The sequence below is a fragment of the Saccharothrix espanaensis DSM 44229 genome (assembly GCF_000328705.1).
Taxonomy (GTDB): Bacteria; Actinomycetota; Actinomycetes; order Mycobacteriales; family Pseudonocardiaceae; genus Actinosynnema; species Actinosynnema espanaense.
Map to the genome: position 1 here is coordinate 453036 of NC_019673.1, position 56984 is coordinate 510019.

At 72.5% G+C, this 56984-nt stretch carries 54 protein-coding genes, 1 pseudogene and 2 riboswitches (1 of these 57 only partly in view); of the genes and pseudogenes, 31 read left to right on the forward strand and 24 right to left on the reverse strand.

The window, feature by feature from the left end:
* Positions 1-23: 23 nt before the first annotated feature.
* The gene (locus BN6_RS02180) at positions 24-695 is read left to right on the forward strand and encodes a nucleoside/nucleotide kinase family protein (protein ID WP_015097886.1); all 672 of its coding nucleotides are present in this window, start codon (positions 24-26) and stop codon (positions 693-695) included.
* Between the two features lie 135 nt (positions 696-830).
* Here BN6_RS02180 and BN6_RS02185 read toward each other — a convergent pair whose 3' ends face one another.
* Genes BN6_RS02185 through BN6_RS02205 form a run of 5 tightly spaced genes read right to left on the reverse strand, consistent with a single transcriptional unit; the run spans position 831 to position 6405 of the window.
* Complete coding sequence (locus tag BN6_RS02185) at positions 831-1874, reverse strand: SIS domain-containing protein (protein WP_015097887.1); 1044 nt, start codon at positions 1872-1874, stop codon at positions 831-833.
* A gap of 13 nt (positions 1875-1887) precedes the next feature.
* A complete protein-coding gene (locus BN6_RS02190) occupies positions 1888-3306 on the reverse strand; it encodes a glycoside hydrolase family 3 protein (protein WP_015097888.1) in 1419 nt (472 codons plus the stop codon).
* A 6-nt stretch (positions 3307-3312) separates the two neighbouring features.
* Positions 3313-4134, reverse strand: a complete 822-nt coding sequence (locus tag BN6_RS02195; protein WP_015097889.1) for a carbohydrate ABC transporter permease — start codon at positions 4132-4134, stop codon at positions 3313-3315.
* Entirely contained in the window at positions 4131-5114 is a 984-nt protein-coding gene (locus tag BN6_RS02200; RefSeq protein ID WP_015097890.1) for a carbohydrate ABC transporter permease, read from the reverse strand. Before BN6_RS02200 ends, BN6_RS02195 begins: the two co-directional genes overlap by 4 nt.
* Positions 5115-5121: 7 nt before the next feature.
* The gene (locus BN6_RS02205; protein ID WP_015097891.1) at positions 5122-6405 is read right to left on the reverse strand and encodes a sugar ABC transporter substrate-binding protein; all 1284 of its coding nucleotides are present in this window, start codon (positions 6403-6405) and stop codon (positions 5122-5124) included.
* Positions 6406-6632: 227 nt separating this feature from the next.
* On the opposite strand from BN6_RS02205, the gene BN6_RS02210 reads away from it, so the two are divergent.
* Positions 6633-7391, forward strand: a complete 759-nt coding sequence (locus BN6_RS02210) for a GntR family transcriptional regulator (protein ID WP_015097892.1) — start codon at positions 6633-6635, stop codon at positions 7389-7391.
* Positions 7392-7494: 103 nt separating this feature from the next.
* A complete protein-coding gene (locus BN6_RS02215; protein WP_084672865.1) occupies positions 7495-8880 on the forward strand; it encodes an MFS transporter in 1386 nt (461 codons plus the stop codon).
* A 34-nt stretch (positions 8881-8914) separates the two neighbouring features.
* Here BN6_RS02215 and BN6_RS02220 read toward each other — a convergent pair whose 3' ends face one another.
* Positions 8915-9850: a threonine ammonia-lyase gene (locus BN6_RS02220; protein WP_015097894.1), complete on the reverse strand. Its 936-nt coding sequence runs from the start codon at positions 9848-9850 to the stop codon at positions 8915-8917.
* 1032 nt (positions 9851-10882) lie between these two features.
* Here BN6_RS02220 and BN6_RS02225 point away from each other — a divergent pair.
* A complete protein-coding gene (locus BN6_RS02225; RefSeq protein WP_331712624.1) occupies positions 10883-11794 on the forward strand; it encodes a S1 family peptidase in 912 nt (303 codons plus the stop codon).
* A gap of 380 nt (positions 11795-12174) precedes the next feature.
* On the opposite strand, the gene BN6_RS02230 is transcribed toward BN6_RS02225, so the two are convergent.
* Entirely contained in the window at positions 12175-12930 is a 756-nt protein-coding gene (locus BN6_RS02230; protein ID WP_015097896.1) for a dioxygenase family protein, read from the reverse strand.
* Positions 12930-13589, reverse strand: a complete 660-nt coding sequence (gene thiE, locus BN6_RS02235; protein ID WP_015097897.1) for a thiamine phosphate synthase — start codon at positions 13587-13589, stop codon at positions 12930-12932. The genes BN6_RS02230 and thiE overlap by 1 nt, the downstream gene beginning before the upstream one ends.
* A gap of 43 nt (positions 13590-13632) precedes the next feature.
* Positions 13633-13744, forward strand: a riboswitch (TPP riboswitch).
* Between thiE and thiO the strand changes: the two genes are divergently transcribed.
* The 4 genes from thiO to BN6_RS02255 all read left to right on the forward strand — a co-directional run bounded on the left by thiO (position 13739) and on the right by BN6_RS02255 (position 16222).
* The gene (gene thiO, locus BN6_RS02240; protein ID WP_015097898.1) at positions 13739-14743 is read left to right on the forward strand and encodes a glycine oxidase ThiO; all 1005 of its coding nucleotides are present in this window, start codon (positions 13739-13741) and stop codon (positions 14741-14743) included. (Overlaps the previous riboswitch by 6 nt.)
* A complete protein-coding gene (gene thiS / locus BN6_RS02245; RefSeq protein WP_015097899.1) occupies positions 14740-14940 on the forward strand; it encodes a sulfur carrier protein ThiS in 201 nt (66 codons plus the stop codon). The genes thiO and thiS overlap by 4 nt, the downstream gene beginning before the upstream one ends.
* A gap of 1 nt (position 14941) precedes the next feature.
* The gene (thiG, locus tag BN6_RS02250; protein ID WP_015097900.1) at positions 14942-15700 is read left to right on the forward strand and encodes a thiazole synthase; all 759 of its coding nucleotides are present in this window, start codon (positions 14942-14944) and stop codon (positions 15698-15700) included.
* Positions 15701-15790: 90 nt separating this feature from the next.
* Positions 15791-16222, forward strand: coding sequence for a MarR family winged helix-turn-helix transcriptional regulator (locus BN6_RS02255; RefSeq protein WP_015097901.1), 432 nt, complete (start codon positions 15791-15793; stop codon positions 16220-16222).
* Between the two features lie 575 nt (positions 16223-16797).
* Here the strand turns inward: BN6_RS02255 and BN6_RS41505 are convergent.
* The 4 genes from BN6_RS41505 to thiC all read right to left on the reverse strand — a co-directional run bounded on the left by BN6_RS41505 (position 16798) and on the right by thiC (position 20761).
* Complete coding sequence (locus BN6_RS41505; protein ID WP_015097903.1) at positions 16798-17376, reverse strand: VanZ family protein; 579 nt, start codon at positions 17374-17376, stop codon at positions 16798-16800.
* A 15-nt stretch (positions 17377-17391) separates the two neighbouring features.
* Complete coding sequence (locus tag BN6_RS02265; RefSeq protein ID WP_015097904.1) at positions 17392-18231, reverse strand: class I SAM-dependent methyltransferase; 840 nt, start codon at positions 18229-18231, stop codon at positions 17392-17394.
* 65 nt (positions 18232-18296) lie between these two features.
* Positions 18297-19112, reverse strand: coding sequence for a bifunctional hydroxymethylpyrimidine kinase/phosphomethylpyrimidine kinase (gene thiD, locus BN6_RS02270; protein WP_015097905.1), 816 nt, complete (start codon positions 19110-19112; stop codon positions 18297-18299).
* The gene (gene thiC / locus BN6_RS02275) at positions 19112-20761 is read right to left on the reverse strand and encodes a phosphomethylpyrimidine synthase ThiC (protein WP_015097906.1); all 1650 of its coding nucleotides are present in this window, start codon (positions 20759-20761) and stop codon (positions 19112-19114) included. The genes thiD and thiC overlap by 1 nt, the downstream gene beginning before the upstream one ends.
* A riboswitch (TPP riboswitch) is annotated at positions 20751-20873 on the reverse strand. Its footprint overlaps the gene before it by 11 nt.
* A gap of 642 nt (positions 20874-21515) precedes the next feature.
* Here thiC and BN6_RS43180 point away from each other — a divergent pair.
* On the forward strand, positions 21516-22268 hold the full coding sequence (locus BN6_RS43180) for a hypothetical protein (protein WP_197540235.1): 753 nt from the start codon (positions 21516-21518) through the stop codon (positions 22266-22268).
* On the opposite strand, the gene BN6_RS02280 is transcribed toward BN6_RS43180, so the two are convergent.
* Both BN6_RS02280 and BN6_RS02285 read right to left on the reverse strand, forming a co-directional pair.
* On the reverse strand, positions 22155-22751 hold the full coding sequence (locus BN6_RS02280) for a LysE family translocator (RefSeq protein ID WP_015097908.1): 597 nt from the start codon (positions 22749-22751) through the stop codon (positions 22155-22157). The two genes, BN6_RS43180 and BN6_RS02280, sit on opposite strands and share 114 nt — an antisense overlap.
* Positions 22752-22854: 103 nt before the next feature.
* The gene (locus tag BN6_RS02285; protein WP_041311696.1) at positions 22855-23436 is read right to left on the reverse strand and encodes a peptide deformylase; all 582 of its coding nucleotides are present in this window, start codon (positions 23434-23436) and stop codon (positions 22855-22857) included.
* Between the two features lie 131 nt (positions 23437-23567).
* Between BN6_RS02285 and BN6_RS02290 the strand changes: the two genes are divergently transcribed.
* Together BN6_RS02290 and BN6_RS02295 are read left to right on the forward strand one after the other, a co-directional pair.
* Positions 23568-23864, forward strand: coding sequence for a DUF3263 domain-containing protein (locus BN6_RS02290; protein WP_015097910.1), 297 nt, complete (start codon positions 23568-23570; stop codon positions 23862-23864).
* Complete coding sequence (locus BN6_RS02295; RefSeq protein WP_015097911.1) at positions 23861-24505, forward strand: LytR C-terminal domain-containing protein; 645 nt, start codon at positions 23861-23863, stop codon at positions 24503-24505. The genes BN6_RS02290 and BN6_RS02295 overlap by 4 nt, the downstream gene beginning before the upstream one ends.
* 64 nt (positions 24506-24569) lie before the next feature.
* Here the strand turns inward: BN6_RS02295 and BN6_RS02300 are convergent, their stop codons facing one another.
* The 4 genes from BN6_RS02300 to moeA all read right to left on the reverse strand — a co-directional run bounded on the left by BN6_RS02300 (position 24570) and on the right by moeA (position 30060).
* Entirely contained in the window at positions 24570-26807 is a 2238-nt protein-coding gene (locus BN6_RS02300) for an AAA family ATPase (protein WP_015097912.1), read from the reverse strand.
* A 117-nt stretch (positions 26808-26924) separates the two neighbouring features.
* Complete coding sequence (gene pssA / locus BN6_RS02305; RefSeq protein WP_015097913.1) at positions 26925-27896, reverse strand: CDP-diacylglycerol--serine O-phosphatidyltransferase; 972 nt, start codon at positions 27894-27896, stop codon at positions 26925-26927.
* A 4-nt stretch (positions 27897-27900) separates the two neighbouring features.
* Positions 27901-28611, reverse strand: coding sequence for a phosphatidylserine decarboxylase (locus BN6_RS02310; RefSeq protein ID WP_015097914.1), 711 nt, complete (start codon positions 28609-28611; stop codon positions 27901-27903).
* Positions 28612-28851: 240 nt separating this feature from the next.
* Positions 28852-30060 (reverse strand): molybdopterin molybdotransferase MoeA, encoded by a 1209-nt coding sequence (gene moeA, locus BN6_RS02315; RefSeq protein WP_015097915.1) that lies wholly within the window; start codon positions 30058-30060, stop codon positions 28852-28854.
* Positions 30061-30128: 68 nt separating this feature from the next.
* Between moeA and BN6_RS02320 the strand changes: the two genes are divergently transcribed.
* The 4 genes and pseudogenes from BN6_RS02320 (at position 30129) to groL (ending at position 34450) form a co-directional block, all read left to right on the forward strand.
* Positions 30129-30773 carry an AIM24 family protein gene (locus BN6_RS02320; protein WP_015097916.1) on the forward strand — a complete coding sequence of 215 codons (645 nt, stop codon included), beginning with the start codon at positions 30129-30131 and terminating at the stop codon, positions 30771-30773.
* Between the two features lie 79 nt (positions 30774-30852).
* Positions 30853-31058 (forward strand): annotated as a pseudogene (locus tag BN6_RS02325) (cold-shock protein).
* A gap of 126 nt (positions 31059-31184) precedes the next feature.
* Complete coding sequence (locus BN6_RS02330) at positions 31185-32450, forward strand: serine/threonine protein kinase (RefSeq protein ID WP_051075419.1); 1266 nt, start codon at positions 31185-31187, stop codon at positions 32448-32450.
* A gap of 377 nt (positions 32451-32827) precedes the next feature.
* Positions 32828-34450, forward strand: a complete 1623-nt coding sequence (gene groL / locus BN6_RS02335; RefSeq protein ID WP_015097919.1) for a chaperonin GroEL — start codon at positions 32828-32830, stop codon at positions 34448-34450.
* 599 nt (positions 34451-35049) lie between these two features.
* Here groL and BN6_RS02340 read toward each other — a convergent pair.
* Both BN6_RS02340 and BN6_RS02345 read right to left on the reverse strand, forming a co-directional pair.
* A complete protein-coding gene (locus BN6_RS02340; RefSeq protein WP_408005329.1) occupies positions 35050-35472 on the reverse strand; it encodes a carboxypeptidase regulatory-like domain-containing protein in 423 nt (140 codons plus the stop codon).
* 59 nt (positions 35473-35531) lie between these two features.
* Entirely contained in the window at positions 35532-36137 is a 606-nt protein-coding gene (locus tag BN6_RS02345) for an RNA polymerase sigma factor (protein WP_015097921.1), read from the reverse strand.
* 370 nt (positions 36138-36507) lie between these two features.
* On the opposite strand from BN6_RS02345, the gene BN6_RS02350 reads away from it, so the two are divergent.
* The 6 genes from BN6_RS02350 (at position 36508) to BN6_RS02375 (ending at position 43107) form a co-directional block, all read left to right on the forward strand.
* Positions 36508-37725: a low temperature requirement protein A gene (locus BN6_RS02350; protein WP_015097922.1), complete on the forward strand. Its 1218-nt coding sequence runs from the start codon at positions 36508-36510 to the stop codon at positions 37723-37725.
* A gap of 277 nt (positions 37726-38002) precedes the next feature.
* Positions 38003-38656 carry a copper homeostasis protein CutC gene (locus tag BN6_RS02355; protein WP_148302710.1) on the forward strand — a complete coding sequence of 218 codons (654 nt, stop codon included), beginning with the start codon at positions 38003-38005 and terminating at the stop codon, positions 38654-38656.
* A gap of 89 nt (positions 38657-38745) precedes the next feature.
* A complete protein-coding gene (locus BN6_RS02360) occupies positions 38746-40038 on the forward strand; it encodes an extracellular solute-binding protein (protein ID WP_015097924.1) in 1293 nt (430 codons plus the stop codon).
* Positions 40035-40925 carry a carbohydrate ABC transporter permease gene (locus BN6_RS02365; RefSeq protein ID WP_015097925.1) on the forward strand — a complete coding sequence of 297 codons (891 nt, stop codon included), beginning with the start codon at positions 40035-40037 and terminating at the stop codon, positions 40923-40925. Before BN6_RS02360 ends, BN6_RS02365 begins: the two co-directional genes overlap by 4 nt.
* The gene (locus BN6_RS02370) at positions 40922-41755 is read left to right on the forward strand and encodes a carbohydrate ABC transporter permease (RefSeq protein WP_015097926.1); all 834 of its coding nucleotides are present in this window, start codon (positions 40922-40924) and stop codon (positions 41753-41755) included. The genes BN6_RS02365 and BN6_RS02370 overlap by 4 nt, the downstream gene beginning before the upstream one ends.
* On the forward strand, positions 41752-43107 hold the full coding sequence (locus BN6_RS02375; protein ID WP_015097927.1) for a beta-N-acetylhexosaminidase: 1356 nt from the start codon (positions 41752-41754) through the stop codon (positions 43105-43107). The genes BN6_RS02370 and BN6_RS02375 overlap by 4 nt, the downstream gene beginning before the upstream one ends.
* Before the next feature lie 4 nt (positions 43108-43111).
* Here the strand turns inward: BN6_RS02375 and BN6_RS02380 are convergent, their stop codons facing one another.
* Positions 43112-43333, reverse strand: a complete 222-nt coding sequence (locus BN6_RS02380; RefSeq protein ID WP_015097928.1) for a PspC domain-containing protein — start codon at positions 43331-43333, stop codon at positions 43112-43114.
* A 115-nt stretch (positions 43334-43448) separates the two neighbouring features.
* Between BN6_RS02380 and BN6_RS02385 the strand changes: the two genes are divergently transcribed.
* From BN6_RS02385 to BN6_RS02420, 8 genes are all read left to right on the forward strand, one after another.
* On the forward strand, positions 43449-44327 hold the full coding sequence (locus tag BN6_RS02385) for an AAA family ATPase (protein ID WP_231904951.1): 879 nt from the start codon (positions 43449-43451) through the stop codon (positions 44325-44327).
* Positions 44324-45406, forward strand: coding sequence for a vWA domain-containing protein (locus BN6_RS02390; protein WP_015097930.1), 1083 nt, complete (start codon positions 44324-44326; stop codon positions 45404-45406). The genes BN6_RS02385 and BN6_RS02390 overlap by 4 nt, the downstream gene beginning before the upstream one ends.
* Entirely contained in the window at positions 45399-46517 is a 1119-nt protein-coding gene (locus tag BN6_RS02395) for an XdhC family protein (protein ID WP_015097931.1), read from the forward strand. The genes BN6_RS02390 and BN6_RS02395 overlap by 8 nt, the downstream gene beginning before the upstream one ends.
* A 64-nt stretch (positions 46518-46581) precedes the next feature.
* The gene (locus BN6_RS02400) at positions 46582-47130 is read left to right on the forward strand and encodes a (2Fe-2S)-binding protein (RefSeq protein WP_015097932.1); all 549 of its coding nucleotides are present in this window, start codon (positions 46582-46584) and stop codon (positions 47128-47130) included.
* Positions 47127-49559, forward strand: coding sequence for a xanthine dehydrogenase family protein molybdopterin-binding subunit (locus BN6_RS02405; RefSeq protein WP_015097933.1), 2433 nt, complete (start codon positions 47127-47129; stop codon positions 49557-49559). The genes BN6_RS02400 and BN6_RS02405 overlap by 4 nt, the downstream gene beginning before the upstream one ends.
* The gene (locus tag BN6_RS02410; protein ID WP_015097934.1) at positions 49556-50410 is read left to right on the forward strand and encodes an FAD binding domain-containing protein; all 855 of its coding nucleotides are present in this window, start codon (positions 49556-49558) and stop codon (positions 50408-50410) included. The genes BN6_RS02405 and BN6_RS02410 overlap by 4 nt, the downstream gene beginning before the upstream one ends.
* 13 nt (positions 50411-50423) lie before the next feature.
* Positions 50424-51419 carry an SRPBCC family protein gene (locus BN6_RS49445; RefSeq protein WP_015097935.1) on the forward strand — a complete coding sequence of 332 codons (996 nt, stop codon included), beginning with the start codon at positions 50424-50426 and terminating at the stop codon, positions 51417-51419.
* Positions 51420-51445: 26 nt separating this feature from the next.
* Positions 51446-52507, forward strand: a complete 1062-nt coding sequence (locus BN6_RS02420; RefSeq protein WP_015097936.1) for a CapA family protein — start codon at positions 51446-51448, stop codon at positions 52505-52507.
* Between the two features lie 75 nt (positions 52508-52582).
* On the opposite strand, the gene BN6_RS02425 is transcribed toward BN6_RS02420, so the two are convergent.
* From BN6_RS02425 to BN6_RS02435, 3 genes are all read right to left on the reverse strand, one after another.
* Entirely contained in the window at positions 52583-53539 is a 957-nt protein-coding gene (locus tag BN6_RS02425) for an o-succinylbenzoate synthase (RefSeq protein WP_015097937.1), read from the reverse strand.
* Between the two features lie 9 nt (positions 53540-53548).
* Positions 53549-54178 (reverse strand): hypothetical protein, encoded by a 630-nt coding sequence (locus BN6_RS02430; protein ID WP_015097938.1) that lies wholly within the window; start codon positions 54176-54178, stop codon positions 53549-53551.
* Positions 54179-54245: 67 nt separating this feature from the next.
* The gene (locus BN6_RS02435; RefSeq protein WP_015097939.1) at positions 54246-55907 is read right to left on the reverse strand and encodes a DNA repair helicase XPB; all 1662 of its coding nucleotides are present in this window, start codon (positions 55905-55907) and stop codon (positions 54246-54248) included.
* Positions 55908-56117: 210 nt separating this feature from the next.
* On the opposite strand from BN6_RS02435, the gene BN6_RS02440 reads away from it, so the two are divergent.
* Positions 56118-56711: an LppU/SCO3897 family protein gene (locus BN6_RS02440; protein WP_041311702.1), complete on the forward strand. Its 594-nt coding sequence runs from the start codon at positions 56118-56120 to the stop codon at positions 56709-56711.
* Between the two features lie 176 nt (positions 56712-56887).
* On the forward strand, positions 56888-56984 hold the beginning of the coding sequence (locus BN6_RS41510) for an LppU/SCO3897 family protein (RefSeq protein WP_015097941.1). The gene runs 671 nt beyond the window's last position; the window shows 97 of its 768 coding nt (coding positions 1-97); its start codon is at positions 56888-56890; the stop codon falls past the right edge of the window.

Consider the following 56984-nt stretch of genomic DNA (forward strand, 5'->3'; position numbering starts at 1 on the left):
GACCAAGAAGGGAACCCCAGACCATGGTGACCAGCACACCGCGGCGCACGGCTGTCCTGGCGGAGATCGCCGCGAGCGTGGCCGCGCTGCACCCGGACCGCGTCGTGCGGGTGGGCGTGGACGGCGTCGACGGCGCGGGCAAGACGACGTTCGCCGACGAACTCGCCGACGCCCTCGCACCGTCGGGACGGCCGACGATCCGGGCCGGCGTCGACGGGTTCCACCACCCGCGAAGCGTCCGCCACCGGCGGGGCCGGGACTCTCCCGAGGGCTTCTTCCACGATTCCTACGACTACGGGCAGCTGCGCACGTCGCTGCTGGACCCGCTCGGCCCGGCGGGCCACCGCCGGTACCGCACCCGTGCCTTCGACCACGAGACCGACCGACCGGTCGAGCCGACCTGGGCGCTCGCACCCCGGGACGCGATCCTCGTCGTGGACGGGATCTTCCTGCACCGGCCCGAACTGCGCCCGTGCTGGGACTACAGCGTCTTCCTCCACGTCGACTTCACCGTGTCGCTCGGCCGGGCCGCCGCCCGAGGCGACCTGGACCCCGACCCGGCGGCCCCGGCCAACCGGCGCTACGTCCAAGGCCAACTGCTCTACCTGGACCAGTGCCGGCCCCACGACCTCGCGTCCGTCGTGGTCGACAACAACAGCCTCGGCACACCTCGGATCACCCGGCCGACCACCTGACGGGCAGCGCGTCCGGACGGGCAGCGCGTCCGGACGGGCAGCGCGTCCGGACGAGGCAGGTCCGGACGAGGCGGTGTCCGGGAACGACGATGCCCCCGGGATCGCCGGGGGCATCGTCGGGCAGTGCTGGTGCGACTAGCGGGTGCGGGTGATCTTGTTCAGGCCGCGCGGGCTGTCCGGGTCGCCGCCGCGGGCCAGGGCCAACCCGTGGGCCAGCCGCTGGACCGGGAGGATCTCCAGGATCGGCGCGACCTCCTCGGCCGTCTCGGCGACCGGGATGCGCAGCGCCGCCGCCACCTTGTCCGACGCCGAGCCCACCGCGAGCACGTCCGCGCCGCGCCCGTGCACCACGTCCAGGACGTCGTGCATGGCCTCGCCGCCCTTGCCCGCGCTGGTCACCGCGAGCACGGCGGTCTCGCCGTCGACGGCCGCGACCGGCCCGTGCAGCAGGTCCGCGCCGGAGTACGCGCGGGCCGCCAGGTAGCTGGTCTCGGCGAGCTTCAACGCCGACTCCAGCGCGGACGGCAGCGAGTAGCCGCGCCCGGTGGTGAGCACCCGGTCGACGAAGCGGTACCGCTGGACGGCCTCGGCCACCGCGTCCGCCGAGCCGTCCAGGGTGGACTGGGCCAGCTCGCCGATGCCCGCGACCGCCGCGCCGTTGCCGCCGCGGATCGCGTCCACCAGCAGGTAGAGCGCGAGCAGCGTGGCGGAGTAGGTCTTGGTGGCCGCCACGGCCTGCTCCACGCCCGCGCCGACGTCCACGGCCAGTTCGGCCGCGCCGTTGAGCGGGGAGTCGGCGGTGTTGGTCACGGCCACGGTCAGCGCGCCGCGGGCGCGCGCCGACTGGGTGACCTCCAGCAGGTCGGGCGACCCGCCGCTCTGGCTGACCGACACGACGAGCACGTCGCGCAGGTCGGGCTGCGCGCCGTAGAGCGTGGTGGTGGACGGGGACACCAGACCGGCGGGCAGCTGGAGCAGCACCTCGGTCAGGTACTTCGCGTAGATGGCCGCGTGGTCGGACGACCCGCGCGCGGCCAGCAGGACGAATCGGGGCTGACGCTCGCGGATCGCGTCGGCGACCGCGCTGATCGCGGAACGCCGGGACACCAGGTCCGCGAAGATCGCGGGCTGCTGGGCGATCTCGGCCGCCATGTGCCTGCCGGGCTGGTGGTCGGTCATCGAATGGCCCTTCTCAGGTGCTGGCGGCGATGCGCTCTGCCGCGGCTCGCAGGCACACCCGTGAACCGCCATGGGTGTTCACGCGGGCAGCGGTGCCCAGGTCCGGACCCGGGACGCCGGTCTCGACGTGGACTAGGTCTAGACCAATAGTAACCAGTGCGCGGACCAGGTCGCGAGCCCACGGGAAGCGATGTGCCTCTCGTGTCACGACCACGACAGTCCGGCCGCCGGCCGCCGCCGCGACCTCGGCCGCGTCCCGGGTGTCCAGCACGGTCGTGCCGGGCACCAGGTCGACCAGGTACGGGCCCAGGCCCCACGGCACCTCGTCGCCCACCGCGATGGACGCCTTGACCGCCAGGTCCAGCACCACCGGCGGGCCGGACAGCGCCAGGTCGCCGGTCACCTCCAGCGCCTGCCGGGCCGCCTTGAGGCCGATCTCCGGGTCGTGGCCGTCGACTGCGGCGGGCGGCGTGCCCAGGGCCGCGGTGCGGCGGGCCGCCTCCGCGAGCCGGGCCTGCGGCAGCTCACCGCGTTCCACGGCCGCCACGATGGCGTCGATCAGCCACTGCAACCCGGCGTCGTCGAGCGGCTCGCCACCCAGGCACAGCGCGTCGACGCCCGCCACCAGCGCCTGGACCGAGCCCTGGGCGAGGTCGCCGCCCACGGCCTTCATGTCCAGCCCGTCGGTGATGATCGCGCCGGTGAAGCCGAGCTCCTCGCGCAGCACCTGCACGGCCCTGGGGTTCAGCGTCGCGGGCAACGGCCCCCAGCCCCGCACCACCAGGTGCCCGGTCATCACCGACCGGACGCCCGCCTGCACGGCCGCCCGGAACGGCACCAGCTCCACGTCCCGCAGCTCCTGCTCGGTGCGCGGCAGCACCGGCAACGCCTCGTGCGAGTCCACAGTGGACGCACCGTGGCCGGGGAAGTGCTTCGCGCACGCGGCCACGCCGTTGGCCTGCATCCCGTCCACGAACGCGGCCACCTGCTCGCCCGCGGCCACCGGGTCGGACCCGAAGGCCCGCACGCCGATCACCGGGTCGTCCAGGGTCAGCACCAGGTCGGCCGAGGGCGCCAGGTTCAGGCTCACCCCGGTCCTGGCCAGCCGCGCGCCGATGGACGCCGCTACCGCCCGGGTCAGCCCCAGGTCGCCCGCCGCGCCCAGCGCGTGGTTGCCCGGGACCTCGGACCCGACCGCGGCGTCCAGCCGGGTGACGTCGCCGCCCTCCTCGTCGATGCCGACCACGACGTCCGGCCGCACCCCGCGCAACGCCGCCGTCAGCGCCGTCACCTGGGCGTCGTCCACGACGTTGCGGCCGAACAGCACCACACCGCCCAGGCCGTCGGCCACCCGCTTGAGCAACCAGTCCGGAGCCGTGGTGCCGTGGAATCCCGGCAGCAGCACGGCAGCGGCGAGCTGGTGCAACGACATGTCGTCTTATCCCTTCACGGCGCCGGCGGTGACGCCGCCGACCATCTTGCGCTGGACGATCAGGAAGAACACCAGCACCGGCAGGGTGAACAGCGCCGAAGCGGCCATCGCGCCACCCCAGTCGGTGCCGAAGTTGGTCTGGAAGCCGGACAGCCAGACCGGCAGCGTCTCCTTGGTCTGGTCCTTCATCAGCGACAGCGCGAACAGGAACTCGTTCCACGCGGTGACGAACGCGAACACCGACGTGGCGACCAGACCCGGGCCGAGCAGCGGCAGCGTGACGCGGCGGAACGCGCCCCACCGGCCGCAGCCGTCCACCATCGCCGCCTCTTCCAGCTCCAGCGGGATGCCGTTGACGAACCCGCGCAACGTCCACGCGCAGAACGGCAGCGTCACCGCGAAGTAGATCAGCGCCAGCGACGGCAGCTTGTCGAGCAGGTCGAGGTCCCGCATCATCAGGAACATCGGGATCAGCAGCGCCTCGAACGGGGCGAGCTGCGCGACCAGCATCAGCAGCACGAAGCTCTTGCGGCCGCGGAAGCGCAGCCGGGACATGGCCACGGCGGCGAGCAGACCGACGAGGATGGCCCCGGCCACCGCGGCCAGCGACACCATCAGGCTGTTGCCCAGCGACTGGAGGAACCCGGGCTTGGCCCACGCCGTGGCGAAGTTCGCCGGCGTCACCGAGAACGGGATCAGGTCGTAGCCGGTGGACAGCAGGTCCCTGGTCGGCTTGAGCGCCGAGGACACCATCCAGTAGGTCGGGAAGGCGAAGAACACCGCGATGAGCAACGCGGCGGCGTTCACCGAGATCTTCTTGGCGATCACAGCGCGCCCTCCTGCTTGATCAGCCGGCGCAGGTACTGGAACGTGAGCAGGCCGAGGATCAGCATCATCACCACGGACACCGCGGCGGCCACGCCGAAGTGGCTCTTGGAGATGCCCTCCAGGTACTGGTAGACCGGCAGCGTGGTGCTGCCGCCGTCCGGTCCGCCCTTCTTGAACGCCCAGATCTGCGCGAACACCTTGAAGTCCCACAGCAGGGACAGGAAGGTGACCATCAGCATCAGCGGGCGCAGCTCGGGCCAGGTCACCGCGCGGAAGGTCTGCCAGACCGACGCGCCGTCGATGCCCGCGGCCTCGTACTGGTCGCGCGGAATCGCGATCGCCCCCGCGTACAGCGAGAACGCCAGGAACGGGATCGCCTGCCAGACGATCAGCAGCCCGATCACGGCCAGCGTGGACGTGCCGGTGGAGAACCAGGAGAACCCGGCGAAGTCGTCGAAGCCGAGCTTCACCAGGGTCTTGTTCAGGATCCCGTACTGCTGGTCGAACATCCACTGGTAGACGGTGGTCGCCGCGAGCAGGGGCATCGCCCACGCCAGCAGCATGGCCACCTGGAGCACGATCCGCACCACCGGGGACAGCTGCCGCATCAGCAGCGCGATCAGCAGACCCGCCAGCACCGAGAAGCCGACCACGACCGCGGTGAACACCACGGTGCGCACGGCGATGGCCCAGAAGTCCGGGTTGCCCAGGATGGACGTGTAGTTGTCCAGCCCGACCCAGACGACCTCGCCCCGGGTCAGTTCCTTGAGGTTCAGCTTGCGGAAGCTGGTCACGAACAGCGACAGGACCGGCCAGCCGATCAGCCAGAGGATCCCGATCAGCGCGGGGGCCAGCAGCAGGTAGGGCAGCAGCCGGTCGAAGCTGCTGCCCTGACGGCGCTTGGCGCCGCCCGGAGCGGCACGCCGGGGTGCCGACTTGTCAGTCGGCACCCCGGCGTCGGTGGTGTGAACCGCCGTCATGCTGAGGTCATCCGCCCAGGGTCTTGGACAGGGCGGCGTTGGCGTCACCGGTGGCCGCGTCGAGCGACTTGGCCCCGGTCAGGTACGCGGTCAGCATGTCCTTGAGCGGGTTCTGGCCCGCCTCGACGGCAGCCCAGGCCGGCGTGGTCGGGGTGACCTTGCCGTTCGGGGCGGACGCGGCGAGCGCCTTGCCCAGCGGGCTGGTGGCCAGCTTGGCGGTGTCCTTCGAGGTGCCCGGGACGGCGCCGCCCTCGGCGAGCTGGTCCTGGTACTTCTTGGAGCTCAGCAGCTTCAGGTAGCCCTTGGCCAGGTCCTGGTTCTTCGAGCCCTGCGGGATCGCCACGTTCGAGCCGCCCAGGAAGACCGGGGCGGTCTTGCCCGAGGTCTTGGACGGGATCGGGAACGCCGCGGTCTTGTCCTTCAGGGTGGCGTCGGCCTTGACCGCGCTGCCCAGCTCCCACGGCAGGCCGATCATCATGGCGACCTTGCCCTTGGCGAACACCTCGAACTGCTGCGGCGTCGCCTCGTCGACGTCCTTGGGCGCCTTGGTCGCGGAGGCGTCGACCAGCTTCTTGTAGAAGTCCAGGCCGGCCTTGGCCTCGGGGGTGTTCAGCGCACCGGCCCACGCGGAGCCCTGCGCCTTGGCGACGTCGCCACCCTCGTCCCAGATGAACGAGAGCAGGGCGTACCAGGACTGGCCCGGCAGGTACAGGGCCTGGAACTCCGGGTCCGCCGCGTTGGCGGCCTTGAGCTTCTCGATCGCGGCGACCCACTCGTCCCGGGACTTGGGGGTGTCCGCGATGCCGGCGGCCTGGAACAGGTCGGTCCGGTAGATCACCGTGCGGTTCGCGGCGTAGAACGGCATGCCGTACTGCTTGCCGTCCCAGGTCAGCGAGTCCTTCAGACCGCCGAGCCACTCGCCGCCGTTGAGGTTGGAGACGTCGCCGCTCAGGTCGAGCAGGGTCTCCTCAGCCGCGAACTTCGCCGTCTGGGTGTTGCCCAGCTCGATGACGTCCGGCGGGTTGTTGCTGCTCAGAGCGGTGGTCAGCTTCTCCTGGATGCCGGTCCACTTCTGAACCTCGTACTTGACGGTGACGCCGGAGTTCGCTTCCTGGAACTCCTTGTTGAGCGCGTCGGTCAGGGTGGTCGGCGCGGAGCCGTCCATCAACCAGACCGTCAGCGTCTTGGGTTCACTGGAGTTCCCAGTGCCGTTGTTGGTGCTCGTGCCACATCCAGCCACGGCCACCGCGAGTGCGGCGGCACCTACGGCCAGTCCTCTCCAGCCCTTCACGTGTGCGCCCTTTCGAATTGCCCGGTCCCAGTGACCGGAACGCCTAAAGTGGTGTAGACCAATGCGGCCTAGAGTGTGCCTCGCCACAAGGCATGTCAAGGACGTTGCCGAGACGTTGCAAAGTCATCGGATCAATATCTTCGGTCTTGTCGGGGGTTCGGGCGCACGATCCGACGTGGACAAGGCATCCTGTGCTGGGAGCGCTGGCAAGGTCGAGGAGGAAGGCAATGCTGGAGACGAGCCCTGCATCTGGCGTCGACGCCAGGTCTCGCGCGCAGCGCGAGCCGAAGTACTGGGGACTCAAGCGGCACCTGCTCGACCTGCTGCGCGCGTTGCCACCGGGATCACCGATCCCGACCGAGCGTTCGCTGGCGGCCGAGTTCGACGTGTCGCGGACCACGGTCAGGCAAGCGCTTGCGGAACTCACGGTCGAGGGCCGGTTGCTGCGTGTGCAGGGAAAAGGCACGTTCGCGGCGGAACCCAAGGTGGCGCAACGCCTTCAGTTGTCGTCGTACACAGAGGACATGAAAGCCCAGGGCAGGCAGCCCTCGTCGCGCCTGATCGAGGCGTCCGAGATGCCCGCCGAAGCCGAGCTCGCCCGGCTGCTGGGGGTGCGCGCGGGGGCCAAGGTGCTGCGCCTGCACCGCCTGCGGCTGGCCGACGGCGAGCCGATGGCCATCGAGACCACGCACCTGGCGCTGGGCCGCTTCCGCGGTCTGCGCCGCTACCTGGCACCCGGTGCCTCGCTGTACCAGGTGCTGCGGGAGCGGTTCGGGGTCGAGATGGGCCACGCCGAGGAGACTATTGAGACCGCGCTGGCTTCGCCCGAGGAAGCCGAGCTGCTGGGTGCGGACATCGGCCTGCCGATGCTGCTGCTGTCCCGTCACTCGTTCGACACGGAGGGCAACCCGGTCGAGTGGGTGCGGTCGGTCTACCGGGGCGACCGCTACAAGTTCGTGGCGACGCTGAACCGTCCGGTGGACTAGCGGGGAACGACCGGCCGAGCACAATGGCCGGGTGGCGGACACGGTCCAGTGGGGAACTCCGCGCGCACGGGCCGTGCTCGCGACGACCGTCCTCGGTTCGGGGATGGCCATGCTCGACAGCACCATCGTCAACGTCGCGCTGCCCCGGATCGGCGCGGAGCTCGACGCCGACGTGGCCGGGTTGCAGTGGATCCTCGACGGCTACCTGCTGTCGCTGGCCTCGTTGATCCTGGTCGCGGGCTCGCTGGGGGACCGGTACGGCCGCCGCCGGGTGTTCACCTTCGGCGTGGTCTGGTTCGGCGCGGCCTCGCTGCTGTGCGGGCTCGCGCCGAGCACCGAACTGCTCGTGCTCGCGCGGGTGCTCCAGGGGGTCGGCGGCGCGCTGCTCACCCCCGGCTCGCTGGCGATCATCCAGTCCGCCTTCGTGCGGGACGACCGGGCGCGGGCGATCGGCGCGTGGTCGGGGCTGGCGGGCGTCGCCACGGCGGTCGGGCCGCTGGTCGGCGGGCTGCTGGTGCAGCTGTGGTCCTGGCGGCTGGCGTTCCTGGTGAACCTGCCCGTCGCGGTGCTGTGCGTGTGGCTGGCGCGGCGGTGCGTGCCCGAGTCGCGCGACGAGCAGCTCACCGGCCGGCCGAACGTCACCGAGTCAGTTGTCGGAGCTCTGGGCCTGGCCGGGCTGACCGGCGCACTGGTCGAGGCACCCGCCCGCGGGGCCGACCCGCTGGTCGTCACGGCGGGACTGGTCGGGGTCGCCGGGCTGGTCGCGTTCGTGCTGCTCCAGCGCCGGGGCCGGGACCCGCTGGTGCCACCCCGATTGTTCACCGACAGGACCTTTGTGCTGGCCAACGCCCTGACCTTCCTGGTCTACGCGGCCCTGGGCGGGGTCATGGTGCTGATGGTCCTGCAACTGCAGGTGTCCCTCGGCTACTCGCCCACGGCGGCCGGTCTGGCCAGTCTCCCGATCACCGCCACGATGCTCGCGCTGTCCGCCCGCTCGGGTCGGCTGGCCCAGCGGATCGGCCCGAAGCTCCAGCTTGTGGTCGGACCTCTGCTCGTGGCCGCCGGGATGCTGCTGCTTCGGAGAGCCGAACCGGGCGCGGGGTACCTCGACGGGGTGCTGCCGGGGGTCCTGGTGTTCGGCCTCGGCCTGGCGGCCGTGGTCGCCCCGGTGACCGCGACCGTGCTGGCCGCCGCCCCCGACCGCTACGCCGGGGTGGCCTCGGGCGTGAACAACGCCGTCGCGCGGACCGGCAGCCTGGTCGCGGTGGCGGTGCTGCCGGCCGTGGCCGGGCTGACCGGGGCGAAGTACGCGGACCCGGCGGCGTTGACCGACGGGTGGCAGACGGCGCTGCTGGTCTGCGCGGCGGCGGCCGCGATCGGCGGCCTGCTCGCCCTGGGCACCGACAACGACGTCCTGCGCCCGACCAAGCCGGGCCGCGACTGCCACAGCTGCGGCGTGGACGCCCCACCGGCCCGCACCCGCGCCTGACGCCGCCGGGCGGGTCCGGGCCGGTGGCGCGGGGTCAGGCGGAGAGCAGGCGGAGGTAGGCGGCCGGGTCGATGTTGCCGCCCGACACCACCGCCACGGTCCGCTGCGGCCACCGCTCGGCGTCGGCCAGGTACGCCGCCACCGCGACGGCCCCGCTGGGCTCCACCACCAGCCGCGCCCGGCCCGCCAGCCGGCGCACCGCGTCGGCGATCTGCTCCTCGGTCACCGTCACGATGTCGTCCACAAAGGTCTGGATGTGAGCGAACGTCAAGTCCGACGGCTCCGCGCGCAGCCCGTCCGCCGACGTCCGCTCCCGGTCGGCCGCCGGCCAGCGCACCAACTCCCCGGCCCGCAACGACTCCGCCGCGTCGGCCGCGAACGCCGGCTCCACGCCGACCACCCGCGCCGCCGGCCGCAGCGCCTTCACCGCCGCCGCCACCCCGGAGATCAGCCCGCCGCCGCTGACCGGCACCAGCACCACGTCCACCGCCGGCGCGTCCTCGACCACCTCCAGCCCGACGGTGCCCTGCCCGGCGATCACGTCGGGGTGGTCGAACGGCGGGATCAACGTCGTCCCGCGCTCCTCGGCCAGCTCGTGGGCCCGGGACTCGCGCTGCGCCATCGGCACCAGCACCACCTCCGCGCCCCACGCCCGGGTGGCCGCGATCTTCACCTCGGGCGCGTTCTCCGGCACGACGATCGTGGCCGGCACCCCGAACTCCCGCGCGGCGAACGCGACCGCCTGGGCGTGGTTCCCGCTGGAGTACGCCACCACCCCGCGCGCCCGCTGCTGCTCGGGCAGCCGCGCCAGCGCGTGGTAGGCGCCCCGGATCTTGAACGCGCCCACCGGTTGGAGGTTCTCCGGCTTGAGCGAGAGCCGGTCGTCGAAGCGCAGCAGCGGGGTGCGCACCACCACGGGGGCGATCAGGGCGGCGGCGGCGCGGATGTCGGAGATCGTCACGAGTGCCATGGGGACGATCCTGACGACCGTTGCGGCGCTGTCCGCGGCAGCGGCCTTGCTTGTGGGCCTCGTCACATTCACCGCGTCGACCAAGTACGCGGGGCCCCGGTTCCCTCTTCCACGGTCGAGCCTCCCGGCCGGCCGGGGGTACCGAATGGACGACCCGGGAAGAACACCACGCCACCCATGAGCACCACCACACCTGTACCGACGCCGACCACCGGGTCGGCGGTTGTGCCGACCACGACCACGCCGGCACCGGCCACTACTCCGAGCGAAACCGGAAGCCCTCCGGTATCACCCGCTTGGCCCAGCAGCATTCACACGTCGGGGCCAGGGGAAGCCGAAACCCTTACTTCTGGCAAATCACCCCAAATCGGTGATCGTCTCACTACCTTGAGTGAGAGTTAACTGTCAATTGCTACACAGCGCAGTCAAATGGTCGTGAGCTGTGACACACTTCGTCCTCGGATGGCCCGAGGCGTAATAGATAACAGGGTCATAACGTCGCTCGAACGGGTTAGTACCGGTCAGTAGAGACCGAGGAAGGAGGCGCTGTGCGGAGGCTGCGAGCGCTGTCCGCCCGTTGCGGGCTCGACGCGGTGGGGCCGCCGGACGACACGGCGGGGCCACTGGACGAAGCGGTGGAGACACCTGGCACGACGGCGAAAAGAAAAGGGGTGGGGCGACCCCTGCCGCCGCCCCACCACCCGTCCCCCTAGAGCCCCCGAGAGCGGTCCCTGCAACCAGGCTCTCGGGTTCCCTGCACCCGAAGATGAGGGAGACGCCTGTATGAACCGCACGAGTGCGGTCCGCCTCGCGGTGGCCGCCTTGCTCGCCACCGGCACGGCTTCAGCTCTCAGCGTACCGGCGATCGCGGACCCTGCCGCCCCCTACGGGGCAACCGCCGCCAACACGGAGAGCTACCCGGCCGAGTTGCTCCGAGCGGTGGAACGCGATCTGGGCCTAAACGCCGAGGAAGCACGCGTCCGACTGGCCAACGACGCCAGGTCGGGTGAACGAGAGGCGCAAGTGCGAAGTGTGCTCGGTGACACATTCGCGGGCGCGTGGATCGACGGCTCGACCGGCAAGCTGACCGTCGGTGTCACCGACAGTGCCCGGGTCGACGCCGTCCGTGCCCTCGGCGCGGACACCCGGCTCGTGACCTTCTCGCAACGTCAGCTCAACGGCACCAAGGCCGCGTTGGACGCCCTCTCCGCACCGGTGTCCGTGACCGGCTGGCGGGTCGACGACGCGAGCAACACCGTCGTGGTCGAGGTCAACCGGCACACCCGCGACGCGGCGGCCGACGCGTTCGTGGCCACCGCCAAGTCCGTCGGCACGGCGGTCCGCGTGGTCGAGGTCGACCAGTCACCCACTCCGCTCTACGACACCCGCGGCGGCGACGCGTACTACATCGGCAGCAGCCGCTGCTCGATCGGCTTCGCGGTCACCGGCGGCTTCGTGACCGCCGGGCACTGCGGCCGCACCGGTGCCGCCACGACCGGCTCCAACCGGGTGTCCCAGGGCACCTTCCGCGGCTCGTCGTTCCCCGGCAACGACTACGCGTGGGTCGCGACCAACTCCAACTGGACGTCCCGCCCGTGGGTCAACCGCAGCGGCTCCAACGTGATCGTCAAGGGCAACTCCGAGGCGGCCGTCGGCGCGCAGATCTGCCGTTCGGGTTCCACCACCGGCTGGCGCTGCGGCACCGTGCAGGCGAAGAACTCCACGGTGAACTACCCGCAGGGCTCGGTGTCCGGCCTCACCCGCACGAACGCGTGCGCGGAGCCCGGTGACTCGGGCGGCTCGTGGGTGGCGGGCACCGGCTTCGGCCAGGCCCAGGGCGTGACCTCCGGCGGGTCGGGCAACTGCTCGTCCGGCGGCACGACCTACTTCCAGCCCCTCAACGAGATCCTGAGCGTCTACGGCCTGCGGCTCACCACCGGCTGACGCCCGGGTGGCGCGCGGTCGACATCCCTGCGGACCGCGCGCCACGAGCGGAACACCCCTCGGGCTCCCCTTCCCCCGAGGGGTGTTCCCCCGTCTTCGGCCATCGCGCCCCGTCCCGGCCGAACCCGCCCGTCCCGGCCGAACCCGCCCGTCCCGGCCGAACCCGCCCGTCCCGGCCGAACCCGCCCGTCCCGGCCGAACCCGCCCGTCCCGGCCGAACCCGCCCGTCCCGGCCGAACCCGCCCGTCCCGGCCGAACCCGCCCGTCCCGGCCGAACCCGCCCGTCCCGGCCGAACCCGCCCGTCCCGGCCGAACCCGCCCGTCCCGGCCGAACCCGCCCGTCCCGGCCGAACCCGCCCGTCCTGGTCCGGCTTCGCCGGTCAGTCGAACTGGACCGACCGCTTGGACAGCCCGTACCAGAAGCCGTCCACGGTGGTGGTCGCGTCCTGGTCGGCGCTCGCGCCCAGCGACACGAACAGCGGCGCGAAGTGCTCGGTGCGCGGGTGCGCGATCCCGGCGGCCGGCGCCTTGTGCTGGAAGTCCAGCAGGCCGTCCACGTCCTTGGCGGCCAGCGCCCGCCCGGCCCAGTCGTCGAACTCGGCCGACCACTCCGGCGGCCGGTAGTCCGGCCCGGTGCGCATGTCCACGCAGCTCAGGTTGTGCGTCATGAAACCGCTGCCGACGATCAGCACGCCCTGGTCGCGCAGCGGGGCCAGCTTGCGGCCGACGTCGAACAGCCGGCGCGGGTCCAAGGTCGGCATGGACATCTGCAGGACCGGGATGTCCGCGTCCGGGAACATCTCCTTGAGCGGCACGTACGCGCCGTGGTCCAGGCCGCGCGCGGCGTCCTGCGCGACGGGCTCGTCCACCAGCTTCGTCACGCTCGCGGCGAGCCCGGGTGCGCCGGGCGCCTCGTAGACGACGTCGTAGTACCGCTGCGGGAAGCCCCAGAAGTCGTAGGTCAGCGGCACGGTCGTGGTCGCGCCCAGGGTGAGCGGTTGTTCCTCCCAGTGCGCGGACACGATGAGGATCGACTCCGGCCGCGGGAGCGTCGCGGACCACGACCTCAGCTCGCCGGTCCACCGTTCGTCGTCGGCCAGCGGGGGAGCCCCGTGGCCCAGGTACAGCACAGGCATCACCCCGACGACTGTACGCCTTGTAGTTGAATTTTCAACCAGGATGCGGCGGCCCGGGGGTCCTCCGCCTCGGTGATCGCCCGCACCACCACGACCCGGTCCGCGCCGGCCGCGAGGACCTCCGGCAGCCGGGCCCGGTCGATGCCGCCGATCGCGAACCACGGGCGGTCGGTCGTCCCGGCGGTGGCCCGCACCAGATCCAGCCCCGGCGCGGGCCGGCCCGGCTTGGTCGGCGTCGGCCAGCACGGGCCGGTGCAGAAGTAGTCCACGCCGGGCTCGTCCGCCGCCGCGCGCGCCTGGCCGACGTCGTGCGTCGAACGGCCGATCACCACGCCCTCGCCGACCACCCGGCGGGCGAGCGGCACCGGCAGGTCGTCCTGGCCCAGGTGCAGCACGTCGGCGTCCACCGCCAGCGCCACGTCCGCCCGGTCGTTCACCGCGAGCAGCGCGCCGTGCCGGGCGCACGCCTCGGCCAGCACCTCCAGCGCCGCGATCTCCTGCCGCGCTTCCAGCCCCTTGTCCCGCAACTGCACGATGTCCACCCCGCCCGCGAGCGCCGCGTCCGCGAACTCCGCGAGGTCCGGACGGGTCGGCGTGCAGAGGTACAGCCGCGCGTCGGCGAGCCGCCGCCTGATCTGGGTTCCGTCGAGTCCTGGCACGGCCGCACGGTAACCGCCGGCCGGAATCGTGCGCTACGGTGGAGGTGGTCCGCACGGGAGCCTGGAGAACACCGGGCTGAGAGGGAGCGTGGTTCGCTCCGACCGTCGAACCTGATCCGGGTCATGCCGGCGCAGGGAGCGTGAGTGCCTTGGTGAGCAAGAGCGGGGTGACCATCCTCGGCGGCGGTGTCATCGGCCTGTCCGCCGCGTGGTTCGCCGCGCGCGACGGGATCCCGGTCGAGGTGGTCGACCTCGGATCGCCGCACGGCGGTTCGTGGGTGGCGGGCGGGATGCTCGCGCCGATCACCGAAGCGTGGCCGGGTGACGAGGAAGTGCTGGCGCTGGGCGTGGAATCGTTGGCGCTGTGGCCGGACTTCGCCGCCGACCTCGGCGTCACCCTGAGCCCGACCGGCACCCTGGCGGTCGCCACCGACGCCGCGGACGTCGAGGTGCTCGACCAGTTGCGGTCCTACCTGGAGGGCCAGGGCCGCACCGCGACCAGGCTGACCCGGCGCGAGCTGCGCGCCGCCGAACCGGGCTTCGGCCCGTCGGTCCGCAGCGGACTGTCCGTCCCCGGCGACCTCTCCGTCGACAACCGCGAGCTGCTGCGCGCCCTCCGGGACGCCTGCCGGGCGCACGGCGTCCGCTTCACCGAACAGTCCACAATGGACAACCCGGTCACGGTCATCGCGGCCGGCGCGTGGAGCCGCGACCTGCACCCCGCGCTGCGCGAGGTGATCCGGCCGGTCAAGGGCGAGATCCTCCGCCTGGCCGCCCGGCCCGGCGCGCTGCCGCCGCCCGCGCACACCGTGCGGGCCCAGGTGTCCGGCCGGCCCGTCTACCTGGTCCCCCGGGCCGGCGGCCTGGTCCTGGGCGCGACCCAGTACGAGGCGGGCTTCGACCCGGACGTCACCGTCGGCGGCGTGCGAGACCTGTTGCGGGACGCGGAAGTCGTCTGGCCGGCCGTCGCCGAGTACGCGCTCGCCGAGTGCACGGCGGGGTTCCGCGCCGGCAGCCCCGACAACCTGCCGGTAGTCGAGTGGCTCGAACCCGGCGTGCTGGCCGCGACCGGCCACCACCGCAACGGCCTGCTGCTCGCGCCGATCACGGCGCGGCGGGTGCTCGACCTGCTCCGCGAAGGAGGACGCAGTTGAAGGCTCGGGTCAATGGTGAGCAACGGGAACTGGCCGACGGCTCGACCGTCGCGTCGGTGCTCGACCTGCTGGGCGCGCCGACCTCCGGCGTGGCCGTGGCGCTGGACGGCGAAGTCGTGCCGCGCGCGGCGTGGGCGTCCACCCCGGTGCCGGACGGGGCCGCCGTCGAAGTGCTGACCGCCGTGCAGGGGGGCTGACGTGGACGACCCGCTGATCGTCGCGAACCGCGAGTTCGGCTCCCGGCTCGTCATGGGCACCGGGGGAGCGGCCAACCTGTCGGTGCTGGAACGCGCGCTGATCGCGTCCGGCACCGAGCTGACCACCGTCGCCATGCGCCGCCTGGACGCCGGCGGCGGCGGGGTGCTGGAGCTGTTGCGCCGCCTGGGCATCTCCGTGCTGCCGAACACCGCGGGGTGCCGTGGCGCGGCGGAAGCCGTGCTGACCGCGCGCCTGGCCCGGGAGGCGTTGGAAACCGACTGGGTCAAGCTGGAAGTCGTCGCCGACGAACAAACCCTGCTGCCGGACCCGGTGGAACTCCTCGACGCCGCCGAGCAACTCGTGGACGACGGCTTCGTGGTCCTGCCCTACACCAACGACGACCCGGTCCTGGCGCGCCGCCTGGAAGACGTCGGCTGCGCGGCCGTCATGCCGCTGGGGTCGCCGATCGGGACCGGCCTGGGCATCCGCAACCCGCACAACATCGAACTCATCGTCGCCCGCGCCGGGGTGCCGGTGATCCTCGACGCGGGCATCGGCACCGCCTCGGATGCCGCACTGGCAATGGAACTGGGCTGTTCCGCTGTGCTGTTGGCCACTGCGGTGACCAGGGCGCAGGACCCGCCGCGGATGGCGGCGGCGATGCGCGCGGCCGTGGAGGCCGGCAGGTTGGCCCGCTCGGCGGGTCGGATCCCGCAGCGGTTCTGGGCACACGCGTCCAGCCCTGCGCCGGACGTCTGATTCGTTGATCACCCGACGGGCGGTGGCTCGGGCACAGGGCATGATGGATGCTTCTGGTTCATTCCGTCGTTGTGCACGTAGGAGGCTGCTGTGGCTGCCGACCAGGTCGAGGACGCCACCGCCCGGCTGTACCTCGCGATCGGCAGGCTGTCCCGCTTGCTGCGCCGCACCGGTTCACCGGGCCTGGGCCCCGGCGCGGTGTCCGCGCTGGCCACCCTCGCCCGCTGCGGCCCGATGCGGCTGGGCGACCTGGCGGCCAAGGAGGGCGTGGCACCCCCGACCCTGTCCCGGATCGTGGCGGCCCTGGTGGAAGCGGGCTACGTGAAACGCGACCCGGACCCCCAAGACGGCAGGGCCTGGCTGGCCACCCCGACCCCGGAAGGCGAGACGATGGTGTCCGGCGTCAGGTCGGCCCGCGTGCACGAGCTGCAACGCCGAATAGAAGAACTGACCCCGGAACACCAGGCAGCCCTGGTGAACGCCCTACCGGCCCTGGAAGTCCTGGTAGGCGAAGCCGGCTGACCCCCTCACCCCCTCTCCTCACGCCCTTCGCCGCACCTCGCCACACGATCGAGTGATCAACCCCAAAAAACGTACGGAAACACTGTTCCCGTCACTCGGTTTGTATACCGACGCCTCGAACCCCCTCCGAACCATCCTCCCCAGATCCCATGACCCCACCCCCAGCCCCACCACCCCCTGACCCCCACCCCCCAGCCACCCGCACCACCCCGACCCAGCCACCCGCACCACCCACCACCCCGGACTCCCCGACCACCCACGGCCCGCTCGACGCCGACGGCTTGGCGAGCTACGTGCCAGCCAGCGCCGCCGTGCGGCACCCGGCATGCGGCTAGCGGCCGCCGGCCCGGCAGCCGTCAGCCCGGCAGCCGCCAGCCTCCGCGCCAGCCGGTCGCGCGATGGGACGGGACCCGGGACGGGACGGACCTGGACGGATTCGGGCCGGACCTCGATGGCTCGGGCCGTCCCGCGGGGACAGCTCCCAGCGGTGCCGCCCGAAGAACCGCTCCGGATCCCGGCGGGCGTCCTCGGCGACGCGGCCGCGGCGGAACTGGTGGCGTTCCTGGGAGGCGCGCTCACCTTGTGGTTACTGGATCCCGCGACCGTCGCCCTGAGTGCCCTGAGTGCCCTGTGCGTTTTGGGCGAGAGCTACCTGACACGGCTATGACGAGCGCCCCGACCAGCACCGCGCCCGCCGCGCCGATCGTGTTGTTGTAGAAGTCACGCGTCTCGCACACCCCGAGCCCGGTCGTGAACTGGACGAGTTCCACTGCCAGGCTCAACCCCGCCGACAGCACGAGCACGGTCAGCGGTCGCCGCGTCGCCACGGTCGCGAAAAATGCGAACGGCACGAGCATCACCAGGTTCAGCCGCTCCAGCGACCCGGTGAGCGAGAAGCCGTTGAAGGCGCACACGCCGATCGGGTCGGCCGTCCACACCCCCGCGTCGAGCACGCCCGGTCTGCCCAGGGTCACGGCCAGCGCGAGCGCGAGCCCGCACCCCGCCATCACCGACATCACCGGCCGCCACCCCCGCCACCGCGCCAACCCCAGGGCCACCGCGCCGAGCACGAGGCATCCGAAGAGCATCGCCGCGACGACTTCCGGTCGGCTCAACACCAACTCCGCGATGTACGCGTCCTGTCGTGCGCTCATGTCTTACTGGACGCCTCAGTTCTGTTCCGGTTGGCTCAACGCCGGGAACCGGTAGCGCAGGATTCGTCCGACGTCTCGGAATCCAGGCAGCTTCGCCATGACCCGCAACGGGATCCGGCTCGCCGCCGGCAGGTCCGCGATCTCAGGCAGATCGAGGCTGCGCAGGTCCTCCACCAACCGCACCCCCCAGCGCTCGATGGCGTGCGGGTCGTCCAACCCCCAGCGCAGCGTCGCACCCGCGTTGCGCACCGCCGGCACCAGCTTCTGCAGCCGGATCCCGGTCGTCCCGTACACGTCGAACAGCAACTCACCGCGCGCGAAACGTCCGACGACCCGTTCGACGAGGCTCTGGACTTCCTGCCCCGTCAAGTACATCGTCAACCCCTCGAACACGACCACGGTCGGCCGGTCGGCGGGCACTTCCTCCAGCCACGCCGCGTCCGTGACCGACGACGCCACAACCCGGTAGTCCCCGCTCGGCGTCGGCAGCAACCGTTGCCGCAGCGCCACGACGTCGGGGTAGTCGACGTCGATCCAGCGCACGCCGTCGCCGGGCGCGAGCCGGTGCGCACGAGTGTCCAGGCCACACGCCAAGTGCAGCACGGTCGCCGTCGGATTCTCTTGTAGGAACCCGGAAGTCCAGTTGTCCAGGTGCTTCGCGCGCATTGCGATACCGGCCGCTGTGGCGGCGTTGACCCCGGTTTTGCGGAAGTCGTACTCGATCCGCGCGACCGCGTCGGCCGCCGCCGAGTCGTGCAGGATCGACTTCGCCGCGCGACTGTCGAGCGCGCGGCCGTAGAGGGTGGCGAGCATCGTCTCCGGGGCGCCGGTCAGGTCGACCTTTTCGCGGTCCACACCGCCAAGGTAGTCCTGGCCGGCCGCCCCGGCGAGTTCTCGGCATGCTCGACGTCCTGGACGTGCTAGACGTTTCCCAACCGCCACAACGGGGACACCGGTCCCACGCCGCCGCCGAGGGGGTAGGCGGCGGCTACCGAGCGGACGATGAACTCCTTGCCGAACCGCACCGCCGTCGGCATGTCCTCGCCACGCGCCAACCGTGACGTGATCGCCGACGCCAGCGTGTCACCGCTGCCGTGCGTGTGCTTCACGGCGTAACGAGGACCGGGCAGTTCGATGAACAGCTTCCCGTCGTACAGGATGTCCAGGCACCCCGGGTCGTCCCACAGGTGACCGCCCTTGACCAGCACCCACTGCGGCCCGAACTCGAACAAAGCCTCGGCGGCCTTGCGCTGGTCCGCGTGGTGGCGCACCTCGATCCCGGTCAGCAGCCGCACTTCGTCCAAGTTCGGAGTCACCAACGTCGCCCGCGGGAAAAGCTTGGTGCGCAACGCGTCCAGTGCAGCATCGGCCAGCAGTTGGTCCCCGTGCATGGACGCCGCGACCGGGTCGACCACGAACGGAATCGACCGTCCGATGTGGACTCTGTCGCACGCCGCAGCCACCGCTTCGATGATCGCCGCCGACGCCAGCATCCCCGTCTTCGCCGCGTCCACACCGATATCCGTGGCCACCGCCTCGATCTGCGCGGCGACCACCTCCGGCGGGATCTCGGTGTACCCGGTGACGCCCAACGAGTTCTGCACGGTCACGGCCGTCACCGCGGTCATGCCGTGCACCCCGCACGCGAACAGCGTTCTCAGGTCCGCTTGGATGCCCGCACCACCGCCGGAATCCGACCCGGCGATGGTGAGGCAGCGCGGCGGCGTCACCGCCATCAGTCGACCACCGGCAGGTAGACCTTGTTGCCGTGCTCGGAGAACTCGCCCGACTTCTCCACCATGCCCGCCTCGATCGCCTCCACAGTGGACAGTCCGTGCTCCTCGGCGTACCGGCGGACGTCCTGCGTGATCTTCATCGAGCAGAACTTCGGCCCGCACATCGAGCAGAAGTGCGCGGTCTTGGCCGGCTCCGCGGGCAGCGTCTCGTCGTGGAACGAGCGCGCGGTGTCCGGGTCGAGCGCCAGGTTGAACTGGTCCTCCCAGCGGAACTCGAAGCGCGCCTTGGACAACGCGTCGTCCCAGTCCTGGACGCCCGGGTGCCCCTTGGCCAGGTCGGCCGAGTGCGCCGCGATCTTGTAGGTGATCACGCCGGTCTTCACGTCATCCCGGTTCGGCAGGCCCAGGTGCTCCTTCGGCGTGACGTAGCAGAGCATCGCCGTGCCCAGCCAACCGATCTGCGCCGCGCCGATCGCGGACGTGATGTGGTCGTAGGCGGGCGCGATGTCGGTGGCCAGCGGCCCGAGGGTGTAGAACGGTGCCTCGCCGCACCACTCTTCTTCCAGGCGGACGTTCTCCGCGATCTTGTGCATCGGCACGTGGCCGGGGCCCTCGATCATCACCTGCACGTCGTGGGAACGCGCGATGTGCGTCAACTCGCCCAACGTGCGCAGCTCGGCGAACTGCGCCTCGTCGTTCGCGTCCGCGATGGAGCCCGGCCGCAGGCCGTCACCCAGCGAGAACGTCACGTCGTAGGTGCGCAGGATCTCGCACAGCTCCTCGAAGTGGGTGTAGAGGAAGCTTTCCCGGTGGTGCGCCAGGCACCAAGCGGCCATGATCGAACCGCCGCGCGACACGATCCCGGTGACCCGGCGCGCGGTCAGCGGCACGTAGCGGAGCAGCACGCCGGCGTGGACGGTCATGTAGTCGACGCCCTGCTCGGCCTGCTCGACCACGGTGTCCCGGTAGACCTCCCAGGACAGCTTGGCCGGGTCGCCGTCGACCTTCTCCAGCGCCTGGTAGATCGGCACCGTGCCGATCGGGACGGGCGAGTTGCGCATGATCCACTCGCGCGTCTCGTGGATCCGCTTGCCGGTGGACAGGTCCATGATGGTGTCCGCGCCCCACCGGGACGCCCACACCATCTTCTCGACCTCGTCCTCGATCGAGGAGGAGACGGCCGAGTTGCCGATGTTGGCGTTGATCTTGACCAGGAACTTCTTGCCGATGATCATCGGCTCGGCCTCGGGGTGCCGCCGGTTCAGCGGGATCACGGCCCGCCCGATGGCCACTTCCTCCCGGACGAACTCGGGGCTCATGTTCTCGCGCCCCGCGATGTAGGCCATCTCCGGAGTGATGATCCCGGCCTTCGCGTACGCGAGCTGGGTCACCGCCCCGTCGACCGGCTCACGTGCGGCGATCCAGTCCGCGCGCAGCGCGGGTAGTCCACTGTGGACGTCGATGGTGGCGTCGCTGTCGGTATACGGACCGGAAGTGTCGTAGAGATCGACATGTTCGCCGTTGGTCAACTCCACCCTGCGGAACGGGACCCGCACGCCATCGGCCACCTCGCGGTAGACCTTGCGCGAGCCGGAGATCGGCCCCGTGGTGACGCTGGGTTTCACCGAACGGTCGTCAAGTGCCGTCACGACATTCCTCCCTACGCCGGCATTACCCGGTCAGGTTCAGGCGGTCGGCGGCACCGGATCTCTCCAGCCGCCCTCTCAGCCCGCTGAGGCGCGAGCTCCCGCGATGTTGAGTTGTCCAGCCGACCATAGCCACGCGGCCGTCCCGATGCCAAGGGACTGTGCGAACCCCCGCTTCCCGGCCCCGATCGCCGGCCCCGATCGCCGACCCGCCTTCCGGCCTAATCTCCACCTACGCCCGCCGCTTGCGGCCACGTGCGACGGCTGCCGCCATCTGCCGCTTGGTGCCGGTATCAGCCCGTCGTCGTCGTCGCCCACCGTCGCCGCCAGTCCCGCTTGCCTGCCGGCGCCGCTTGCCGTCGAGTCGCCCGCTGCCCGCTGCCCGCTGCCCGCTGCCCGCGCGTGGCGTGCGGGCTGCTGGGGCGCTGTGCGGCTGGTGGGTGCGGGCGGGCGGGTGGGGCGGCGTGAGTAGCGGCGGGGGTGTGGGCCTTGCGGGTGCCGTGGTGGGGTCGGCGGATCAGGGTGGTCGGGGTGGGCCGGGGGGTGTGGAGGGGGTTGGGGTTCGGCTGGGGGGTTCGTGGCGTCCTCGTTTCAAACCGAGGATTGGGAACGGTGTTTCCGTACGTTTTTTCTCGATGATCGCCTGATCGCGGGACGACTGCGTCCGATTGCCGTGAGGCGGGTGGGTGAACGGAGGTGCGGGTTTTGGGGGGTTGTGCGGATGCCAAGGGGGTGGGTTTGCGCGTACCTTTCTCGCGTGGCTGATCACCAGCCGTTCCCGCCCGGCGCGCGGCGCGTGGCGCGCCCCGCTGGGGTTTCGCCGTGCCCTTCTTGTGGTGATCTCGCCGGCCGGGGGTATCCCGAGTGCCGGTTCTGCGCGGAGCTCGTCGACCAGTACTGGCTGCTCGACTGGCAGGAGCTGCTCGCCGCCGAGAAGCTCGCCGAGGGCGGCGCGGGGGAGCGGGAGTTGGCCGAGCTCGTGCTCGCGGACGAGGTCGGCCGCCACCCTTGGACGTGCACCGACTGGGCGATGACGCTCGTCTCCTGCTCGCACTGCGGCAAGGAACTCGGCGCGGGCCCCGTGGACTGCGTCCGGTGCGCGATGGCCGAGGCGCTGCGGTGGTCGTGGGACCACGTGGCGTTTCCCGACGCCATCACGGCCGAAGAGCACGCCTTACGTGTCGCACGTGCCGTCCTGCGCGCGCCGCACCGCCGTCGGCCCACCGTGGTCCGCGCGTGGCGGCTCCTCCTGCCGTTCCTGCTGATCGGCGAACTCCCCACGGTGGGCCAGGTGCAGCGCATCCGCGCCCACGTGATCGCGGGCGGGTACGCCGACCTGGCCCTGTGCACCACGCACGTCGAACTCGCGGGCCTGCCCGAACTCCCCTGGCGGCGGTCAGCGCGGGTCGAGCACCAGGCGAAGGCCCAGCGCGACCAGGACCCCGCCGGACACCCGCTCCAGGACCCGGCGGACCCGCGAGCGGGTGAGCCAGCCGCGGACCCGGTCTAGGACGCCGACCACGATCAGGTACCACATCGTGTCCACGGCCACCCAGACCAGCGCGAACAGTAGCAGCGTCGCCCGCCCCGCCCCCTCCGGCAGGAACTGCGGCAGGAACGAGATCGCGAACACGCCCAGCTTCGGGTTGGCCAGGTTCACCACCAGGCCCGCGCGGAACGCACGGCCGGCGGGCGGCGCTTCCGGCAGCGGCAGGCTCGCCGAGCGGAACGCCTTCACCCCCAGGTAGACCAGGAACAGCGCGCCCGTGATCCGCAGCGCGTGGTACGCCACCTCGGACGCGGTGAGCAGCACCGACAGCCCGAGGGCCGCCGCCACCGCCCACACCGCGACCGCGACCTCCATGCCGAACACCGTGGCCAGCGCGCTCGCCCGTCCCCGCACCGACTGTCGCAGCACCAGCGCCGTACCGGGGCCGGGCGACAGCGCGATCAGGAAGGACGCCGCGACGAAGGCGGCCAGGTGACTCCACATGCCGTCATCGTCACCCCGCCGTCCAGCAATTTAAGGCGGCGAAGCGGAGCGGGAGGTGGGGGCGAAGCCGGGATGAAGGGGAGCGGGGGCGGAGGTGAGAGGGTCAGTCGTCTTCGTCGGCGAAGGGGTCTTCGGCGGTGGCGGGGTCCCAGGTCAGGCCGGGGACGCCCCAGCCGTTCGCCTTGAGCATCTTCTTCGCGGCGCGCTTGTGCCGGCCGATCAGGCGGTCCAGGTACAGGTAGCCGTCCAGGTGGTCGGTCTCGTGCTGGAGGCAGCGGGCGAAGAAGCCGGTGCCCTCCACCTCGACGGGCTTGCCGTCGGCGTCGAAGCCGGTCACCTTGGCCCACGGGGCGCGGCCCGTCGGGTACGACTCGCCGGGCGCGGACAGGCAGCCCTCGTAGTCGTCGTCCGGGTCGGGCATGCCCAGCGGGATCTCCGAGGTCTCCAGCACCGGGTTGACCACCACGCCGCGGAACCGGTTGCCCTGGTCGTCGGGGCAGTCGTAGACGAAGACCCGCTGGTCGATCCCGATCTGGTTGGCCGCGAGGCCGACCCCGTGCGCCGCCGCCATGGTCTCGAACATGTCTTCGACCAACGTCCGCAACGCGTCGTCGAAGACCTCCACCGGCTTGGTCGGGTGGTGGAGCACGGGCTCGCCGGCGATGACGATCGGGTGAACTGCCATGGCCCGCAGTTTATCCGTGGACCCTCGGTCATCCGGCACGGACCGGGGGACGCGCCGACTGATGAGCCGACCCCGACCAAGATCACGTGATGTAATGGCACCCACGCGCAGGCACGGCTGAGGAGCCCAGAGTGGACGCCGCAGAGGCACTGGCGCCGGCGGATCGGCCGGACGACGGGTTGGACGAGCGGGAACGCGAGATCCTGGCCTTCGAGCGCCAGTGGTGGAAGTACGCCGGTGCCAAGGAACAGGCGATCAAGGAGCTCTTCGACCTGTCGCCGACCCGGTACTACCAACTGCTCAACGCGTTGCTGGAGAAGGAAGAGGCGTTGGCGGCGGATCCCATGCTGGTGAAGCGGTTGCAGCGGTCCCGGTCCGGCCGGGCCAAGGCCAGGGCGGCCCGCCGACTGGGCGTCGAGCGCCGATGACCAACCCGGAACCGGCGGGCTCGGCCCACCCCGCGCGCGCCGCGGGGTACGCCCTGATCGGGGTGGCGGCGGTGGCCGCGGTGATCGGCGTGACCACGCTGTTCACCGGCGGCGACGACGACCAGGCGGGCGCACCGCCCACGACCTCCGCGACGGCAGGCCCGACCACCGGCGGCCCGTCCTCCGACGGTCGGCCCTCCGACGGTCAGCCCAGCGGCTCGACCACGAGCGCCCCGCCGCAGACCACGACCGGCGACACCACGGCGGTGCCGCCCGCCACCACGACCCAGGCCGGGTCGCCCCCGACGACGACCGCCGCGCCGCCACCGGTGACCGACACCGTGAAGCCGCCGGTGCGGGTCTACAACAACAGCAACGTCAGCGGGCTGGCCCACAAGGCGTCCGACGACATCCGGCGCGCCGGCTGGGACGTCGCCGAGACCGGCAACTACTCGCAGGGCCAGATCCCGACCACCACGGTCTACTACCGGCCGGGCACGGCCGAGGAGCGGTCCGCGCAGCAGTTGGGGCAGGTGCTCAAGGCCGAGGTGAAGCCCCGGTTCGACGGCATCGAGTCCGCCCACGAGGGGATCATCGTGATCGTCACCAACAACTACGCGGGCGCGTCCGGCAAGATCTGACCGCCGGCCGGGACCCGGCGGAGGTGGCCGCCCCGGTCGAGGGACCGGGGCCGGCGCGGTGGTCTTAGTTCGAGCGGGAGTCGGCGTACGCGGCGAGGGCGGCCAGCTGCGCCGGGTCCAGCGACGGGCGCACGGCTCGGCGGGCGGCTGCCAGGTGGTCGGCGGTGACCTCGGACGCCGACAGCGACTCGCGCATGGCGGTCAGCGCCGCCTCCCGGATCAGCGCCGCGCAGTCCGCCGCCGAGTACCCCTCCAGTTCGCCGGCCAGGTCGGTCAGGTCGACGTCGGCGGCCAGCGGGGTGTTGCGGGACGACGCGCGCAGGATCTCGGCGCGCGCGTCGGCGTCCGGCGGCGGCACGTAGACCAGGCGCTCCAGCCGGCCGGGCCGCAGCAGGGCGGGGTCGATCAGCTCGGGCCGGTTGGTCGCGCCGAGCACCACGACGTCGCGCAACGGCTCGACGCCGTCGAGCTCGGTCAGCAGCGCGGCCACCACCCGGTCGCCCACCCCGGAGTCCGAGGACTGGCCGCGGCGCGGGGCGAGCGCGTCGACCTCGTCGAGGAAGACCAGCGCGGGCGCGGCCTCGGCGGCCCGGCGGAACAGTTCGCGGACCGCCCGCTCGGACTCGCCGACGAACTTGTCCATCAGCTCCGCGCCCTTGACCGACAGCACGTTCAACCGCCCACTGCCCGCGAGCGCCCGCACCAGGAAGGTCTTGCCGCACCCGGGCGGCCCGTAGAGCAGCAGACCGCGCGGCGGGGCGACGCCGAGCCGGGCGAACGAGTCGGGGTACTGCAACGGCCACAGCGCGGCCTCGGTGAGGGCCTGCTTGACCTCGGTCATGTCGCCGACGTCGTCCAGCGTCAGCCCGCCGGTCCGCAGGGTGTCCGATGTGGACATCGAGATCGGCCGCACGGTGTCCAACGCGCCGATCAGGTCTTGTTGTGCCACGTGGGGTTCCGCTATGTCACGCTGGCGCAGTGCGGAGCGCACGGCGGCCTCCCGGCGCAGGGCGAGCAGGTCGGCGGCGACGAAACCCGGTGTGCGGTCGGCGATCGCGCCCAAGTCCACATCGGACTCCAGCGGCACGTCCCGCAGCAGCACCCGCAGCAGGTCGGTGCGCACCGCGCCGTCGGGCAGCGGCAGCACCAGTTCCCGGTCGACCAGCTCCGGCACGCGCAGCCGGGGGTCGACGGCTTCGGCGTGCGCGCTGGTCACGATCAGCGCGATTCCGGCCTCCACGACCGCCGCGCGCAGCGCGTCCAGCACGACCGTCGCCACCGGGGGCGGGGAGGTGGCGGGGAGCAGGGCCTCGACGTCGGTGATCAGCAGCACGGCGGGCGCCTCGGTCGCGGCGATGGCGTCCCCGATGCGCTGCGCGGTCGCGCTCGCCTCCAGCACCGCGATGCTGGGCGCGGCGACCTCCACGACGTGCGCGCCGACGCTGTGCGCCACGGCCCGCACCAGGGTCGCCTTGCCGACCCCTTCCGGGCCGCTGACCAGCGCGGCGAGCCGGGGCGCGGCACCGAGCCGGGTGAGCAGCTCGGGGTGGCTGAAGGTCAGGTCGAGCCACTCGGCGAGCCGCCGGGCGGCGTCCTTCTGACCGACCAGGTCGGCCACCGGGACGGGTTCGGCGACGGTCGTCGGCACGACCGGCGCGGTCACGGCGGCCGGCGCCGGGACCGGGACCGCGGCACCCGCCGCGCCGGCCAGGGCGACGGCGGTGGACCGGGCCGGCGCGTCACCGGTGCGCGCGCCGTCCCGCCAGCCGACGACGGTGGACGGCTGCACCGCGACCGGTCCGCCGGCCGGCTCGACCGACGTGATGGTCAGCAGCTCGTTGGTCCAGGTCATGCCGATCGCGTGGGACAGCTTGCGGCGGGTCACGCTCACGTCGACGCCGGGCGGCGGCGAGAGGTCCTGCGGGAGCAGCGACACCGCGTCGCCGACGGTGAGCACCTTGCCGGTCAACGCCATCCGCAGCGTCTCGGGCGTGAGCGATGTGCTGGCCAGCCGGGACCCGGCGACGGTGACCGACCGCGCGCCGGTCACGTCGACCGGCGCGACCACGACCTCCGAGCCCTCGGCGATGCCGAGGTTGGACAGCGTCACGTCGTCCACCAGCACCACGCCGGGCGCGGCGTCGCTCGCCGCGGCCAGCGCGGAGCTGACCCGCGCGCCGGTCAGCCGCACCGCGTCCCAGGCGCGCAGCCCGAGCGCGTCCAGCACCTCGGGGTGCAGCCGGACGACTCCGCGCCTGGTGTCGAGGGCGGACGGCGACAGGCGGGCGGTCAGCGTGATCACACGGGGAGCCTAGGCCAACACCGGACCTCAGGGCCGGTGCTGCCCGGCGGTGCACGGCGAGCCTGGGCCGACTCCGGATCTCAGGGCCGATGGTGCCGGTGGAGCAACCGCCGGATCTCAGGGCCGGTGGTGCCGGCGGAGCCCGATCTGCCGCCAGCCGCGCCGCTTGTGCGGGCCGCCCTGGCCGTTGGCCTCGGCCGCGACCTGGGCCGGGTCGACCGCCCGCCGGGGCCGTCGCACCGCGCGCATCGCCGCGCCCGCGACCCGGCCGCCCAGCGGCTGGCGCAGCCCGAGCCGGCGCGCTGCCACGCCGTGCGCCCGCCTGATCGCCCGCCGGTCGGCGGCCGGGACGGACCAGGCCTCCGGGTGCTTGGCCAGCCACCGGTAGCGGCGCACCGAGTACGGCAGGTGCCCCAGGTAGACCAGCATCGCGGCGATCAGCGCGACCAGCGGGAAGGTGAACACGACCGCGGCCAGCAGGCCGACCAGGACCAGCAGCGGCGCGACCGCGCGCGGCGGGACCTTGATCGTCTTGACCGACAGCGTCGGGATGCGGCTGACCAGGAGGAAGGCGGTGCCGACCGTCCACGCCGCGACCACCCACGGGTCCGACCACCAGCCGGGGCCGCCGACCTGCTCGTCCACGATCAGCGGCAGGAGCAGCAGCAGGCCGCCGGCCGGGGCGGGCACGCCGACGAAGAACTCCTTGGCGAACGGCGGCTGCTCGACCTCCAGCAGCGTGTTGAACCGGGCCAGCCGCAGCACCATGCAGATCGCGAAGATGAGGGCCACCACCCAGCCCTCGCGGTAGGGCCCGAACTTCCAGACGTAGATCACCAGGGCGGGCGCGACGCCGAAGGACACCGCGTCGGCCAGCGAGTCCAGTTCCGCGCCCATCTTGCTGGTGGCGTCGAGGAGCCGGGCCAGCCGGCCGTCGAGGCCGTCGAGGACGGCGGCCATCGCGATCGCCGCGATGGCCGCGCCGTAGTAGTGGTTGATGGCGAAGTACACCGACGACAGGCCCGCGGACATCGCGAGCACGGTGATCGCGTTGGGCAGCAGCCGGACGCCGGGCCCGCTGGGAGCCACCGGGTCAGAGCTCCGGGAGTTCGGCGAGCACGGTCTCCCCGCCGATGGTGCGCTGACCGGCCTCCACCAGCACGCGGCTGCCCTGCGGCACGTAGAGGTCGACCCGCGACCCGAAGCGGATCAGGCCGTAGGTGCGGCCGACCTCGACCTTGTCGCCGTCGGCGACGTGGCAGACGATGCGGCGGGCCACCAGGCCCGCGATCTGCACCACGACGACGTCGTGGCCCTCGGTGGAGGTCAACCAGACGGTGTTGCGCTCGTTGTCCTCGCTGGCCTTGTCCAGGTCGGCGGACAGGAACTTGCCCGGCCGGTAGGAGACCTGGCGGACCGCGCCGGACACCGGCAGGCGCTGGACGTGCACGTCGAACACGGACAGGAACACGCTGATCCGGGTCATCGGCACGTCGCCGAGGCCGAGCTCGGCCGGCGGGACCGCGTCGACGACGTGCGAGACGGTGCCGTCCGCGGGCGCGACGGCCAGGTTGGGCCGGGTGGGGGTGGTCCGCACGGGTTCGCGGAAGAACCACGCCACCCACGCGGTCAGCAGCGCGCCCACCACGCCGGCGCGCCGGGAGAACCGGCGCACCAGGAGGGTCGCGACGGCCGCGCCCGCCACGAACGGGCGGCCCGCGGGGTGCATCGGGGGGACGATCCCCCGAGCGAGGTCGATGAAGTGGGAGACGGCACCACTGTTCTTGTCGCGATCGACGGTCATGGCTCTTCCGGGTCAGGGAAATGCTGGCCGGCCACACGCTACGCCGGCGACCACCGGGCCCGTCCGGTATGTCCGTGCGTCCCCCGACGAACGCACGGACACACCAGGCGGGTGTGCCGGCGAGTGTAATCCAGGTCACATGGGTTATTCAATGGCACTGAGTGAACTCGCCGTGACTGAGTGTACTCGATCTCCGCCCGGCCACGCGCAGCGCGCGAATCGGGGGATTGTTGAACGATTCTAGTGCAGGAAGCGGACCAGCACGTCCGCCCCGGCCGCGAGTTCGGTCACGTCCTCGGGCACCTCGATCAGGCAGTCGCTCAGCGCCAGCGCCGACAGCAGGTGCGAGCCGGGGCCACCGACCGGGGTCACCACCTGGCCGGAGGCCGGGTCGTACCTGCCGCGCCGGAACTGGGTGCGGCCCGCCGGCGACGTCAGCGGCGAGCTGAGCTTCGCGACCACCGTCGGCCGCTGCACCACCGCGTGCCCCATCGCCGCCCGCAGCGCCGGCCGGATGAACACCTCGAACGACACCTGCGCGCTCACCGGGTTGCCCGGCAGCGTCGCGACCGCCACCCCCAGGTACCGGCCCGCGCCCTGCGGCCCGCCGGGCTGCATCGCCACCCTGGTGAACTCCACCCCGCGACCGGTGAACGCGTCCTTGACCACCTCGTACGCGCCCGCGCTCACCCCGCCCGAGGTCAGCAGCAGGTCGAACGCCGCCAGCCTCGGCTCCACCGCCGCCCGGAACGCCGCCACGTCGTCCGGCACGAACCGCAGCAGCTCCGCCTCGCCGCCCGCCTCCCGCACGGCCGCCGCGAGCATCACGCCGTTCGACTCGTAGATCTGCCCCGGCGCCAGCACCTCGCCCGGCCCGACCAGCTCCGACCCGGTCGAGAGCACCAGCACCCTGGGCCGCCGGCGCACCGGCAGCGACCCGAACCCCAGCGCCGCCGCCAACCCCAGCTGCGCGGGCCCCAGCACCGTCCCGGCGACCAGCACCGTCGTGCCCACCGCGACGTCGTCCGCCGCCCGCCGCACGTTCGCGCCGGCCGGCACCCCCCGGTCCACCCGCACCGACGACGTCCCGCCGTCGGTCCACTCCACCTGCACCACGGCGTCCGCGCCGGCCGGCAGCGGCGCGCCGGTCATGATCCGCTGCGCCGTCCCGGGCTCCAGCGGCGTCGACGCCGCGCGCCCGGCCGGGATGTCGTCGGTCACCGGCAACGCCACCGGAACGGCCGCCACGTCCGCCGCGCGCACCGCGTAGCCGTCCATCGCGGAGTTGTCGAAGGGCGGCAGCGCGACCGGCGCGACCAGGTCCAGCGCCAGCACCAGCCCCAGGCAGTCCGCCACCGGGAGCTCGGCGGTCCCGGTCACCCCGACCAGCTCCGCGATCCGCTCGCGGTGGGCGGCGACCGCGGTCAACGAGTTCGACACGACCACCATCCTGCCGCCCCCGTGCGAAACTGCTCCGACCGGCCGCCACGCGCGACAGCAGGAGGAGGAACGTTCCGGTGCAGGTCCGCACGCGACACACGCCGACCTTCGGAGTGGCCAGGCTGGTGCTCGCGCCCGCCGAACCGGCCCTCGTCGAACGCTCGTCGCTGTTCGCGACCAGCTACGGCGTCAACCGCGACACCAAGGGCAAGGCCCCGGGCGTCAAAGCCGCGCTGTGCACGGCCGGCGCGGAAGGCGGGTGGGTGGACGTCGCCCCGCCGCTGCCCGGCGACCTGCACGTGCTCGAACTCGACGGCGCGACCGGCTGGTGCGTGGCCCGCAACAGCTGGCTGGCCTCGGCCGGCACGGTCGCCATGGACCCGGCCGCGCCGCCGCTGCGCGCGCTGCACGGCGGCGACACCGGCTTCCTCACCTACGTCTACGGCACCGGGTCCGTGGTGCTCGCCTGCTACGGCACGCTCGACGTGCTGACCCTCGACGCGGGCGAACTGGTCACCCTCGACAGCGGGCACGTCGTCGGATTCGCCGACACCCTCCAGTGCCGGTTGCGCGCGCTTTCCCCCGATGTGCCCCAATCGGTCCGCAATGGTGACGGCCTGGTCCTCGACTTCGCCGGTCCGGGCCTCGTGCTCACCCGTACGCGCAGTCCGCGAGCACTGGTCAGTTGGTTGCGGGACAACGGATTCAGCGTCCGCTCATGACTCCATAAGGAGGTATCGGCGAACCCCCTCGTGCCTCTAGCGTGGCGGTTTGCTCAGGTAATTCTCGAAGGAGGACGTCTTGGCTGTCGGCACGGTCAAGTGGTTCAACTCGGAGAAGGGGTACGGCTTCATCGCCGCCGACGGCGGGCCCGATGTCTTCGTGCACTACTCGGCGATCCAGATGGAAGGCTTCCGCACGCTGGCCGAGGGGGACCGCGTGGAGTTCGAGATCCAGGCCGGTCGCGACGGTCGCAGCCAGGCTTCGACGTCCGGAAGGCATCGTGAACTCCGCCCGGCCCGCCACCAGGCGGGTCGGGCCGTTCCGCCGGACCGCCCGTTCCGGGGCGTTGACCGGTGCTCTTAGCCGGAACCCGGCGCACGCCGGGCCGAGCGGACGTTAGGCTGCCCCGCGTGTCGGAGGACCTGAGCGGGCGACGGTTGGGCCACTACCGGATCGACGGGGTGCTCGGCCGCGGTGGCATGAGCGTGACCTACCGGGCCACGGACGTTCGGCTGGGTCGCAAGGTGGCCCTAAAGGTCATCGGCGAGCACCTGACCGCCGACGCCGAGTTCCGCGAGCGGTTCGTGGACGAGGCGCGCAACACCTCGGCGATCGACCACGCGAACATCGTGCCGCTGTACGACTTCGACGAGGTCGACGGGCTGCTCTACATCGCCATGCGGCTGGTCGACGGCCAGGACCTCGCGGGCCACATCAAGGACGGCCCGATCTCGCCCGCGCGCACCCTGACGCTGCTCGGCCAGGTGGCCGAAGCGCTCGACATGCTGCACGGCAAGGGCCTGGTGCACCTGGACGTGAAGCCGGCCAACGTGCTGGTGACCACCAAGGAAGCCTCCCGCGAGCACGTCTACCTGGCCGACTTCGGCCTGACCCGGCGCGGCGCGACCGGCCACCGCACCCGGACCGGCGACTTCCTCGGCTCGCCCACCTACGCCGCGCCCGAGCACCTGCGCGGCGAGCCGCTCGACGGCCGCACCGACCAGTACGCGCTGGCCTGCATGGTGTTCGCCTGCCTGTCCGGCCGGCCGCCGTTCCAGGGCGGCGTCCAGGACGTCATCCAGGGCCACCTGGCCACCGAGATCCCGACCCTCACGTCCCTGGTGGCGCTGCCGCCGGGCATCGACGACGTGCTGCGCAAGGGCACCTCGAAGGACCCCAACCAGCGGTTCGGCTCGTGCCAGGAGCTGATGGCGGCGGCCCGCACGGCGCTGGGCGGCGCGGCCACCGTGACCAGCCCGCCGCGCCGGGTCGACGCGCCGGTGTCCGGCCCGGTGCCGGCCCAGCACGGCCCGCAGACCGGCGGCGTGCCGGCCCAGCAGCCGCCGCGCTACCAGCAGCCGCAGCCCCCGTCCGGCGGGTTCGCCCAGCAGCCGGGCTTCCTGGCCGACCCGGTCCGGCTGCGCCCGCCCACGCAGGTCGGCGGCGCGTCCGCGTTCACCACCACCGCGAAGTCGCGGCCCGCGTGGGTCACGCCGGTGATCGTCGGCGTGGTGGCCATCGTGGCGATCGTCGTCCTGGTGCTGATCCTCACCCCGAAGTCCGAGGAGCCCCGGCCGCCCGCGTCGACCAGCACCGGCCAGTCCATCGACGTCGGCGGCGAGAGCGGCAGCAAGAAGCCGCTGCCCACCAGCGTGCCGGTCAAGACCTCCCGCTGACCCACACGTCCCGCCGACCCACGTGCCGTTGACCTCGCGCGTCCCGCCGACCGTGCGCCGTTGGCCCGCGCGCCGCTGACCGCGCCCCGCCGACGACGCCCGGTCGGCGACCGCTCGCCGGCGGTGGCCGGCGCCTGTCGAAAGCCGCCGCGCTGACCTGCGGTTCTTGCACTCGCCCGGGTTGAGTGCTAAACACGGTGCTGGCACTCGGACCACCTGAGTGCCAGCACGCAGGCTGGGACGGTGAGGCAGGCTCCCCCCGGGGAGCAGGTCGTCCGTCGCGGGCACCGAGCCTGGCCGAGCGCCGTGTTCCGCTGTGGACGTGCGTGTCCTCAGTGGCCCCATAAGTCGTTACATAGGCGGAGGAACACACCGCAATGGCCAAGATGATCGCGTTCGACGAGGACGCCCGCCGTGGTCTTGAGCGCGGCATGAACATCCTCGCGGATGCCGTCAAGGTGACGCTCGGTCCCAAGGGCCGCAACGTCGTGCTCGAGAAGAAGTGGGGCGCGCCGACCATCACCAACGACGGCGTCTCCATCGCCAAGGAGATCGAGCTCGAGGACCCCTGGGAGAAGATCGGGGCCGAGCTCGTCAAGGAAGTGGCGAAGAAGACCGACGACGTCGCCGGTGACGGCACGACCACCGCCACCGTGCTGGCCCAGGCCCTGGTCCGCGAGGGCCTGCGCAACGTGGCCGCCGGCGCCAACCCGCTCGGCCTCAAGCGCGGCATCGAGAAGGCCGTCGAGGCCGTGACCGAGCAGCTGCTCAAGACCGCCAAGGAGGTCGAGACCAAGGAGCAGATCGCCGCCACGGCGTCCATCTCCGCGGGCGACTCGACCATCGGTGAGCTCATCGCCGAGGCCATGGACAAGGTCGGCAAGGAAGGCGTCATCACCGTCGAGGAGAGCAACGCTCTCGGGCTCGAGCTCGAGCTCACCGAGGGCATGCGCTTCGACAAGGGCTACATCTCCGGTTACTTCGTGACCGACCCCGAGCGCCAGGAAGCGGTCCTCGAGGACCCGTACGTCCTGCTCTACGGCTCGAAGATCGCGTCCGTGAAGGACCTGCTGCCGCTGCTGGAGAAGGTCATGCAGGGCGGCAAGCCGCTGCTGATCATCTCCGAGGACGTCGAGGGCGAGGCCCTGGCGACCCTGGTGGTCAACAAGATCCGCGGCACCTTCAAGTCGGTCGCCGTCAAGGCCCCCGGCTTCGGTGACCGCCGCAAGGCGATCCTGCAGGACATCGCGATCCTCACCGGTGGCCAGGTCATCACCGAGGACGTCGGCCTCAAGCTGGAGAACGCCGACCTGTCGCTGCTGGGCAAGGCGCGCAAGGTCGTCGTGACCAAGGACGAGACCACGGTCGTCGAGGGTGCGGGCGACGCGGAGCAGATCCAGGGCCGCGTCAACCAGATCCGCGCGGAGATCGAGAAGTCGGACTCCGACTACGACCGCGAGAAGCTCCAGGAGCGCCTGGCCAAGCTCGCGGGTGGTGTCGCGGTCATCAAGGCCGGTGCCGCCACCGAGGTCGAGCTCAAGGAGCGCAAGCACCGCATCGAGGACGCGGTGCGCAACGCCAAGGCCGCCGTCGAGGAGGGCATCGTCGCCGGTGGTGGCGTCGCGCTGCTCCAGGCCGCCGAGGCCGCCTTCGCGGGCCTGAACCTGGAGGGCGACGAGGCCACTGGCGCGAACATCGTCAAGGTCGCCGTCGAGGCTCCGCTCAAGCAGATCGCCATCAACGCCGGCCTCGAAGGCGGCGTCGTGGTGGAGAAGGTCAAGGGCCTGCCCGTCGGCCACGGCCTCAACGCCGCGACCGGCGTGTACGAGGACCTGCTCGCCGCCGGCGTGCCGGACCCGACCAAGGTCACCCGCTCCGCGCTGCAGAACGCCGCCTCCATCGCGGCGCTGTTCCTGACCACCGAGGCCGTCGTGGCCGACAAGCCGGAGAAGGCGGGCGCTGCCCCGGCCGTCCCCGACGCCGGTGGCATGGACTTCTGACAGCCGCAGCACCGCTGTTCCCGGAAGGCCCGGTCCGCTCGCGGACCGGGCCTTCCGGTGTTCCCGGGACCTCCCGCAGCCTCCCGGAGCCTCCCGGCAACCCCTCGGGCGGACGACGGTCGGGTGCGCCCAGCGCCAGGCCACTGCCCGTCGCAGGCGCAGCCGCCGGCAGGACGGCCCACCGCCGGCAGGACGTGGGCGGCAGTCGGTGGTGGGGTTGTGGCCCGGATCTTGTGCAGTCTGCGCTGGTGAGTCGGGAGTCTCGCCGGCATCCGCAGGTCGGCGGCGGGGCCGGGGTCCGGGCGACCCGTTCCCGGTGGCAGCTCGGCGACCCCGTACCCCGGCCGCCACGACGGCGTCACCGCGGTCGTGCTCGACTCGGCGCAGCCGGACGACCCCGCCCCGCACGTCGGAGCCCGCGGGACCTGGGCGATGCGTCCCGCGCCGGTCGGCCGCGCCGGCGCGCCGCTGGGCAATAGGGCGTCGAGCGCCGCGTGCGGGGTGGAGCGCGGTCCGGAAAGGGAACAGGCCCCGTGTTCCCGGGCGGGGGAACACGAGGCCCTGCGGAGATTTCGGTCGGCGCGGTCGGGCGCCGAGGGTTACAGCATGATCGTGGGTGTCACCACCGTGCGGCCGGGCTCACCTCGGGAGTTCACCAGGTGGACCACGATCTGGGTGGTGCCGGTCGGGACGTCGGACAGCACGAAACGACCACCGTCGTCCGCCTTGGTGGTGCTCGACTCGTGCTCGGCCACCCGCACCTCGACCGTGTGCTCGCCCGCGGGCACCAGCCAGCCGTCGATCCGGTGCCGGGCACCGGACGGGGTGAAGTTGACCATCAGGGTCAGGTTGTCGACCGTGAACGTGATGGTCCCGGGGTTGCCGCCGCGCACCCCGGCGAACGAGCCCGCACGCTCCCAGCGGGCGACCTCCACGTCCAGGTTCTCCAGCGCCACCGCGAACTGTATCCGCTCGACCAGTCCCACCGGTGGCGCGTCGAGTTCGTACACCAACCGGTTCAGCTCGGTGAGGACAGCGGTGTCCTCTTGGCCTCTGCGGTCATCGCGCGGGTCGATGTCGTTCACCGCGATCCTCCTTCCGCGTCAAGATGTGTGCGCAGCGTGGTCAGGCAGCGGCCTCTGGTCGGACCGATGCTGCCACGTGGCATGGCCAGTGCTTCCGCGACCGCGCGGTACTCCGCCCGCCCGGCCAGCACGGTGAGTCGCAGGAGTTCCTGGCACTTCTGCGACAAACGCCCGAAAGCCCGCCACAACCGGAGGTCCCGGTCGTCTACCAGGGCGGCGTCTTCCGGCAACCCGTATTCGCTCTCCAACTGCTCCGCCAACTCGTCGGACAGTGCCGATTCCCGACGTGCGGGGGTCCACGTGCGCTGGGCTTCCCGGCGCGTCGCCACGACGAGCCACCCCGCCAGCGCGCGGGGTTCGATCAACCGGTCCAGGTGGCGCAGCAGCGCGAGCCACACCGTCTGCACGACGTCCTCGGCCGTGCTGCGATCCAGGCCGTGCCCGCGCGCCACGTGCCACACCAGCGGGGTCAGGTCGGCCACCAGCACGTTCAGCGCCCTGCGGTCGCCGTCGCGCGCGGCGATGACGCAGGCGGCGTGCCGGTCCGTCCCGTCCAGACCTTCCCACGGTGGGCGCTCACCGGCAGTGCGCAGTTCTCCCACGTCGTCACCTCCTCCTCGACATCCCCCAGCCGTAGCTGATCGTCACACACCCCGCCGCGGCCTGCGGCGGCGGTCCGCGATGCCCCCCTCGCACCGCGGACCGCCACACCTCTTCCTCACCGCGGGCGGCGGCCGGTCGACACCCCTCGAAGCCGACCGAACACCGCCCTCCTCCCCCGAAGTGGTCAGTGGGACGGCCGTGCGCTTCTGCCGTCGTGCGGGTTGTCCACGAGACGCCTCCAGGTGGTCGAAGGTCGGTCATCAGATAAGGAGTGAGTAGTTCTACGGTGGATACACAGCGCGTCGTTAACAGTTCACCGTTAGCGAAGCCGGCGAGCGTTGTCGCAGGTGGGTGGCACACTTCCGGGTCATGTCCTCAGGTCGGGCCCGGGTGGTCCACGAAGGCGCGCGGGTGACACCGCTCGAACTGTTCTTCGATCTGGTCTTCGTCTACGCGATCACCCAGGTCACCCAGCTGATGGCCGACGACCCGACGGCGCGGGGCGTGCTGCGCGGGATGCTGCTGCTGGCGATCCTCTGGTGGTGCTGGTGCTGCTACTCGTGGCTGGGCAACCGGGTGCACGCCGACGACGACGGCGCGCGGGTGGTGCTGTTCGCGGCGATGGCCGTGATGCTGGTGGCGGCGGTGACCATCCCGGAGGCGTTCGTCGACCTCGCGGGCGGCCTGCCCGGTCCGCTGGTGTTCGCCGCGTGCTACCTGCTGGTCCGGGTGCTGCACCTGGTGGCGTACTGGCGGTTCTCCGGCGGCGACGCGAGCCTGCGCCGGCAGTTGGCGCTGACCGCCGCGCCGATGGCGGCCGGGACCGCGATCCTGGTCGGGGCGTCGTTCACCTCCGGCGCGGTGCAGACCGGGCTGTGGGCGCTGGCGCTGGTCGTGGACTACGGCGGCGTGCTGGCGGCCGGGGTGTCCGGGTGGCGGGTGCAGTCGGCGGTGCACTTCGCCGAGCGGTACTCGCTGATCGTGCTGATCGCGTTGGGCGAGTCGATCGTGGCGGTGGGCCTGGGCGTGGCGGAGCTGCCGGTGTCGTGGCCGATCATCTACGGGATCGTGTGCGGGCTGGTGATCGCGGCGGCGCTGTGGTGGGCGTACTTCGACGTGGTCGCGCCGGTCGCGGAGAAGGTGCTGCACGCGGCGACCGGTGCGCGGCGGGCGGCGCTGGCCCGTGACTCGTTCACCTACCTGCACCTGCCGATGATCGCGGGCATCGTGCTGATGGCGCTGGGGCTGAAGAAGACGATGAACTACCTCGGCGGGGCGGACGGCCACACCCCCGACGAGCACCTGCACGGGGTCGGGCCGTACGCGCTCTACGGCGGGGTGCTGCTGTACGTGCTCGGGCACATCGGGTTCCGGCTGCGCAACCTGGGCACGGTGAACAAGGTGCGGGTCGTGGTGGCGGTGGTGCTGGTGGCGTTGACGCCGGTCGCGCTGCTGGTGCCCGCGTGGGCCGCGCTCGGGCTGCTGACGCTGACCTGCGTGGGGTGGATTGCCGTCGAGGTGTGGCGGTACGGCGGCGCACGCCGTGAGATCCGCGACCACGCCCACACCCCCGACCTCGTCCACTGACCCCCGACCCCCGCCTGATCAACGGCCACCGACGAACGGCCACTGATCAACGGCGGCTGACCCCCGACGGTCGGCGATCGTTCGAAGATTCCGTTGTTCGGGTTGCGCCGGGCCGTTCGAGCGGTGGATCGGCGCACAGGCCGACGCCCAGCTGTGCCGGGGTGGGCGGGCGTGCGGCGCGGTGGGCGGTGGGTGGTGGCGGTGGGGTCGGCCGGTGGGCGGGCTGAGGTCCGGGCGGCCCACCTGATGGGTGCCGGCGGCCGTTATGGTCCAGACCATGCTTGAGGTAATCGCTCTCGACGCGGCCGACGCCGTCGCCGCCCAGGCCGGTGGAGCGCACCGGCTCGAACTCGTCACCGACATGGCCGCCGACGGGCTGACCCCGTCCCCGGACCTGCTGCGCAGCGTCCTGGCCGCCACCGACCTGCCGGTCCGCGTGATGCTGCGCGACGCGGCGGGCTTCGCGCCCGGCTCGGTGGACGGCCTGCGCCGCGACGCGGCGGCGCTGCGCGAGGCGGGTGCGACGGAGTTCGTGCTCGGCTTCCTCGACGGCAGCGGCTGGGTCGACCAGGACACCTGCCGCGCCGTGCTGACCGAGCTCGACGGCTGCCGCTGGACCTTCCACCGCGCCCTCGACAACTCCGCCGATCCCGAAGCCGCCTGGGGCGTGGTCGCCGGGCTGGGCTGCGACACGGTGCTCGCGTCCGGCTCGCCGCGCGGTGTCGCCGACGGCTTCCCGGTGCTGGAGCGGCTCGCCGCCCGGCAGGACGAGGTGGCGCTGCTGGTCGGCGGCGGGCTCCAGCAGGACCAGGTGGGGCCGTTGAAGGCGGTCGGGGCCACCGGCTTCCACGTCGGGAGCGCGGTTCGACCCGGCGGGTGGGACGCTCCACTGTCCGCCGACGCCGTCCGGACCTGGGCAAATCTGGTCTAGACCCATTGCCGATTCGGACACTAGCATCTCCGTTGCTTCCCATGAAATGGCCGTTGCATAAGACGCAACACGTGCTGGAGGGGGTTCGGATGATGCGGGTAGCGAAGAGGTGGGCCGCGGTGGCGGCAGGCCTTGCCGTCACGGTGTTGGCCGGGTGCGCCCCGGTGCAGTCCGGTCCGACGGCGTCGAGTTCAGACCAGCAGACCGGGCAACTCCGGGTCTGGCTGTTCGACGAGGTCAACCGGGGCCCGAAGGAGGCCGTCGTCAAGGAGGCGGTGACCGAGTTCCAGAACGCCCACCAGGGCGTCACGGTCGACGTGCAGTACATCCAGGTCCAGTCGCGCGCCGAGCGCTTCAAGGCCGCGTTCAGCGACCCGAAGAGCGCGCCGGACGTCGCCGAGTTCGGCAACACCGACCTCGCGGGCTACGTCGCCGGCGGCGGGTTCGCCGAGATCGACCTCGGCTCGTGGGCCGACTCGAAGGACCTGCTGCCCGCCGTGCTCGACACCGGCAAGGTGGACGGCAAGGTCTACGGCGTGCCGTGGTACGTCGGCGTCCGCGCCCTGTACTACCGCACCGACGTGTTCAGCGAGCTCGGCCTCAAGCCGCCGACGAAGCTCGACGAGATCGCGCCGCTGGCCCGGCAGATCCGCGCCGCCAAGCCCGACCTGCTCGGCATCTCCGCCGGCGGCAAGTACACCTACGGCGCGATGCCGTTCGTGTGGGCCAACGGCGGCGAGATCGCCCGCAAGGACGGCGACAAGTACACCGCCGCCATCGACAGCGCCGACGCCAAGACCGGTCTGCGCCAGTACACCGAGCTGATCGCCGACGACATCTGCCCGCCGGCCCAGTGCGCCGGCAACGGCGGTGACGCGAGCGTCGAGGCGTTCCGCGCGGGCAAGGCGGCGATGGTGGTCGGCGGCGACTTCAACCGCAAGTCCGTCGACGCCTCCACGGCCGCCGGCAAGTACGCCGTCGTGCCGCTGCCCGGCAAGACCGCGGGCTCGGTGGCCCCGGCGTTCGCGGGCGGCAACCTGCTGGGCGTGATGAAGGGTTCCGAGCGCAAGTCGCTGGCCACCCAGTTCCTCCAGCTGCTCGGCGGCAAGCAGTACCAGCGCAAGATGTTCGACGCGATGGGCAACATGCCGACCTTCGGCGACGTGCAGAACGACGTGGCCAAGGCGAACCCGGCGGTCGAGCCGTTCATCAAGACCCTCAACGCGGGCACCAGGTTCGTGCCGGTGACCGCGAAGTGGGCCACGATCGACGCGCAGGCCGTGCTGCCGACCCTCCTTCAGGAGGTCGCGACCGGCGGCAGTGACCTGGACACCGCCGCGAAGAAGGCCGCCGACGCCATGAATGCGGCGTTCGGTTCATGATGCGCGCCCACCGGGGCGACGGGCGGATCGCGTTCGCCTACCTCGCCCCGGCGCTCCTCGTGCTGGTCGGGCTGATGGGGTACCCGATCTACCAGCTCGTGCTCATCTCGCTGTTCGACTACGGCCAGGAGCAGGTCAGCGGCGGCGCGCCGCTGACCTTCCTGGGCCTGGAGAACTACGCCGACCTGCTGTCGGACGCCAAGTTCTGGTCGGTGCTCGGCCAGACGGTCGGCTTCGCGGCGGTGTGCGTTATCGGGACCCTGCTGGTCGGCGCGGCGCTCGCCGTGCTGGCCACCAGGGTCCGCACCTGGGCCCGGATGACGCTGTTCCTGGCCGCGCTCGGCGCGTGGGCGACCCCGGCGGTGGCCGGGTCGACCATCTGGCTGTTCCTGTTCGACGCGAACTTCGGCTTCGTCAACGAGGTGCTCGGCAGCACCGGGTTCTCCTGGACCTACGACAAGTGGCTGGCCTTCGGGCTGGTCGCCGCCCAGGTGATCTGGTGCTCGTTCCCGTTCGTCATGGTGACGCTCTACGCGGGCATCAAGTCGATCCCGGGCGAGGTGCTGGAGGCCGCCGCGCTGGACGGGGCGTCGGCGTTGCGCACGGCGCGCTCGGTGATCCTGCCGCTGCTGCGCCCGCTGCTGATCGTCGTGACGATCCAGTCGATCATCTGGGACTTCAAGATCTTCACCCAGGTCTACATCATGACCAGCGGCGGCGGCATCGCCGGCCGCAACCTGGTGCTCAACGTCTACGCCTACCAACAGGCGTTCGCCGCCTCGGAGTACGGGCTGGGCGCGGGCATCGGCGTGATCACGACCGTGTTGCTGCTGCTGGTCACGCTCGGCTACCTGCGGGCGCTGAAGAAGTCGGGGGAGTCGCTGTGAAGCGGCGCATCGCCGAGGTCGTCACCGTGCTGATCGCCGGTGTGGTGGCGTTCCCGCTGTACTGGATGGTCCTGACGGCGATCAAGCCCGAGTCCGAGGTGATCTCCGCGGATCCCCGGCCGTGGACGCTCGCGCCGACGCTGGACAGCTTCGTGCGCGCGCTGACCGTGCAGAGCTTCGGGCGCTACCTGCTCAACAGCCTCGTGGTGGCGCTGGCGGTGGTGCTGCTCAGCCTGCTCATCTCGTTCCTGGCGGCCACCGCGCTGACCCGGTTCCGGTTCCGCAGCCGGACCACGTTGCTGGTGATGCTGCTGGTCGTGCAGATGGTGCCGGTCGAGGCGCTGACCATCCCGCTGTTCTTCATGATGAAGTCGGTGCGGGACGTGGTGCCGGTGTTCGGCCTCAACCACCTGGGTTCGCTGGTGCTGGTGCACCTGGCGTTCAGCCTGCCGTTCGCGATCTGGATGCTGCGCGGGTTCGTGGCCGCGGTGCCGGTGGAGCTGGAGGAGGCCGCGACCCTCGACGGCGCGTCCCGCTTCCGGTTCCTCTGGCAGGTGCTGTTCCCGCTGGTGGCGCCGGGTCTGGTGGCGACCAGCGTGCTGTCGTTCATCCACGCGTGGAACGACTTCCTGTTCGCCAAGACGTTCATCATCTCGGCGGCGGAGAACCAGACGCTGCCCCTGGCGTTGCAGGTCTTCATCAAGCCGGACCAGAACGACTGGGGCGCGATCATGGCCGGGTCGACGTTGATGACGATCCCGGTGCTGATCTTCTTCATTGTGGTGCAGCGACGACTGGTCGCGGGACTGGCAGGAGCGGTGAAGTCGTGATTCTTCCTCGACCGGTGTCCTTCACGCCCGGCGAAGGCGACGTCGTCTGGGACGGCTCGATCGAGAGCCGGCTCACGCTCGACGGGCCGTCCGGCGCGTACCGGCTGGTGGTCGGGCCGGGCGTGGTGGTCGAAGCGGCCGACGAGGCCGGGCTGTTCTACGCGCGCCAGACCCTCAGGCAGTTGGCGGGACCGGATTCCTTCCGCGCCGCGCCGATCTCGCGGGAGCCCGTGCGGCTGCCGGTGTGCGTGGTCGAGGACGAGCCCCGGTTCGCGTGGCGCGGCGTGATGCTCGACGTGGCGCGGCACTTCCTGCCCAAGCACGACCTGCTGCGGTACGTGGACCTCATGGCCGTGCACAAGCTGAACGTGCTGCACCTGCACCTCACCGACGACCAGGGCTGGCGCTTCGAGTGCAAGAAGTTCCCGCTGCTGCACGAGGTCGGCGGCTGGCGACCGTCCTCGCGGTACGGGGACCGGCGCAGCGGCGGCCAGACCGGCCGGCCGCACGGCGGCTACTACACGCAGGACGACCTGCGCGAGGTGGTGGCGTACGCGGCACAGCGGCACATCACCGTCGTGCCCGAGATCGACGTGCCCGGCCACAGCCAGGCGGCGATCGCGGCCTACCCGGAACTCGGCGTCACGCCCGGCGGGGTGTGGACCGACTGGGGCGTGAACCCCAACGCGCTCAAGGCCGACGAGGCCACGGTGGACTTCTACCGGCAGGTGTTCGACGAGCTGCTGGACGTGTTCCCGAGCGAGGTCATCGGGCTGGGCGGCGACGAGGCCGAGGGCGGCGACGGGCGGTTCGTCCGGCGCATCGCGCAGCACCTGGTCCAGCGCGGCCGCCGGCCGCACGGCTGGGACGAGGTCCTGGACGTCGGTCCGCTGCCCACCACGACGGTCGTCGCGTCGTGGCGGGGCGAGGAGGCCGGGCTCACGGCGCTGGACCGGGGCCACGACGTGGTCATGTGCCCCGAGGCGCACGTCTACCTGGACTACCGCCAGGGCGCCGGCGAGGACGAGCCCATCCCGGTCGGCACCCTGCTGACCTGGGAGGACGTCTACGCCTACGAGCCCGCGGCGGCCGACCGGGTGCTCGGCGCACAGACGAACGTGTGGACCGAGCACCTCGACTCCCCGCGGCGCGTCGACTACGCCGTCTTCCCCCGGTTGTGCGCGTTCGCCGAGGTGGTGTGGAGCACCCCGGCCCGTGACGTCGAGGAGTTCCGGGCCAGGCTCGCCGGGCACCACCTGCCGAGGCTGGACGCGCTGGGCGTCGAGTACCGCCCGCTGACCGGTCCGAAGCCGTGGCAGACGCTGCCCGGCGTCCCCGGCTTCCCCCGGTGACGGGTCAGTCCTTCTCGGGCACCAGGATCCAGGCGGCGAGGTAGAGGACGGCGCCGGCGCCGAACCCGAACAGGGTCGCGGCGACCAGCAGGATGCGCAGGATGGCGGCGTCCACGCCGACCATCTCGGCGACGCCGCCGCAGACCCCGGCGACCATCCGGTCGTCCCGGCTCCGGCGGAGCTTCTTGACCTTGGCGGTGGCTTCGGTGATCGCGTCGTTCGTCATGGCTCAATAGTGCTGGTCAACGGGTCGTGGCACATCGGGGACGGACCCTGAACTCGCCCTCAGGGGTGAGCCGGAGCCGTCCCCGATCCCGGTGGAGGGGGTTACTGTCGGGGCGGTGACGCCCGAGGACCTGGCAGCGGAGTTGGACCGCGTCGGCTACCTGCCCGACGCCGGTGTCGCCACGGCGGCGTTCCTGGCGTGGCGGATGAGCCGGCCGCTGTTCTGCGAGGGCGAACCCGGCACCGGCAAGACCTCGCTCGCGCTGGCCCTGGCGCGTGCGCTGGACCTGCCGCTGATCCGGTTGCAGTGCCACGAGGGCATCGACGCCGCGCAGGCCCTCTACGACTGGGACTTCCCGCGCCAGGTGCTGCACCTGCGGGCGCTGGAGGCGGCGGGCCCGGTCGACGTCGAGCGTGCGGAGGCGTCGCTCTACACGCGCCGGTTCCTGCTCGCGCGCCCGTTGCTGCGGGCGCTGGAGGAGGCGCCGTGCGTGCTGCTGGTGGACGAGGTGGACCGCGCCGACGACGAGTTCGAGGCGTTCCTGCTGGAGGTGCTGGGCGAGAACTCGGTGACCATCCCGGAACTGGGCGTGGTCACCGCGCGGACGCCGCCGCTGGTCGTGCTCACCTCCAACCGCACCCGCGAGGTGCACGACGCCCTCAAGCGCCGCTGCCTCTACCACTGGCTCGAACACCCCGACCTGGCGCGCGAGGTGGCGATCCTGAAACGCCGGCTGCCCGGCGTCGACGACCGGCTGGCGAACCAGGTCGCGTCAGCCGTGCGGCGGTTGCGCGAGCTGGAGCTGATCAAACCGCCGGGCGTCGCCGAGGCCCTGGACTGGGCGCAGGCCCTGGTCACGCTGGGTCGGACCGAGTTGGACGCGGAAACGGCGGCGGCCACGCTGGGTGCGGTCCTGAAGTACCGGGAGGACGCACAACGCGCTCTGTCGGCCGGTGTGCTCGGGGCCCCTCCCGGGAGCACAATCGGGGGATGACCGGCGCCGGGTCGTTGATGGGGCTCGTGGGGTTCGCCCGCGTGCTGCGGCGGGCCGGGGTGGCGTGCGGGGCGGAGCGGGTGGCGGCGTTCCTGCGGGCGGTCGAGGAACTCGGGGTCGCGTCGGCGTCGTCGGTGTACTGGGCGGGGCGGGTGGCGTTGTGCGCGGAGCCCGACGACCTGCCCCGGTACGACCTGGCGTTCGCCGCGTGGTTCGGCGGGGTCGGGCTTCGGGTGCCGCGCGGTCGCGGGTCACGGGTGTCCGTGGTGGCCGCGCTGGGCGACGGCACGCCGGGCACCGGCCGGGCGGACCGGCTCGCGGTGGCGGCCAGTGACGTCGAAGTGTTGCGGCACAAGGACATAGCCTCGTTGACGCCGGGCGAGCGGGCGCACCTGCGGGAGCTGTTGGCGACGTTGCGGCCGGTCGCGCCGGTGCGGCGGTCGGCGCGCCGGCGGCCCGCGCGGCGCGGCGGAGTGGACCCGGGGCGGACGTTGCGGGCGATGCTGGCGTCCGGCGAGGTGGCGCGGCCCCGGTACCGGCGGCGGGCCGTGCGCAACCGGAAAGTCGTGCTGCTGGTGGACGTCTCCGGCTCCATGAAGCCGTACGCGGACGCGTTGCTGCGGTTCGCGCACGTCGTCGCGCGGCGGATGCCGGTGGAGGTGTTCACCATCGGCACCCGGCTGACCAGGGTCACCCGGCAGTTGCGCCGCCGCGACCCGGAGCAGGCGCTGGCGGCGGCCGGGCGGGCGGTGCCCGACTTCGCCGGCGGCACCCGGCTCGGTGAGGCGCTGCGGGCGTTCCTGGACCGCTGGGGGCAGCGGGGTGCGGCGCGGCGCGCCGTCGTGGTGATCTTCTCCGACGGCTGGGAGCTCGGCGACCCGGCCCTGCTCGGCGCGCAGGCCGCCCGGCTGGAACGCTTGGCGCACAAGGTCTTCTGGGTCAACCCGCACGCCGGGCAGGACGGTTACGCGCCGGTCCAGTCCGGGATCGCGGCGGTGCTGCCGCACGTGGACCGGCTGCTCGCCGGGCACAGCCTGGACACCCTGCGCGCGCTGCTGGCGGAGGTCGGCCGTGCGTGACGTCCTGGCCGAACTCGCCCGCCGGGTCGCCGCCGGCGAGACCGTCGGCGTCGGCACGGTGGTCGCCACGTTCAGCTCCGCGCCCCGCCCGCCCGGCGCGGCGATGCTGGTCGGCGCGGCCGGCGAGGTGGTCGGGTCGGTGTCCGGCGGGTGCGTCGAGGGCGCGGTCTACGAGCTGGCCCAAGAGGTCGTGGCGGGCGGGCAGCCGGTTCTGCGGCGCTACGGCGTGTCCGACGACGACGCGTTCGCGGTGGGGTTGACCTGCGGCGGGATCATCGACGTGTACGTGGAGGCGGTGTCGGCGGAGTCGTTCCCGCAGCTGCCGGACGTGCTGGCGGCGGTCCGCGCGCGGGAGCCGGTCGCCGTCGCCACGGTCGTCGGGCACCCCGACTGGGTGGGCCGCCGGCTGGTGGTGTGGCCGGACCGGGTGGCGGGCGACGTGCCGTCCGCGCGGGCCCGGGACGCGATCGCCGACGACGCGCGCGGCCTGCTCGCGGCCGGCCGGAGCGCGACGCTGCACTACGGCCCGGACGGGCAGCGCCGGGGCGAGGGCCTGGCGGTGTTCGTGAACTCGTTCGAGCCGCCGCCGAGGCTGCTGGTGTTCGGCGCGATCGACTTCGCCGCCGCGATGGCCCGGCTCGGCGCGTTCCTCGGCTACCGGGTCACGGTGTGCGACGCGCGCCCGGTGTTCGCGACGAACAGCCGCTTCCCCGAGGCGGACGAGGTGGTCGTGGACTGGCCGCACCGCTACCTGGCGCGAGAGGCCGACGAGGGCCGGGTGGACGGTCGCACGGTGGTCGCGGTGCTGACCCACGACCCGAAGTTCGACGTGCCGCTGCTGGAGGTCGCGCTGCGGCTCAAGCTCGGCTACGTGGGCGCGATGGGGTCCCGGCGCACCCACGACGACCGGGTGCGCCGGCTGCGCGAGGCGGGGCTGGCCGACGACGAGCTGGCGGGCCTGGCCTCCCCGATCGGGCTGGACCTGGGCGCGCGCACGCCCGAGGAGACCGCCGTGTCGATCGCCGCCGAGATCATCGCGCTGCGCTGGGGCGGGGGAGGTGGCCGCCTCACCCGGACCGACGGTGCCATCCACCGCCCACCGGGGGGTTGATTGACGAGGCAACAAGTAGCAGGCTCGATGTGACCCCCATCACCACCACCGGCTTGGAGGGTTCATGCGGATCACCGTCACCGTGGACGGGGTGGCCTACAACGACGAGGTCGAGCCCCGCACGCTGCTCGTGCACCACCTCCGCGAACGACTGGGCAAGACCGGGACGGTCGTGGGTTGCGACACCGGCAACTGCGGCGCGTGCACCGTCCACCTCGACGGCCGCAGCGTGAAGTCGTGCTCTGTGCTCGCGGTGCAGACCGACGGCCGCGAGGTCGCCACCGTCGAAGGGCTGGCCCGCGACGGGAAGCTGCACCCGGTGCAGCAGGCGTTCCACGAGAACCACGCGCTCCAGTGCGGGTTCTGCACCCCCGGCATGATCATGCAGGCCATCGACCTGCTCGCGGACGACCCCGACCCCGACGACGACGCCGTCCGGCACGGCCTGAAGGGCAACCTCTGCCGCTGCACCGGCTACCAGAACATCGTGCGCGCGGTCCGCGACGCGGCCTCGCGGATGCGCCCGGGGGCCGGTTCCGCCGAAGACCGAACGGAAGTCGAACGGGTCGAGGACGAGGTCCGCGCCCCGCAGCACACCGGGGGCGGGGAATGACCGCCACCGCCGGGCCCGAGATCGGCCGCGCCCGCCGGCGCAAGGAGGACGCCCGGCTGATCACCGGCGCGACCCGCTGGACCGACAACCTCCAACTGCCCGGGATGCTGCACCTGGCCGTGCTGCGCAGCCCGTTCGCGCACGCCCGGATCCTCTCGGTCGACGTCGGGGCGGCCGTGGCGATGCCCGGCGTGCTCACCGTGCTGACCGGCGCGGACCTGGCCGACGAGCAGGGCAGCCTGCCGTGCGCGTGGCCGATCACCGAGGACATGCTGGCCCCGCCCGCGCCGTCGCTCGCGGTGGACGAGGTGAACTTCGCCGGCGAGGCGGTCGCCCTCGTCGTCGCCCGCAGCGCGGCCGAGGCGCACGACGCGCTGGCCGCGATCGACGTCGAGTACGAGGACCTGCCGGTGGTGCTGGACCTGACCGCCGCGACCGCCGACGACTCCGCCCTGGTGCACCCCGACCTGGGCACCAACAAGTCCGCGACCTGGGTGTTCGACTCCGCGGCCGCCGGCACCGGCACCGACGTGGACGCCGCGATCGCCGCCGCCGCCGAGGACGGGGTGGTCGTCGAGCGGGTGTTCCGCCAGCAGCGGCTCATCCCGGCGTTTCTGGAACCGCGCTCGGTGGTGGTCGACCCCGGCCCCGGCTCGGCCACCCTGTGGTCGGCCACCCAGGTGCCGCACATCCTGCGCTGGATGCTGTCGGCCGTGCTCGGCATCCCCGAGCACAAGCTGCGGGTGATCGCCCCGGACGTCGGCGGCGGGTTCGGCGGCAAGCTCCAGGTCACGCCCGAGGAGGTGCTGACCCTGCTGGTCGCCCGGCGGCTGGGCAAACCGGTGAAGTGGACCGAGACGCGCACCGAGTCGATGCTGTGCGCGCACCACGGCCGCGACCAGCTCCAGAAGATCACCGTGTCCGCGCGGCGGGACGGCACCGTCACCGGGCTCAAGGTCGACCTGCTCGCCGACATGGGCGCGTACCTGCGGCTGGTCACGCCGGGCGTGCCGATCCTCGGCGCGTTCATGTTCAACGCCATCTACAAGTTCGCCGCCTACCGGTTCACCTGCACGAACGTGTTCACGAACAAGACGCCCACCGACGCCTACCGGGGCGCGGGCCGGCCGGAGGCCACGTTCGCCATCGAGCGGATCATGGACGAGCTGGCCGCCGAGCTCGGCGTGGACCCGCTGGAGCTGCGCCGGAAGAACTGGATCCGGCACGAGGAGTTCCCGTTCACCACGGTCGCCGGGCTCACCTACGACAGCGGCGACTACGAGGCGGCCACCGCCCGCGCCGTCGAGCTGTTCGGCTACGACGCGCTGCGCGCCGAGCAGGCCGGGCGGCGCGCGGCGGGCGACCCGGTGCAGCTCGGCATCGGGATCTCCACCTACACCGAGATGTGCGGGCTCGCGCCGTCACGGGTGCTGGGCGCGCTGCGCTACGGCGCGGGCGGCTGGGAGCACGCGGCGATCCGGATGCTGCCCACCGGCAAGGTCGAGGTGGTCACCGGCACCTCGCCGCACGGGCAGGGGCATGAGACGGCGTGGAGCCAGATCGTCGCCGACCGGCTGGGCGTCCCGTTCGAGGACGTCGAGGTGCTGCACGGCGACACCCAGGTCGCGCACCGGGGCATGGACAGCTACGGCTCGCGGTCGCTGGCCGTCGGCGGCACGGCGGTCGTGCTGGCGGCGGACAAGGTGCTGGCCAAGGCCCGGACCGTGGCCGCGCACCTGCTGGAGTGCTCGGCCGACGACGTCGAGTTCACCGCCGGCACGTTCGCCGTGCGCGGCACGTCCACCACGATGTCGCTGGCCGAGGTGGTGGTGGCCGCGCACGTGGCGCACAACCTGCCGGACGGGGTGGAGCCGGGGCTGGACGCGGACGCCACGTTCGACCCGGACAACTTCTCCTACCCGCACGGGACGCACCTGTGCGCGACCGAGGTGGACACCGAGACCGGGCGGGTGACCATCCGGTCGTACGTGTGCGTGGACGACGTCGGCAGGGTGGTCAACCCGCTGATCGTCGAAGGTCAGGTGCACGGCGGCCTGGCCCAGGGCATCGCGCAGGCGCTCTACGAGGAGGCCGTGCACGACGAGGGCGGCACGCTGACCACCGCGACCCTGGCCGACTACCTGGTGCCGTCGGCGGTCGACCTGCCGACGTTCACCACCGACCGCACCGAGACCCCGGCGGACTCCAACCCGTTGGGAGTCAAGGGGGTCGGCGAGGCGGGCACCATCGCGTCCACGCCGGCCGTGGTGAACGCGATCGTGGACGCGTTGCGGCACAGGGGCGTTCGTGACGTGGAAATGCCGTGCACGCCGATGCGGGTGTGGAAGGCGTTGCAGGGCAAGGAAGACGTCCCGGTGGCCTTGGGCGGCGTCCACGGCTCGATCGACGCGCGTGGGGGTGCCGCGTGATCCCGGCCGCGTTCGACTACGTCGCGCCGTCCACAGTGGACGAAGCGGTGCGCGTCCTGGCCGAGGGCGGCGAGGACGCCAAGGTGCTGGCGGGCGGGCAGAGCCTGCTGCCGGTGCTGCGGATGCGGCTCGCCGCGCCGACCCTGGTCGTGGACCTGTCCGGGCTCACCGAGCTGACCGGCGTGCACGACGACGGCGACTCGTTGCTGATCGGCGCGATGACCACGCACCACGAGGTGCAGCGCGACCACCTGGTGCGCGAGCACGCGGCGTTGCTGCGGCTGGCCACCGACACCGTCGGCGACCCGCAGATCCGGCACCGGGGCACGGTGGGCGGCGCGCTCGCGCACGCCGACCCGGCGGGCGACCTGCTCGCGCCGGTGCTCGCGCTGGACGCGGTGCTGGTGTGCACCGGGCCGGCGGGCACCCGGGAGGTGCCGGCGGCGGAGTTCTTCACCGACTACTTCACCACCGCGCTGGAACCGGGCGAGCTGCTCACCCACGTGCGGGTGCCGAAGCTGACCGGGTGGGGCGCGCACTACGAGAAGTTCAACCGGGTCGCGCAAGCCTGGTCGATCGTCGCCGTCGCGGTCGCGCTGGAGGTGGTCGACGGGGTCGTCCGGGCGGCGCGGGTCGGCCTGACCAACATGGGCCCGACCCCGGTCCGGGCGCGCGGCGTGGAGGAGGAGCTGGTCGGGCGGCCCGCGACGGCCGAGTGGATCCGCGCGGCCGCCGCCCGTGCCGCCGAGGGGGCGCACCCGACGTCGGACGGCAACGCCGACGCCGAGTACCGCACCCACCTGGCCCGGGTGCTGACCGAGCGGGCCGTGACGGCCGCGGCGCGCGCGTGAAGGCGGTGGGTGGGTGAAGCTGGAGCACACCTTCACCGTCCCCGCCCCGGTGCCGGCGGTGTGGGCGGCGCTGCTCGACCCGGAGAAGGTCGCGCCCTGCCTGCCGGGCGCGGCCCTGACCGGGGTGGACGGGCGGGCGTTCACCGGCACGGTCAAGGTGAAGCTCGGCCCGGTCGTCCTGGTGTACAAGGGGACCGGCGAGTTCACGGCGGTGGCGGAGCAGGAGCGGACGGCCGTGCTCAAGGCGTCCGGCAAGGACTCCCGGGGCAACGGGACGGCGGCGGCGACGGTGTCGTTGGCGCTGGTGGCGGCGGCCGGCGGCACCGCTGTGTCCGTGGTCACCGACTTGACGATCACCGGTCGTCCGGCGCAGCTCGGACGGGGGTTGATCAGCGAGGTCAGCGGCAAGATCGTCGGCCAGTTCGCCGATTGCCTGGCGACCCGGCTCGCGACGGGGGAGGCTGGGCCCGTGACAACCCCCGATCCCAAGGCGGCCCCCGAACCCGACCCCGCTCCGCCGGCCAAGCCCGCTCCCGAGGCCAAGCCCGGCCCCGCGAAGCCGGCCACCGCGAAGCCCGGCCCCGCCAAGCCCAAACCCACCAAGGCCGGACCCACCAAGTCCGGTGCTGCCGCCAAGTCGGCCCCCGCCAAGCCCGAGGCCACAGCCAAGCCTGGTGTCGCAGCCAAGCCCGTGGCCGAGTCCGGTGTCGTTGCCGAGCCCGAGGTGCACGCCGAGCCCGAGACCGCCGCCGCCAAGGCCGGAACCGCCGCTGCGGACGAGCCGCGAGCGGCATCGCAAGACGAGTCGCAAGACAAGCCGCAGGACGAATCGCGAAACGAATCGCGGGACGAGGCGCCGGCCAGGCCGCACCTGCGGGCCGTGCCGGACGAGCCGATCGACCTGCTGGAGACGGCCGGTGCGCCGGTGGCCAAGCGGGCGCTGCCGATCGTGGTGGCGTTGGTCGTGCTGGTGCTGCTGCTGCGCCGACGTCGCCGGCGGCAGCGCTGAAGCGGACGGGCGGGCGGCTGGCGGCGGTGTCGCTGGTCGCCTGCCTCGCCGCGGCGTGCACCGGGTCGCCGGTCGTCATCACCTCGTCCCAGCCGCCGCCGACGACCACCACGCCGCCGCCACCGCCGTCGTTCACGCTGGCCGCGGGCGGCGACATCCTGGTTCACCCGCTGCTCACCGAGCAGGCCGACCTCGACGGCGGCCGGACCTTCGGGCCGATCCTGGACGGGCTGCGCCAGGCGGTCGACGCCGACCTGTCGATCTGCCACCTGGAGACCCCGCTGTCCGCGCCCGGCGACCCGACCTACGGCTACCCGGCGTTCAGCGCCCCGCCCGAGGTGGCGACCGCGTTGAAGGACCTCGGCTACGACAGCTGCTCGACGGCGTCCAACCACACCCTCGACCGGGGTTCCGGCGCGATCAAGACCACTTTGGACGTGCTGGACGCGGCCGGTCTGAAGCACACCGGCTCGTTCCGCACGCCCGAGGAGTCCGCGACCCCGCTGCTGCTCGACGCGCGCGGCGTGAAGGTCGCGCAGCTCTCCTTCACCTACGGCTTCAACGGCATCCCGCTGCCGAAGCCGTGGATGGCCAACCAGCTCTCGGTCGACGGCGTGCTCACGGCCGCCCGCGCGGCGAAGGCGGCCGGCGCGGAGGTCGTGGTGGCGAGCCTGCACTGGGGTGCGGAGTACCAGCACGAGGCGACGCCCGAGCAGCGCGAGATGGCGCGGGCGATCCTGGCCGACCCGGCGGTGGACCTGATCATCGGCACGCACGTGCACGCCGTGCAGCCGGTCGAGCAGGTCGACGGCAAGTGGGTGGTCTACGGCATGGGCAACGAGGTGGCCCGGCACTCCGAGCCGCGCGGGATCACCGAGGAGGGCATCGTCACCCGCTTCACGTTCGTGAAGGGCCCGGACGGCTGGGCGGTGGAGCACGCCGAGTACGTGCCGACCCTGGTCGAGTTCGGCCCGCCGATCCGGGTGGTCGACCTGACCCGCGCCCCCACCACCCCGCGCCGTGCGGAAGCGCTGGCCCGCACGGACGACGTGGTGAAGAGCCTGGGCAGCACCATCACCCGCCGCTAGCCGCTCCAGCGCCGCATACCCCAAAGCCGATCACCCTGGCGCCGATCATCCCAGGGTTGATCACCCGAGCGCCGATCACCCGAGGGCGAGGGACAGCCCGGCCGCGTCGGCGACCCGCGCCAGCCGCTGCTCCCAGCGGCGGGCGGTGTCCGGGCCGGCGGCGACGGCGTCGCGCAGGTCGGGCTCGGGAGTCTTCGCCGGCACCGGCAGCCACCCGTCCACGGGGCGCAGCGAGTCGCTCGCCACGTCGCCGGCCAGCAGCGACAACGTGCCCAGCCCGCAGGCGAAGTCCAGTTCGGGCAGGGCACCGGCCAGCGCCAGCCCGGCGGCCATCCCCACCGAGGTCTCCACCGCCGACGACACCACGCACGGCAGCCCGCACGCCTCGGCGACCTCCAGCGCCCGGCGCACCCCGCCCAGCGGCGCGACCTTGATCACCGCGAGGTCCGCGGCGCCGGCCACGGCGACCCGCAGCGGGTCCTCGGCCCGCCGGATCGACTCGTCGGCGGCGATCCGCACGTCGACCCGCCGGCGCACCGCGGCCAGCTCCTCGATCGACGGGCACGGCTGCTCGACGTACTCCAGCCCGCCCGCCGCCCGGTCCAGCTCGCGGATCGCGCGCACCGCCGTGTCGACGTCCCACGCGGTGTTCGCGTCCACCCGGACCAGCCCGGACGGTCCGAGCGCGGCCCGCACCGCCTCGACCCGGGCCAGGTCGTCGGCCAGGGGCACCCCCGGGTCGGCCACCTTGACCTTCGCCGTACGGCACCCGGAGGCGGCCACGATCTCGTGCGCGCGCTCCGGCGACACCACCGGCACCGTGCAGTTCACCGGCACCCGGGACCGGACCGGCGCGGGCCACCCGGCCGTGGCGGACTCGACGGCGCAGGCCAGCCACGGCGCGCACTCGGCGTCGGAGTAGTCGAGGAAGGCGCAGAACTCCCCCCACCCCCGCGGGCCCTCCAGCAGCACGCCCTCCCGGACGGTGATGCCGCGGAACCGGGTGCGCAGGGGGATCGAGTAGACGAACACCCCGGCAGCCTAGATCGGGTCCAGCGCGGCCACCCGGCGCAGGGCGCTCGCCGCCGGTCCGGGGTCCGATTCCTCCACGGCGATCCGCAGCGCGGCCGCGAACCGGTCCACCCGCCGGTCCAGCGCGGCCAGTTCGCGCGTCGACTCGGCGATCGCGGCGGCCAGGCCGGGCCGGTTGTCCGCGCCGGCCAGTTCGCCGCGCACCGCCAGGCTGCCGCGCAACGCCGTCAGCGCCTGCCACAGCAGCGCCTCCACGTGCGCTAGCCGCGCCGGGTCGGCGTTGCCCCGCAGGGCCAGGAAGTGCTCGCACAGCCGCCGCGCCCGCCGGCGCTGCTCCTCGTCGGGGAACTGCGCGCAGTGCACCACGTCCCGCTCCCGCGCGGCCAGCGCCACGTCCCACCCGTCGACCGGCCGGGGTAACAGCAGGATCGCGCCGACCAGCACGAACGGCAGCACCGCCCACGGTCCGGGCAGGAGCACGAGCAGCACCGCCGCGAGCGGCACGGCCGCCGGCAGCAGCACCAGGGCCCGCCGCCGCCGGGACCGGGCCCGCGCGGCCCGCGCCGCCGGTCCCGGGTCCGCGCCGGGCCGCCACATCCACCAGCGCGGCACCGGTCCGAGCCGCACGACCACCGTCATGTCCCACCGAATCGTCGGGCCGCAATGAGGTGGATCAACCTAGCGGCAGGCCCCGGCGGGGAGAAGGTCAGCCGACCTCCGGCAGCTTCGGCCCGAGCAGGTCGTCCGCGTCGACGATCTTGTACGCGTACCCCTGCTCGGCGAGGAACCGCTGGCGGTGGGCGGCGTAGTCGGTGTCCAGGGTGTCCCGGGAGACCACCGAGTAGAAGTGCGCCTGCCGCCCGTCGCCCTTGGGCCGCAGCAGCCGGCCCAGCCGCTGCGCCTCCTCCTGGCGCGACCCGAACGTGCCCGACACCTGCACCGCCACCGACGCCTCGGGCAGGTCGATGGAGAAGTTCGCCACCTTCGACACCACCAGCACCCGCAGCTCGCCGCGCCGGAACGCGTCGAAGAGCTGCTCGCGCTCCTTGTTCTTGGTCGACCCCTGGATGATCGGCGCGTCCAGCGCCTCGCCCAGCGACTCCAGCTGGTCCAGGTAGGCGCCGATCACCAGGGTCGGCTCGTCGGGGTGCCGGTCCAGGATCGCGCGCACCACGGGCAGCTTGGTGCGGGCCGTGGAGCACAGCTTGTAGCGCTCGTCCGGCTCGGCGATGGCGTACTCCAGCCGCTCGTTGTCGGTGAGCGTGACCCGGACCTCGGTGCACTCGGCGGGCGCGATCCAGCCCTGCGCCTCGATGTCGCGCCACGGCACGTCGTACCGCTTGGGCCCGATCAGCGAGAACACGTCGCCCTCCTGGCCGTCCTCGCGGACCAGGGTCGCGGTCAGGCCGAGCCGGCGGCGGGACTGGAGGTCGGCGGTCATCCGGAACACCGGCGCGGGCAGCAGGTGCACCTCGTCGTAGACGATCAGGCCCCAGTCGCGCGAGTCGAACAGCTCCAGGTGCTTGTACTCGCCCTTCGACTTGCGGGTGATCACCTGGTAGGTCGCGATGGTGACCGGGCGGATCTCCTTGCGCTCGCCGGAGTACTCGCCGATCTCGTCCTCGGTCAGCGACGTGCGGGCGACCAGCTCGCGCTTCCACTGCCGGCCCGCGACGGTGTTGGTCACCAGGATCAGCGTGGTCGCGCCCGCCTCGGCCATCGCCGCCGCGCCGACCAGCGTCTTGCCCGCGCCGCACGGCAGCACCACGACGCCCGAGCCGCCCGCCCAGAACGCCTGGGCGGCCAGCCGCTGGTAGTCGCGCAGCTGCCAGCCGTCCTCGACCAGGTCGATCGGGTGCGCCTCGCCGTCGACGTAGCCCGCCAGGTCCTCGGCGGGCCAGCCGACCTTGAGCAGGATCTGCTTGAGCCGGCCGCGCTCGCTGGGGTGCACGACCACCGTGTCGTCGTCCAGGCGCTCGCCGAGCATCGGCTTGATCTTCTTGTGCCGCAGCACCTCCTCCAGCACGGCGCGGTCCACCGAGCTGAGCACCAGGCCGTGCGCGGGGTGGTTGGCGAGCTGGAGCCGGCCGAACCGGCCCATGGTGTCGACCACGTCCACCAGCAGCGGCTGCGGCACGGGGTAGCGGGAGAACCGCACCAGGGCGTCGACGACCTGCTCGGCGTCGTGCCCGGCGGCGCGCGCGTTCCACAGCGCGAGTGGTGTGACCCGGTAGGTGTGGACGTGCTCGGGGGCGCGCTCCAACTCGGCGAACGGCGCGATCGCGGTGCGCGCGTCCTCCGAGAGGGGGTGGCCGACCTCCAGCAGCAGGGTCTTGTCCGACTGGACGATCAAAGGGCCGTCGGTCACGGGAACGCACTCCTGTCGCTTGGCGTACCACCAGTGTTCCAACCGGGTGCAAGTCGACTTCGGAGCGTGTCCGATCAGGCACGCAAAGCGCTTGGACTCGGTTCGGTAAAACCGAGTACACCCGGATGGCGCAGTGGTTTACCTTGCCTTGTCTCCCGCTCGCGCGTCATCGCGTGGAACCGGCGGGTCCCGATTCGAACGAAGGTCATCATGAGCACGGACGCGCCCGCGCCCACCCCGAACCCGAACTTCCCGCCGGCCCCGCCGCAGCAGCAGGAGCAGGCCGCGCCGCCGAAGAAGAAGAACATCGCGGTCCGGATCCTCACCTACATCGCGGGTCTGATCGTGGTGGGCCTGGTCATCTACGGCTTCAACTACTTCTCCAGCGACGCCGCCCAGACCAAGGCGGGCGACTGCGCGAGCCTGTCCGGCACGCGCACCAAGCCGGAGTTCAAGACCGTGGCCTGCGGCGCGGCCGAGGCCAACTACACGGTGGCCAAGGTGCTGGGCTCGCTGTCCGAGTCGTGCGGCGGCAAGTACTACGACGAGTACACCGAGACCGCCCGGCGCGGCCCGGACTCGAAGCTGTGCCTGCTGCCGAACCTGGCCGAGGGCTCCTGCTACGAGCTCGACAACCCCACGAACGTCGGCTACCCGGCGGTCGACTGCGGCAAGTCCGGCGTGCTGAAGCTGACCAAGGTGGTCAAGGACTCCGACGACGAGTCCGCGTGCGGCGACGGCGCGCCGATGGCCTTCTCCGAGCCGAAGACGGTGTTCTGCTTCGAGCCCGGCCAGGCCGCCTGACCTCGCACGACCGCGCTTCGCGCTGATCAGCCCCCGCCGGGAGACCACACCGTCCCCCGGCGGGGGCTGTTCGCGTGCGCCGGGGGCACCACCGCCGGCGACGCCTTCACACGGAGCCGGGTACGCGGGCCGCTACCTTCTGGGGCGTCACGCGCACCCGTCCAGCGAGGATGATCATGAGCAACGAGCCCAACCAGCCCGCCGGGGACGAGCCCACGCCGGCCGCCGGTCAGGCCGGGCCTGACGCCAAGCCCGGCCTGACCGGCGGGCCGG

Excerpts from the sequence above, each read along its gene's own strand:
- BN6_RS02220 (WP_015097894.1), bottom strand. The coding sequence starts at position 9,850 with ATGGCACTCGTGACGATCTCCGACATCCGCGCCGCCGCCGCCCTGATC.
- BN6_RS02185 (WP_015097887.1), bottom strand. The coding sequence starts at position 1,874 with ATGACCGACCACCAGCCCGGCAGGCACATGGCGGCCGAGATCGCCCAG.
- groL (WP_015097919.1), top strand. The coding sequence starts at position 32,828 with ATGGCCAAGATGATCGCGTTCGACGAGGACGCCCGCCGTGGTCTTGAG.
- BN6_RS02280 (WP_015097908.1), bottom strand. The coding sequence starts at position 22,751 with ATGTGGAGTCACCTGGCCGCCTTCGTCGCGGCGTCCTTCCTGATCGCG.
- BN6_RS02310 (WP_015097914.1), bottom strand. The coding sequence starts at position 28,611 with ATGACCGTCGATCGCGACAAGAACAGTGGTGCCGTCTCCCACTTCATC.
- BN6_RS02200 (WP_015097890.1), bottom strand. The coding sequence starts at position 5,114 with ATGACGGCGGTTCACACCACCGACGCCGGGGTGCCGACTGACAAGTCG.
- BN6_RS02285 (WP_041311696.1), bottom strand. The coding sequence starts at position 23,436 with ATGGCAGTTCACCCGATCGTCATCGCCGGCGAGCCCGTGCTCCACCAC.
- BN6_RS02390 (WP_015097930.1), top strand. The coding sequence starts at position 44,324 with ATGACCGGCGCCGGGTCGTTGATGGGGCTCGTGGGGTTCGCCCGCGTG.
- BN6_RS02295 (WP_015097911.1), top strand. The coding sequence starts at position 23,861 with ATGACCAACCCGGAACCGGCGGGCTCGGCCCACCCCGCGCGCGCCGCG.
- BN6_RS02405 (WP_015097933.1), top strand. The coding sequence starts at position 47,127 with ATGACCGCCACCGCCGGGCCCGAGATCGGCCGCGCCCGCCGGCGCAAG.
- BN6_RS02380 (WP_015097928.1), bottom strand. The coding sequence starts at position 43,333 with ATGACGAACGACGCGATCACCGAAGCCACCGCCAAGGTCAAGAAGCTC.
- BN6_RS02430 (WP_015097938.1), bottom strand. The coding sequence starts at position 54,178 with ATGACGGTGGTCGTGCGGCTCGGACCGGTGCCGCGCTGGTGGATGTGG.
- BN6_RS41505 (WP_015097903.1), bottom strand. The coding sequence starts at position 17,376 with ATGAGCGCACGACAGGACGCGTACATCGCGGAGTTGGTGTTGAGCCGA.
- BN6_RS02350 (WP_015097922.1), top strand. The coding sequence starts at position 36,508 with ATGTCCTCAGGTCGGGCCCGGGTGGTCCACGAAGGCGCGCGGGTGACA.
- BN6_RS02190 (WP_015097888.1), bottom strand. The coding sequence starts at position 3,306 with ATGTCGTTGCACCAGCTCGCCGCTGCCGTGCTGCTGCCGGGATTCCAC.
- BN6_RS02440 (WP_041311702.1), top strand. The coding sequence starts at position 56,118 with ATGAGCACGGACGCGCCCGCGCCCACCCCGAACCCGAACTTCCCGCCG.
- thiD (WP_015097905.1), bottom strand. The coding sequence starts at position 19,112 with ATGGCGGTGACGCCGCCGCGCTGCCTCACCATCGCCGGGTCGGATTCC.
- BN6_RS02365 (WP_015097925.1), top strand. The coding sequence starts at position 40,035 with ATGATGCGCGCCCACCGGGGCGACGGGCGGATCGCGTTCGCCTACCTC.
- BN6_RS02210 (WP_015097892.1), top strand. The coding sequence starts at position 6,633 with ATGCTGGAGACGAGCCCTGCATCTGGCGTCGACGCCAGGTCTCGCGCG.
- moeA (WP_015097915.1), bottom strand. The coding sequence starts at position 30,060 with ATGGTGGTCGTGTCGAACTCGTTGACCGCGGTCGCCGCCCACCGCGAG.
- BN6_RS02355 (WP_148302710.1), top strand. The coding sequence starts at position 38,003 with ATGCTTGAGGTAATCGCTCTCGACGCGGCCGACGCCGTCGCCGCCCAG.
- BN6_RS02400 (WP_015097932.1), top strand. The coding sequence starts at position 46,582 with ATGCGGATCACCGTCACCGTGGACGGGGTGGCCTACAACGACGAGGTC.
- BN6_RS02215 (WP_084672865.1), top strand. The coding sequence starts at position 7,495 with ATGGCCATGCTCGACAGCACCATCGTCAACGTCGCGCTGCCCCGGATC.
- BN6_RS02230 (WP_015097896.1), bottom strand. The coding sequence starts at position 12,930 with ATGCCTGTGCTGTACCTGGGCCACGGGGCTCCCCCGCTGGCCGACGAC.
- BN6_RS02360 (WP_015097924.1), top strand. The coding sequence starts at position 38,746 with ATGATGCGGGTAGCGAAGAGGTGGGCCGCGGTGGCGGCAGGCCTTGCC.
- BN6_RS02180 (WP_015097886.1), top strand. The coding sequence starts at position 24 with ATGGTGACCAGCACACCGCGGCGCACGGCTGTCCTGGCGGAGATCGCC.